The sequence below is a fragment of the Bifidobacterium [indicum] DSM 20214 = LMG 11587 genome, assembly GCF_000706765.1.
In the GTDB taxonomy this organism is placed as follows: domain Bacteria; phylum Actinomycetota; class Actinomycetes; order Actinomycetales; family Bifidobacteriaceae; genus Bombiscardovia; species Bombiscardovia coryneformis.
Genome location: NZ_CP006018.1, coordinates 1,038,087 through 1,095,757, shown reverse-complemented (window position 1 = coordinate 1,095,757; position 57,671 = coordinate 1,038,087). Strand labels below are relative to the sequence as shown.

Sequence of the window (57,671 nt, the reverse complement as noted above, 5' to 3'; positions counted from 1 at the left end):
CGGTGGCTCCCGATGAAAACGATCCGACCCAGGTACTGAACGTCAACGCCGATGCAGCGGCAGGTGCCCTGGCTTCGGCACTGGGTGCGCGGAAGCTTGTCATCCTCACCAATGTGGAGGGGCTCTACCGGGAGTGGCCCAAGAAGGAATCCCTGGTCTCCAGCATCGGCACCGACTATCTTGAAGAGGTGATGGACCGGATGCAGGCCGGAATGAGGCCGAAACTTGAAGCCTGTGTCCAGGCGGTCCGGGGCGGGGTGGAGGAGGCCCACATCATTGACGGGCGCCGACCCCACTCCATTCTCAATGAGATTTTCACCAAGAACGGCATCGGGACCATGGTGGTTCCCGGCGACGGCATAAGAATGAGGGGGACCCATGACCACCGGGGCGAGTAAGGCCGGAACAGGGCAGACGGGGAAGGCCGCCTGTGCCTTGGTTGAAACCCCGGTCGGTCCCTGCAGCCGGGACTGGCTGGAGCGTTACGGCCATACCCACATGAATGTCTTTGGCAGTCCGGCAAGGGTCATGGACCATGGTCAAGGTGTCCACATCTGGGACCTGGATGGGAATCGCTACCTGGATATGATGGCCGGGATCGCCGTCAACTCCGTGGGGTATGCCCACCCCGCCTGGAACAGGGCGTTGGAGGACCAGGCCTCCCGCATGGCCCATATCAGCAACTACTTCGCCTCCAGGCCGCAGATCGAGCTGGCCGAACGCCTCCTGGCCATATCCGGGGCGCCGGAGGGTTCCCATGTCTACTTCGCCAATTCGGGAACCGAGGCCAATGAGGCCGCACTCAAGATGGCCCGGCTCCATGGCGTCGGCATGCTGTCCGGGAAAGGCGGCGGGCCAGGCAGAATCGTCGCCCTGACCAGGGGATTTCACGGGCGCAGTATGGGGTCTCTGAGCGTCACCTGGAAACCGGGTATCCGGGAGCCATTCACCCCCCTGGTCCCAGGTGTGGAGTTCGTTCCTGCCGGAGACATCGATGCCATGGAGTCGGTTTTCGCGGACACGGCCGGGGGACCGGTCGCAGCCGTCATCATGGAGCTGATCCAAGGCGAAGCCGGGGTCAGGCCACTTGACCCGGCTTATGTTTCCGCGGTGCGCAGCCTCTGCAATGACCACCAAGCCGTGATGGTTGTTGACGAGGTCCAGACAGGCATGGGTAGAACCGGATACTGGTTCGCCTTCCAGGACCCGACCCTGTCCGGAGGAGTCAGACCGGACCTGGTGACCTTCGCCAAGGGGGTGGCCGGCGGTTTTCCCATGGGGGGTGTAATCGCCTTCGGGCAGGAGCTGTCCGATCTGCTCGCTCCGGGCCTGCATGGGTCCACCTTCGCCGGAAACCCCCTGGCCTCAGCACTGGGGTTGGCCACGCTCGATACGATTCAGAACGAGGGTCTTCTTGAGAATGCCCGGGCGGCCGGCAATCGGCTGCGTCAGGGAATGGCGGATACGGGGAACCCACTCTACGTCGGCACCCGGGGGAGGGGGCTCTTGGATGCGGTCCAGCTGAGCCATCCCTGCTCTCATGCCCTGGCATCCTGGGCTCTTGACCACGGGCTGATTGTCAATGCCGTGGCTCCCGATGCCATACGCCTGGCACCGCCCCTGATCATCGGTCCGGGCGATATAGACCAGGCTGTCGGTATTCTGGCCCAGGTACCCGGTGATTTACCTGATGATTGATTGGTGCCGACCGGCATTTCAGGAAGGGCGGGCAGCGCCCGCCGTTCGCTGCAGGTGCATCAAGGCTAATGGAAACATGCGGAAAGGAAACGGAGGAAACCGATGGCAGACAGACTGAGGCACATGCTCAGGGACGACGATTTGAGCCATGACGAGCAGGCGGAGGTATTGAAACTGGGTCTGGCCTTCCGTCAGGACAGGTATCTGGCCCGCCCATTCGAAGGCCCCCAGGCCGTGGCCGTCATCTTCGACAAGCCCAGCACGCGTACCAGGTCCAGCTTCTCCGTTGGGGTTGCCGAGTTGGGTGGATACCCCCTGGTCATCGACAAGGACGGTTCCCAGCTGGGTAGGGGCGAACCTGTGGCGGATACGGCCCGGGTCCTGACCCGGATGACATCCGCCATCGTCTGGCGCACCTTCGGGCAGGATCGGGTGGAGACCATGGCGGCGGAATCCACCGTGCCCGTGGTCAACGCCTTGACCGATTCCTTCCATCCCTGCCAGATATTGGCCGACTTCCTGACCCTGGCCCAGCACCGGGGTGGGGTGGATGCCCTGCCAGGGATGACCATTGCCTATCTGGGCGACGCTGCCAACAACATGTCCAACTCGTACTTGCTCGGTGGGGCGGTCGCCGGGATGCATGTCAGGGTGGCCGGTCCCAACGGTTTCCTGCCTGACCCGGGCATCGTCGAAGAGGCCAGCGCCCTGGCCGAGCAGAACGGGGGATCCATCCTGGTCACCACCGACCCGGTCCAGGCTGTCGACCAGGCGGACTGCGTTTTCACCGATACCTGGGTGTCGATGGGGGAGGAGGACCAGGCCGCAACCAGGTCCAAGCCTTTCTGGGACTACCAGGTCAATGCCTCGCTGATGGACAAGACCAAACCGGATGCCCTCTTCCAGCACTGCCTGCCGGCATATCGGGGCAAGGAGGTGACCGCCGATGTCATTGACGGCCCAAGATCCGTGGTCTGGGATGAGGCGGAGAACCGGCTCCATGCACAGAAAGCGCTCCTGACCTGGCTGGTGGCCCAGTCCACCGGGCGGATGGACCTGATTGAGGGGGTGTGCCGATGAGGCCGACTTCCAAGGTGGCCCGCCTGGATGCCATCCGGCAGGCTCTGGCCCGTACCCGTGTCAATTCCCAACAACAGTTGGCCGACATTCTTGAGGAGCAGCAGATCGATGTGACCCAGGCAACCCTGAGTCGTGATCTTGATGACCTGCATGCCACCAAACTGCGCTACCCCGACGGAACCATGGCCTATTGGATTCCCGACGCCACAGACCAGTCCGCCCTGGAGGCGGGGGTGCCGGTCGGAATTGATGCCGGATCGGAGAACAAGACCGACCTTTATCTCTCCAAGGTCCTGACCGGTCTGATTACTTCGGTGGTGCAGGCCAAGAACCTCCTGGTGGTCAGAACGCCGGCGGGTGCGGCCCAGTATGCGGCCTCCGCCTTGGATCGGCAGCCCCTGGAGGGCATCCTGGGCACCATCGCAGGGGACGATACGGTCCTGATCATCGCCGCGGATGAGGCCAGCGCCAAGAGTCGTGCAGACTGGCTTCTCTCCATCACCTCGGGTGAGGACTCTCCCTCCGCCTGAGGGGGCATCGGAGCAGTGACCGAGCCACGCGGCCGGCAGGTCGATGCAGGGAACCGTGCGCGCAGAAGAATCGTCAAGCCAAACAAGCACCAAGGAAAGAAGCAGAGTCATGAGTGAGAAAAACCGCATTGTACTTGCCTATTCGGGCGGTCTGGACACCTCGGTGGCCATCCCCTACCTGAAGGAGCGCACCGGTAAGGACGTGGTGGCCGTCTCCTTGGATGTTGGTCAGGGCGGGGAGCGCCTCCAGACCATCAAGAAGCGGGCCCTGGACTGTGGGGCTGTGGAGTCCTACATCGTCGATGCCCGTGACGAGTTCGCCTCGGAGTACTGCATGATGGCCCTGAAGGCCAATGCCATGTATGAGGGCGTCTACCCGCTGGTATCCGCCATTTCCAGGCCCCTGATCACCAAGCACCTGGTCAGGGCCGCCCACCAGTTCGGGGCCGACACCATCGCCCACGGTTGCACCGGCAAGGGGAATGACCAGGTCCGTTTCGAGGTATCGATCATGTCGATAGACCCGACCATCAAGGCCATCAGCCCGATTCGGGATCTGGGGCTGATGCGAGATGTGGAGATTGCCTACGCCAAGGAGCACAACCTTCCCATCGAGCAGACCGAGAAGAGCCCCTACTCCATAGACCAGAACGTCTGGGGGCGGGCCATCGAAACCGGCTATCTGGAGGACCCCTGGAATGGTCCCACCAAGGACGTCTACTCATACACCGAGGATCCGGCCTTCCCCCCGGTCGAGGATGAGGTCACCATCGACTTCGAGAAGGGCATTCCGGTCAGGATTGACGGCAGGGAGGTGACCCCCCTTCAGGCCATCGAGGAGATGAACCGACGTGCAGGTGCCCAGGGTATCGGACGGGTCGATCTGATCGAGGACCGTCTGGTCGGTATCAAATCCCGGGAACTCTATGAGGCACCGGGCGCCATCGCCCTGATTACCGCCCACCAGGAGTTGGAGAACTGCTGCCTCGAACGTGAGCAGCACCGGATCAAGCGCGACATCGACAAGCGGTGGGGAGAGCTTGTTTACGATGCGCAGTGGTTCTCGCCTGCGGTCAGGTCCCTGAACGCCTTCATCGAGGAGACCCAGGAGTATGTCAGCGGCCAGATTCGTATGATTCTGCACGGCGGGAGGGCTGTGGTGACCGGGCGGCGCTCCGACACCTCCCTGTACGACTACAGCCTTGCCACATACGAATCCGGAGACAGCTTCGACCAGAACGCCTCCAACGGGTTCATCGAGATCTACGGTCTGCCTGACAGGGTCGCCGCCGCCAGGGACGTACGCTTCGGCAAGGGTGTTGAGGTGCCCGGGCAAGCCGTCGAGTAAAGGGACCCGGAACAGGAACAGGGGTGCGCTCGCAGGAGGGTGGTCATGGCTTGCGGGTGCAGGGAAGAGGAGAAGAGATGCAAGAGGCTAATCAGGACGCGAAGAGTCCCCAGGACCAGGGAATGGCCCTTTGGGGCGGGCGGTTCAGTTCCGGGCCTTCGCCGGAGCTTGCCAGACTCAGCAAGTCGACCCAGTTCGACTGGCGGCTGGCCGATGACGACCTGGCAGGTTCACGTGCCCATGCCAGGGCCTTGGCCGGAGCCGGTCTCCTCACCTCGGAAGAGCTGAAGACCATGGAGGAGGTACTGGACCGACTCCAGGATCAGGTTGATTCAGGAGCCTTCACCCCCAACGAGTCCGATGAAGACGAGGCCACAGCCCTTGAACGTGGTCTGATTGCCCTGGCAGGCGACCAGCTGGGTGGGAAACTGCGTGCCGGCCGCTCGCGGAACGACCAGATAGCGGCCCTGATTCGCATCTGGCTGCGCCGTCATGCCCGTATCGTGGCCGGGCAGATTCTGGCACTGGCCCGGGCTCTGATGGACCAGTGCCGAAAGGCCGGATCCACGGTCATGCCTGGACGGACCCATATGCAGCATGCCCAGCCCGTCCTCCTGTCACACCAGCTCCTGGCACACGTCTGGCCCCTGATTCGCGACTTGGAACGACTGGTGGACTGGGATAAACGGGCTGATGCCAGTCCGTACGGGTCGGGTGCCCTGGCCGGAAACACCCTCGGCCTGGACCCCGAGGCCGTGGCACATGAGCTCGGATTCTCCAGGGTCAGTGCCAACTCCATCGACGGAACGTCCGCCAGGGACGTCGTGGCCGAGTTCTCCTTCATCGCAGCCATGGTTGGGGTGGATGTCTCCCGTCTGGCAGAGGAGGTCATCATCTGGAACACCCAGGAGTTCGCCTTCGTCCGCCTGGACGATGCCTACTCGACCGGTTCATCGATCATGCCGCAGAAAAAGAACCCCGACATCGCAGAGTTGGCCAGGGGGAAGGCCGGCCGTCTGATCGGTGATCTGACAGGTCTTATGGCCACCTTGAAGGGGCTGCCCACAGCCTATGCCCGGGACCTTCAGGAAGACAAGGAGGCGGTCTTCGACCAGGTCGATACCTTGGAGGTGCTCCTGCCGGCCTTCACGGGGATGATCGCCACCCTGACCTTCAACAAGAACAGGCTTGAGGACCAGGCTCCCACAGGGTTCGCCTTGGCCACCGACCTGGCCGAATGGCTGGTCAAGCAGGGCGTTCCCTTCAGGCATGCCCACGAACTCTCCGGGGCCTGCGTCAAGCTGGCAGAGGGGAGGGGCTGCGAGCTTTGGGATCTGACCGATCAGGACTTCATCCGGGAATTCCGGAACTACCTGCCGGACGACCAGGCTCCGAAGGTGCGCGAGGTTCTCTCCGCGGCTGGTTCCGTACAGGCCAGGAATGGTCGCGGTGGCACCTCGCCCGGACGTGTGGCGGAGCAGATGGGGGAGGCCGGGAAGCTCCTGGATGACCTTGAACAATTCGCCAGGTCGACTTCGGATGGCCCCGTCCACCATTCTCCCCGGTGAGTCTGGGCCTGTCGCCTGAGATACAATGCCATCTCGGTATATAAGGTGAGGCGGGCTCCGGCCATCTGTGTGGTCTGTGGGTCCGCTGATTCCTTGATTTTCAAGGGAAGGCAGTGGTAGGTATGAACCCGGTGGTGCTGGTCGAGGCCTGGTGGGCCAAGCATCATGTGAAGTTGGCGGCGGAACCGGCGGGGGAACGCCAAGGGATCTGTTCGGTGCCGGAGGGGTCGGATATCCACCATTCCGGGGCCGGTCCGCTGACCTTGGTCGCCATTGGAGACTCCATGGCGGTCGGATGTGGCGTTACGGATCAAAACCAGGGATTCATTCCCGCCATCGCACAGGCACTGGCATCACGTATGGGCAGATCGGTGCAATGGTCGGCTCACGGTCGGCTGGGGGCCACCATCCGGCGGGTGCGTTACCGGCTTCTTCCGGGCTTCACCGGCCATGCCGACCTTCTGGTGGTTTGCGCCGGTTCCAATGACATCATGGCCAATAGGTCCTGGGATGAATGGCGGACCGATCTGGACGCCACCATCGAAGAGGCCAAGTCCAAGGGGAACCGGGTCCTGGTCCTCAGTTCGGGCCAGCTCTATCGCGATCCCGCCCTGGGCAAGGCCCTGCGGGCTGAGGTGGAGCGGCGGATCGACCGGCAGACCGCGATCAGCAAGGAGGTCTGTGCCCGGGCGGGTGTGACCTACGTGGATGCCACTCATGACGATGTCGGTACGGACCAGGAGGACTTCTGGGGTATCGATCACTTCCATCCTGGGCGTGAAGGCTATCGACGCATGGCTGATTGTGTGGTGGGCAAGTTGCCCGAGTCCTTCATAGATGAGCTCCGTGCCGCCTGATCGGACCTCCGACGTCCCGTCATGCTTTTGGGTGAAATATCAGGCCTGAAAGCGGGTCTCGGTGTCGCCCTCATTTGCAAGAATGGATAGGTTACGACTACATTCACGATAATTTGATAGGGAGTTGCCTCATATGGCGCAGGTCACTGATTTCAAGGAAGCGGGCTTCGACTCGCTCTTCGACGAGCTCAAGTGGCGCGGTCTCATAGCCCAGTGCACGGATGAGGCCGAGCTCAAGAAGACCCTGAGCGATGAATCGGTGACCTATTATTGCGGATTCGATCCGACCGCCCCCTCCCTTCACGTGGGCAATCTTGTCCAGCTGCTCAACATGCGTCACCTCCAAGCCGCAGGTCTCCATCCCATAGCCGTGGTCGGCGGTGCCACCGGGCTGATTGGCGATCCCCGCCAGTCGGGGGAGCGGACGCTGAACCCCAAGGAGACCGTTTCCGAGTGGACTGAGCGCCTGCGCAGGCAGATTGGCCGCTTCCTGGATACCGAGGGCGAGCAGGCTGTCCGTTTCGTCAACAACTTCGAGTGGACCGGGTCCATGAGCGTCATCGACTTCCTGCGTGACGTGGGCAAGAACTTCCGCATGGGGACCATGCTGGCCAAGGACACTGTGGCGCGCCGGCTCAACTCCGACGAGGGGATCTCCTTCACCGAGTTCAGTTACCAGGTTCTGCAGGGCAACGACTTCCTGGAGCTCTTCGATCGCTACCACTGCACCCTTCAGCTGGGTGGAAGCGACCAGTGGGGGAATCTGACCTCCGGGCTCGACCTGATCCGCAAGGTTCGTGGAGCCTCGGTCAATGTCATGACCAGCCCACTGATTACGGATTCCCAGGGCAAGAAGTTCGGCAAGTCCGAAGGGAACGCCGTCTGGTTGGACTCGACCATGTTCAGTCCCTACCGCTTCTATCAGTTCTGGTTCAACCAGCCCGACGACCAGGTGGTCAAGCTTCTGAAGACCTTCACCTTCCTCTCCAAGACCAGGATCGAGGAACTGGAGCGTGAGGTGGCCGCCAATCCTGGAGCCCGCGAGGCCCAGAAGGTCCTGGCCTGGGAGGTCACCAGCTACGTACACGGCGATCATGCCGCCCAGGGGGCCATTGATGCCTCCGGTGCCCTCTTTGGCCGTGGAAAGACCCTGGAGGAGTTGGACGAAGATGTGCTCGACAGCGCCCTGGACGGCCTCAAGGTGGAGGGAGCCGACGGTAGTCGGATCTTCGCCGCCGCTCAGGTTGGACAGCGCGTAGCGGAGGCCGGAGTTGGTGCAGGCCTTTTCAAATCGGTATCCGAGGCCCGGAAGACCATCAAGTCGGGTGGTCTCTACCTGAACAATCAGCGGGTGGAGGACCAGGACATGGTCCTGGACGAGAATGACTTTCTGCATGGGCGCTTTGCCCTGATTCGCAGAGGAAAGAAGGCCTTGGGCGCTCTCGAACGCCAGGCCGCCAAGTAGGAATAAAGGACACAGATGGCAGAAGAATACAATCACTCCCGCAACGACCGGGGCCACTCCGACGGCCCTCGCTCGGGAGGTTTCCGCTCCGGCGGCCAGCACTCGGGCTACCGCGGCAAGGGCGGCTACAAGGGCCACGGGTCCTCGGATTCCAGGGGCGGCGGCTATCGCGGGGGTTCCCGTTCAGGCGGGTTCCGTCACGGCAGGGATGACTTCCACGGCAATCGTGACCGGCAGGAGGGCCAGGGCGGTGACCGCAGGCGCGACGACCGGCAGGGTTCGTACCGCCATAACGACCATGACCGTCGTGATGATCGGCGCTCCGGGTATGGTGACCGCCGGCAGGATGGTAACCGCCGTGGTGGCTACCAGGGTCGCCGTAACGATGGCAACGGTCATGGCGGATACGACCATCGCAGGGGGTACGACCGCCGCGATGGTGACGATCGTCGGGACTTCCGGAACAGGGATAATCGTGATGACCGCGGGGGCTACCGCTCCGACAACAGGGATCGCGACGGATACCGTGGCCGTTCCGGTGGTCGTGGCGGGTACGGCTCCAACCGTGGCGGCGGCTTCCATGACCGTCGACAGGGTCAGGATCGTGGGTATCAGCGCCGAGACGATCGGCGTCAGGATGACAGGCGCCGTGAAGACGGGCATCAGGGCCAGGACCGCAGGTTCGAGCGTCGTGATGACCGGGGTGGATTCCGCAGGGACGACAACCGCGGATATTCACGGGGCAATGATCGCCGCAACGACCGCCGTGATGACAGGCATGGGAATGGCCGTACCTATGGTCGCAGGGATGACAACCACCAGCGTCGTGATGACCGTGGGTATCAGCGCCGCGACGATCGTTACGACAATCGCAGGTCCGGCGGCTACGGCGAGGGTCGCCGGGATCGAAACGACGATCGGCGCCGCGACAACGGCTTCGACCGCCATGGTGACCACAGGGACCAGCGCGGCTACAACAGGCGCGACGACCGTGGCGGCAACCGTGGCTATGATCGGAGAAACGATCGCGGCGACAACCGCAGGGGCTTCTATCAGCGGGACCGCCACGAGGGATATGACCAGGCCCGCCGCAATTCGGACGGAACCATCTCCTATCCCTCGCAGAATCCGTATACGGACCGACGTCCGGGCGAGCCGAAAATGCCCAAGGGCCTTGAGTGGTCCATGCTCTCCAAGGATGAACGTGAGCGTCTGCGCGGTCTGAGCAAGGAGCATGCTGAGAACATAGGCCTGCATGTCCTGGCCGCCTACGCCCTGGAGGAAAGCGATCCGGAGGGTGCGCTGGACCACGCCAAGTGGGCTGCCAGGCAGGCTTCCAGGATTGACCTGGCACGGGAGACCCTGGCCCTGGTGGCATACAGGCAGGGCGACTACAAGCTGGCCCTGAAGGAGTTCCGCACAGCCTATCGGATGAACGGGTATCAGGATTATCTCCCCTTCATAGCGGACTGTGAGCGGGGACTGGGCAATGCCCGCAAGGCCATTGAAGAAGCCACCTCGGAAGAGGCGCAGAGGCTGACGGGTGAGTCAAAGGTCGAGATGTTCCTGGTCTACGCCGGTGCCCTTGGCGATCTGGGTCTGTGGGACAAGGCCATTGAAACCGTCCAGGCACTGGTCAAGGCCAGGGGGCTGAGCGGGGACTACCGGATGCGCGCCGTCCAGGCTGAGCAGAATTTCCTGGATCAGGCCGGGCGGTCCGAAGATGCCCTGAAGCTTGAGCCCCTCCTGGAGAAACTCGAAGCACAGTATGCCGATGAGGAAGAGGATCCGGACGCTCCTCCCAAGGAGATTCTGATCGACTATGACCTGGAGCATCTGGATGACTCGATGATGGAGGAACTCTCCATCGATCCAAGCGAGGGCGACTATCTGGATGAGCTGGATTCGCAGCGGTCCGGCACCTTCGTCTGGGGTCAGGATACCGTCCGACCAGAGGTCATCCCGGCCCAGGTCGGCTGGATCCCTTCGGTCATTGCCGGTCAGGGCAAGAAACAGAACGATGCAGAGCTTGACGGCAATCCTGAGCGCTTGGGCGCCACCCAGGCTCCGGTTGCCGATGAAGTCCTGGAAGATCAGGCCTCAGACAATGCAGGCCAAATGGACCAGACCTGGGAGGATTGATCGATGACCGCATTCCTGAAGGGTATCGAGACCTCGCTGTCCCGGACCTACCGTCTGGCCCTTTTGGACCTGGACGGTGTGGTCTACCGCGGTGCCAACCCCATCAGGAATGCGGCCACGGGTATATCCCAGGCTGAGTCGCAGGGGATGACCATTTCCTATACCACCAACAATGCGTCAAGGACCCCGAAAGTCGTAGCGGACCAGCTGCGTGGATTCGGGCTGGAGCTCGATGACCATCAGATTGTCACCTCCTCCATTGTCGCCGCCAGGATGCTTCGCCATAACCTCCATGCGGGGGCCAAGGTCCTGGTCATCGGCGCAGACCATCTCCGCGAAGAGGTCAGGGCCAACGGGCTGGAAGTGGTGGGTGCGGCAAGCGACCATCCCGAAGCCGTGATTCAGGGTTGGAACCCGAAACAGAACTGGGAAGATCTGGCAGAAGCCGCTTATGCCGTCGGGCAGGGTGCCCGCTTCTTCGCGACCAACATGGACAGGACCATCCCCCGGGAGGGGGGTATAGCACCGGGGAACGGTGCCATGGTCGAAACGGTGGCAATCGCCAGTGGCAAGTCACCGGAGGCTTCGGCCGGCAAGCCCGAGTCCGCCATGTATGACGAGGCCCGACAGATGCTGGCCGATGGAGCCGAGCCGATTCCCGTCAAGGAGTGCCTACCGGTCGGTGACCGGTTGGATACCGATATCGAGGCGGCCAATCGGGGCGGGTATGATTCCCTGGTGGTTCTGACCGGCGTGGCCAGTGTCGAGTCCATCATCCTGGCTGAGCCCAAATATCGTCCCACCTACATCAGCGCTGACCTACTCGGGCTGGTCACGCCACACGCAGCCCCCGAGAAGTCCGCCGACCAGATCTGGCATTGCGGGCGCGCCACGGCTGTTCTGAGGGATGGGACCGTTGAACTGCACTCCTCCGAGGTGCACGATGGTGTCGAGAGCACCTATGATCCCAGGACGGATCTGGACGCCGTTCGGGCCAGTGCCTGCGCCGTTTGGGAGTACATGGACCAGGGGCACGATGTGCACGACCTGCGTCTTCCCCAATTCAGAATCGGTGCCTGACCATATGGACAACCAGGGAACCGACCAGGGTGGCAGCAAGGCCACCCCCTTGAAAATGATGGCCCGAGCTGCTGGTGAAGCCGGACGGGTCGATGCCTCCTCATCGCAGGAGCCGACGGCCCGCGGGGAGAATGCTGCGGCCATCAAGGAGCTTGTCGGGCGATTCCCCGAGTTGGACCACATTGATGACCTGGGTCTTGAGGACCAGGTCAAGGCATATCAGAGTGCCCTTGCCGCACTCCAGAAGGAGTTGCATGGACAGGACTGATTCCCCCGAATCCATGGAAGACGCAGGGTCGGGTGCCCAGGTCGTAGAGCCGGGCCGTCTGGATCGTGTCATCCAGGATCTGGGACTTGCGGATTCCCGCTCCAGGGCCCAAAGGTTGATTCAGGATGGATCGGTCCGCCTCTCGGGCACCGTTTGCACAAAGCCATCGACCAAGGTGAAGACAGGCGACCTGATCGAGGTCGACAAGGGGCCCGACTACGCCTCCCGTGGTGCCTATAAGTTGGCCGGCGCCTTTGAAGCCTTCGAACCCATGGGGCTACCGGGGCCGGAAGGCCGTCATTGTCTGGACATTGGTGCTTCAACCGGTGGTTTCGCAGATCTCCTTCTACGCAGGGGGGCGAGCAGGGTGGTTGCCCTGGATGTGGGGCAGGACCAGCTGATTGACCGAATTGCCCGGGATTCCAGAGTCCTTGAGATGAGCGGCGTCAATATCCGCGATGTCGGACCTGACGATCTGCCCTACCGGCCGGACTATGTGGTCTCTGATGTCTCCTTCATCTCCCTGACCTATGTGATTCCCGTCCTGCCGGCCATCATTGCCCCGGATACCCACTGCATCCTCCTGATAAAGCCCCAGTTCGAAGTCGGCAGAACACTCCTCGGCCACCATGGCGTGGTCACCGAGGAGGATCGTCGTGTCCAGGCTGTGGAGCGTGTGACCAGGTGTGCCGAGGAGTCCGGCTTCGAAGTCAGGGGGCGGATACCGTCGCCCATTACCGGAGCACACGGCAATATCGAATACCTGCTCTGGCTTTCGAACGGTCCCAGGCCCTGATACATCGGTAGCCTGATTGATTGATGGCCTGCCGCATACCCGGCTGAGGCGGGCCGGAAAGGTCGCTGGTAACCAATGCTATATTGGTTCATGCCCAGTTTCCCCTTGTTGCAGGAGGTCACGTGGCCGGAATCAAAGACGTTGCCGCTCAAGCTGGAGTCTCCATCAGCACCGTTTCGTATGCTCTCTCAGGAAAGCGTCGGGTCAGCGACGAGACCAAGCTGAGGGTCCTGGAGGCTGTACGTCTTCTGGACTACCGCCCGAAGAAGGGGGCGGCCATGCTTCGGCAGGGGGCGCGGACCAGGTTGATCGCCCTGAGTTCCCCCATGCACAGCTATACCGACTACAGCAACTACGCCACCTTCTTCTTCGCCGTCGTGGCCAGGGCTCGCCGATATCACTACAACGTGGTCCTGCTGACGGATGAGAACGAGGAGGATGAGCTTCTGCGCATGTCGTACAGCGGCATGGTTGATGGGGTTCTCCTGCTGGACGTCAACACCGACGATGAACGGGTGGCGCATGCTCGGACCTCCATGGTGCCTTATGTTTCGATCGGTTGTGCCGAGAATCATGCCGATGTCGTTTCCGTGGACATGGACTTTGAGTCCATGGGCAGGATGGCCATGGATGAGTTCTACCGGTTGGGGCACAGGGAGGTGCTTTTTATCGGTGCCAGTGAGGAGAGCTACCGGTTCGGTTCCAACTTCCTCGTCAGGACAAGGGAGGCCATCGAGTCGCGCGCAAAGGTACTGGGGGTGCACCTGGATTTCAGGTATTCCACCGGGGATGACGCCAGGCACGTAGAGGAGGTCATCGCTGAGGCGTATAAAGCGACACCAGGGATTACTGCGATCATGGCCCAGACCAACATCAGCCATATGAATAACGTCATCGGCTCTTTATCCAGGCGCGGGAAGTCCATCCCCGGCGATGTGTCGCTTCTGGCCCTGAGCACCTTCGGCAATGCGTCGGTTATGGAGCGGCCCATCGATGAAATCCCCATGCAGCCCAACAAGACGTGCTCGCGTGGGGTGGATATGCTCATGGATCGGCTTGAGGGGCGCAATCTGAGCCTTGGGTCCGTTGAACTGATTCCCTCGAATTACCTGCGGCGGGGGTCTGTCGGGCCTGTTTCCACCAGAGGATGAGCCTTTCGGCGGTCAAATAGAAGCACCTTATCGAAAATTATCGAAATAGTCGGTCGATAATAGTGCAATGAATAAATTAAGTACTGGTTGTTCATGGCGAACGACCATCAAGCAAAGAGGCTGAAAGGAGAGGACTCCTATGAAGGTGTCTAAGAAAATCATGGCGGCGGCAACGGCTGTGGCAAGTCTCGTGGGACTCGCAACACTGTCTGGCTGCGGCGGCAGTGACAGCGCCCAGGAGGAGCACCCGGACTCCATCAAGATCTGGTACTACGAGGAGGACAACGGCTCCCAGGGCAAGGCCTGGAAGCAGGCCATAGCCGACTACGAGAAGAAGACCGGCGTGAAGGTCAACTTCGAAAAGAAGACCTTCGAACAGATCAGGCAGAATGCCAGCCAGATTCTGAACTCCGATGACGCCCCCGATGTCATGGAGTACAACAAGGGCAACGCCACGGCAGGTCTGCTGTCGAGCCAGGGGCTTCTGTCCAACCTCGATGATTACGTCACGAAGTACAACTGGGACAAGAAGATCACCGGTTCCCTGGCCGTGCCGGGCAAGTATGACGAAAAGGGAGTCATGGGGTCCGGCGACTGGTACGGCATCACCACCTACGGCGAAGAGGTGATGATGTACTACAACACGGAGATGTTCGACAAGTACGGCATCGCCATCCCCGGGACCATGGCCGAGTTGGAATCGGCCATGCAGCAGTTCAAGGAGAATGGCGTGACGCCCCTGTCCGAGGGTGTGGCCGAATATCCCCTTCAGCACCTGTGGTGGCAGCTGGTCCTGCAGAAGGCGGATTCCAAGCTGATTGACGCCTACCAGCGCTATGACGGCGAGGTCGACTGGGAAGGGCCTGCCATGACCTACGCCACCGAGACCATCAAGGACTGGGTCGACAAGGGGTACATCAGCAAGGACTCCACCGGTCTCAAGGCCGAGGATGCCGGGCAGAACTTCATGAAGGGCACCTATCCCATGTTCTTCTCCGGATCCTGGTGGTTCGGACGCTTCCAGAGTGATGTCCCCGATCTCAAGTGGCAGGTCGGTCTCTTCCCGGAGTCCAAGAAGATCCCCGGTGGATCCGGTAACATCTGGGTCATTCCCGAGCGTTCCAAGAAGAAGGACGCCGCCGCGGAGTTCATCAACATGACCCTGACCAAGGAAAACCAGAACCTGATGGGCAATGCCGGTGGTCTGCCCATTGCCGCCGACCCCGACAAGATCACCGATCCCAAGAGCAAGGAGCTGATAGCCGGGTTCAACGAGGTCATCAAGGATGATCGGCTGGGCTACTATCCCGATTGGCCCACGTCCACCCTGTACGACGAGCTGAACGCGGGTCTGCAGGAGCTGGTCAACGGGACCAAGGCCCCCAAGGACGTGCTTAAGGAACTCCAGGGCAAGTACGACAAGGGTGTTGAAACGTCAGGTGTGAAGCAGCAGTAGTCGCTGGGCGGTTCAGACCAGCTGAACCGCCAACAAGAGTCTGGTTTATTCGCCGGACCATTCCGCAGCATTCGGCCGGAGGGCCTGCCTCCGCAAGGGAGCGGGTCCTCGGCCTTGCGGGCCAGTATCCGAGCAGCAATCGTGCAAGAGGAAGTGAGAAATGCGATCTCGAAAGAAAGGCGCGAAGTCGGCCCCCTCCAGGACCGACGAAGAGCGCGGGATGTCCCGGATACCGGGCAATCCGTCAAGCCGTTTCTGGTGGTACCTGATACCGGGCCTGGCGGTCCTGCTCTGGATCATCATCATTCCGGCCCTGTGGAACATCTATCTGAGCTTCACCAACTACCGCGGCATACGGCCGCCTCGCTGGATCGGACTCGACAACTGGTCCAGGCTGATGAGGGATGCCACCTTCTGGGCCTCCTTCCGAAATTCAATCTGGATGATTGTGGCCATGGTGGTCATTCCCATCCTGGTCGGTCTGGTTCTGGCCTCCCTGGTATTCGACGTGGTGCAGAAGCGCTTTGGGGCAAAGACCGCCTCGACCATGCGGGCTGTGTATTATTTCCCCCAGCTCCTGCCCATCTCCGTGGCGGCCCTGGTCATGGGATGGATATTCCGGCCGGAGAACGGGGCGTTGAACGCGATTCTTGAGGGGGTGGGCCTGGGCCGTTTCCAGCACAATTGGCTGGGGTCTCCTGATACGGCGCTGATATTCCTCATGGTCATCATGATCTGGATCCAGCTGGGCTACCCGCTCGTTATCTTCATGTCGGGTCTGCAGAGGGTCGATCCGGAACTCTATGAGGCGGCTAGCCTGGATGGGGCCAACTGGTGGCAGAGGTTCAAGGTCATCACCCTGCCGGCCATCAAGCCCGAGATTTTCGTGGTCGCACTCACCTGCACCATCGCGGCCCTGAAGGTCTTCGCCCCTGTGTACATGCTGACCAAGGGTGGTCCTGGCGACAGCACCATCGTGCCTTCCTACTACTCCTACACCCAGTTCTTCCAATCCCAGCAGGTGGGGTACGGAGCGGCCATAGCTACGGCCCTGACGGTGGTCATCATCGTCATATCGATAGTCTTCACCAACCTTCAGCAGCGGGTTGAGAAAGAGGATGAGGAGTAAGCCATGAGTGCACATATCACCGTTCCCAAGGCAAGGAAGAACCGGACGGTAGGGGACTGGGTCATCCTGGCCCTGCTGATCGTCGGTGGACTGATCATGCTCTTCCCCTTCTTCATACTCCTCCTCAACGCCTTCAAGACCGCGGCGGATTACAACGCCTCGGGTCCGCTCTCATGGCCCAGTGAATTCAGTCTGGCCGGACTGGAGAAGTTCTGGACCAGGGTCAGGTTCCCCCAGAAGGTCTGGAACAGCATCTGGATCAGCGGTCTGGTGTCGGTTCTGGCGGTCGTCCTTTCAGTGCTGAACTCCTTTGCGCTCGGAATCGGCCGGGTCAAAGGGCGGCGTTGGATCGTCCTCCTGATCATGCTGGCCAACATGATGCCCCAGGAGGCCCTGCTCTACCCGCTCTACATCATGTTCAAGAGCATGGGGCTATACAACTCCCAATGGGCCATAGTCATTATATTCACCGTTATCCAGAGCGCCTTCGGCACCTATCTGCTCTCCTCGGTCTATGGAACCTTCCCCAAGGCCATCCTGGAGGCCGCGACCATCGATGGGGCCAGCAGGTGGAAGATTCTCAAGGACATCGTCTTCCCCATATCCACGCCTACACTGAGCGTCATGCTGGTCTTCTTCTTCATCTGGACATGGAACGAGTACATGATTCCCATGGCCTTCCTGATTGACAACTCCAAGCAGACCGTCCCCATCGCCATCGCCTCGCTGACCGGAGACAGGCTCATGGATGTGACCACCACGGCGGCGGCCTCCCTGATCAGCATCGTACCCACGCTGATCTTCTACCTCATATTCCAGCGCACCCTCTCCAGGGGTATTACGACAGGAGCAGTGAAATAAGATGAAATTCACCAATGGATACTGGCTGGCCAGGCCGGGGGTCGAAGCTCTGTACGCCCGTTCGCCCTACGAACTGTCGGTGGGCGATGACGGCAAGAGCATAGACGTGCTGGCCACCACGAGGGTGATTCATGACCGGGCTGATACGCTCAATCTTCCCACCTTCCGAATTCATGCATCGTCACCGGCCGAGGGGGTCATACGTGTCCAGGCCTCACACTGGAAGGGGAGCAGGGTCTGCCCGGGTTTCCCTGTCAATGAGCAGGAGGCGGATGAGGGGATCATAACCGCCAGCGCGCAGGGCCCCGGAGACGGGGAGATCGGTCAGGACGGGTCCACCGTCCGCCTGACCAGCGGCGACCTGAGCCTGACCATGACCAAGGGCGACTCCTTCGACATGACCTTCAGATGCGGCGAGAAGGAACTGACCCACGCCAGGGGCAAGTCCCTGGCCAGGTTTCTCCTTACCCCGGATGCTGCGGTGTCCACACAGCCGGTGGGGGAGTTCGGCGTCTCGCCCACGGCCCATGCCTACGACGAGTCACCGGTCTTCACCTCCATCCAGCTCGGACTGGAGGTGGGGGAGCGGGTCTACGGCTTCGGAGAACGCTTCGGCCCGTATGTAAAGAACGGCCAGACTATCGACATCTGGAATGAGGACGGCGGCACTGCGAGCGAGCAGGGATACAAGGACATCCCGTTCTACATGACGAGCAACGGGTATGGGGTCCTGGTCAACAACAGGGGGCATGTCTCCTTCGAGGTGGCCTCCGAAAACACGGAGACCGTCCAGTTCAGCGTCCCCGGTGAGGCCATCGACTTCTACCTGATTTCGGGGCCGGACCCCAAGCGGATCCTGGAACGGTACACCGCCCTGGTCGGCAGGCCCGCCGAGGTTCCGGCCTGGTCATACGGGCTGTGGCTGACCACCTCGTTCACCACCAAGTATGACGAGCAGACGGTCACCTCCATGATCGACGGCATGGCCGAAAGGGACATACCGCTCAGCGTCTTCCACTATGACTGCTACTGGATGCGTGAGTTCCACTGGACGGACTTCCAGTGGGACAAGCGCTTCTTCCCCGACATCGAGGGGACCCTGAGTCGTCTCCATGAGGACAAGGGATTGCACGTCTGCGCTTGGATCAACCCCTACATCGGGCAGGAGAGCATCCTGTTCGATGAGGGAGCGGACAAGGGCTACCTGGTGCGCAAGCCTGACGGTGACATCTGGCAGACGGACCTCTGGCAGGCCGGCATGGGACTGGTGGACTTCACCAACCCTGCCGCCCGCGACTGGTACAAGGGGAAGGTCAAGACCCTCCTCGCCCAGGGGGTCGACGCCATCAAGACCGATTTCGGCGAACGCATTCCCTCGGACGTGGTCTGGTTCGATGGATCGGACTCGGCCTCCATGCACAACTGGTACACCCAGCTCTACAACCAGACCGTCTTCGAGGCCATAGAAGAAGTGAAGGGCAAGGGGCAGGCCTGCCTGTACGCCAGGTCGGCGACCGTCGGCGGGCAACAGCAGCCGGTCCACTGGGGAGGCGACTGTGAGTCGACCTTCAACGGCATGGCCCAGACTCTGCGGGCCGGGCTGTCCCTGGTCAGCTCGGGTTTCGGGTTCTGGAGTCACGATATCGGTGGCTTCGAAGGTGCCCATCCCGATCCGGCGGTCTACAAGCGTTGGATCGCCTTCGGTCTCCTGTCGTCCCACTCCCGCCTGCACGGTTCCACCGTCTACCGGGTGCCCTGGCTCTTTGACCAGGAGGATGAGCGGCGCGGTGTGGTCAACCCGCCCGAGCAGACCGCCGTCAGCGTGCTGAGGAAGTTCACCAGGCTGAAGATCTCACTCATGCCGTATCTCTACCAGCTGGGACTTGAGGCACATGAGGCTGGGCAGCCCGTCATGCGGTCCATGTTCATGGAATTCCCCGACGACAGGACCGCTCTGGACTGCGACAGGCAGTACATGCTGGGACCCTCCCTCCTGGTGGCCCCGGTCTTCTCCTACTCCGGAGACGTGGAGTACTACCTGCCCAAGGGTGTGTGGACCAACTGGTTCACCGGTGAGCAGGAGGATTGCCGAGAGGCAGGTCACTGGATGAGCGGGCGGGAAGGCTTCGATACCGTACCGCTCTGGATCCGTGACGGAACCGTACTGGTTGCCCGGCAGGGGCAAACCAGTACTGAATATGCCTACGGAACGGATGTCACCGTCTCCGTCTTCCTGGCTCAGGATGGCAAGGCCGAGGCCCGCGTTCGTGACGAGGTCGGCGATGATGTGGTCTTCACCGCTGAACGTAGCGGTGATCAAGTGACCATCGTCTCCTCCGATGGCCGCGACTTCACCGGATGCCTGGGCAAGGGAGAGGGCGTGCGCTCCCAGAACGGACAAGTGGTGCTGACTGTTGCATAACAGCCGACCGGGTGTCGCCGCAGTTTGACGGATCGAATTGCGGCGACACACCAGGCTGGACGACAGCGCCAAATGCGGTAATATATATGAGTTGTCAAAAGCAAGCAGCTTGTTCGAGATGACATGCGCCAGTAGCCCAATGGATTAGAGCAGCTGACTACGGATCAGCAGGTTGCAGGTTCGAATCCTGTCTGGCGCACCACGCGGAAGTCCTACGGCTACAACGGCTGTAGGGCTTCTCTCTTATCACGTTGGTTCTTCCGGGAGCTGATTTTTGGTGACATTTGTGTGACAAAAGCCCACCGAAACAGGCCTTACTTAACGAACCTCCCTTCCGAATTTGAAGTGAGATAGGATTCCTCTGGCGGGGTGCCAAAGATGATTCTGCCTGGTGTGTCTTGGCTGCTCCAATTAATCCCTTAGGAAGATATTCGTCTGTGGGTAGTTCGGTTAATTTGTTCAGGAACGACTCTGAATAAGGTCTTGTCTACTTAGACTTTTTTAGGGTCAGGACTGGAGCATTAAATCCGTCTGCTAAGCGCTACTATCCGAACTATCGGTTGAGCCTCTGAGATAGACCGGTTTGCGCACTGTCCTGCTTCCGGTTGTGCAGGCCTGATTCTGTCGACGGATGGCACAGTTGTAGGTGCTAGGAGAGCTGTTAGATGTGCTCATGAGATGAATCTAAATACGGTGATATACGAGAACAAAGTTTATGATTATCTAGATATTTGTAGCATATACTGTTTGCGAAGGATTCCTCATGGTCGAGTTCTCGGAAGATGCCCAGGCTGCGGTGAATTGGTTCGAGCAATTAGAGGACATTAGTTTATTTGAAAATGAACTAAAACCCACAAAAATGAGGATATTCATGCCAAAGCTGGATGGACATGAATTTGACTACTCAGGGATGAAGGATGTTCTTTTTAACCCGTTGACCTACTATGTCCTCAGTCGTAAAAGCGTAGACGAGTATCTTGAGCATAAGCAGTATCAGCAGATGACGCAGGCTGCTAGGAGGGCTTTCAAAGATTATGCGCGCAATAAAGGGGAATTGGGAGAGCTTATCCTTTATGTTCTTCTCGAGGGACACCTTAAAGCACCAAAAATCCTCTCTAAGATGTCATTGAAGACTTCTTCTCAAGATTATATTAAAGGCTGTGATGGGGTACATCTTCTTAAATTGGATAATGGCAGATATCACCTGATATTCGGAGAGTCAAAGCTCTACAAGAATCTGACTGCTGGATTTCGCGCAGCGTTTAAGTCAATCAATAGTTTCCTTGGCAGTGGCCCTTTAAAAGAGAAAAAAGACTGGGAAGGGCAGCTTATCAGCCAGCATATTGATGATGAAAAGCTCAGTGAAAAAGATGCTGTTGAAGCAATTAAGCAAGTAATCTATCCTTCTCGGCGAGGTGCTGAGAAATTGAAGGGCATCAAATTTACCAGGACTTTCGGGATTTTTATTGGATTTGAAATAAAGGTTGATAAAGAAAAAGAGAACTTGGACGAAGATGAGTTTGAGACTTGGATTAAATCATTTGTGTCTGAGCAGATAAGGGGACTAGTGGGCACAATCCAAAAACAGATTGAGAACCAGAAGCTGAAAGGGAAGCATTTTTATGTCTACTTGATGCCGTTTACGGACTTGGCTAAGACAAGAAGAGAACTAACGAAAGAACTTACATCGTGAATGCACAAAAAACTGTAACCGATTTGCTTAATGAACAGGCTATGAACGATGTCTATCTTTATGAGTTGTTGGAAAAAGCTCAAAAGAACTATGGCTCCCAACTGTTTGGAGAAGAACCTGCAAGATTGGAAGATAAAGAGTTCGCAGATATTTTGCGGTTTGCTGATATCTTGTCCCGGTCAAAGACTCCAATCAACAAAAATGTGGCACTAAAAATCATTTCTGTTCTTTACGACGAATATATGAACAATAATGCCTTCAAGCTATTTTCGAAGAGTGTTCTGACAAAACTGGGTTTATTTCCTTCAATTTCGTTCGTCGAGGAAAAAGGGAACGACGCCCAAGATTTAGAGTTTGTGATTGATGGCGGCATCAAAAGAGAAATCCAAAAGACAGCAGATGGTAAGCATGTTTTAACCGATCAGCAATTCAAGATACTGAATAAAATGATGAACTCGAACCACTTCAGCTTTTCTGCTGGCACATCATTTGGAAAGTCATTTCTTTTTGATGAATATGTGGAACGCATGATTCACGGAGCGAATTCTAGCCAGAATTTCGCCTTTTTAGTTCCCACTCGAGCATTGATAACGCAGGTGGTGAATGACTTGAATGAAAAGGTTGAATTGCTTAATAGAGGGAGCAAAGACAGACAGTATAAGATTATAACCAGTCCAGAAGTGCCCTTGCTATTTGCGAAGAACAAGTTTATTTTTGTATTTACGCCTGAGCGATTAGTTTCCTACTTCAGTAAGGAAAATCCGGTAATTGATATCTTGATTGTGGACGAGGCGCAAAAGACCATATCCGATGATGAAAGATCGCCACTGTTCTACCATGCAATTTCATTGGCGAAACAAAAAAGCGTCAAGTTATTCTTTGCCTCGCCCTGCGTGCCAAACCCTGATATCTTCTTATCTCTAGTAGGAAACTCGGCTGAGGAAGTATCACGCGTGCAGGATTTGAGTGTCACGCAAAACGTTTTCTTTTTAGATTTTGTTAAAGGTAAAGCATGGCAGTATTTTGACTTCATATCCGAGAACGAAAGTAGCTATGCTGAGTTGCCCCTTCCTTGGTCGGGAGTAAATGAGGTTTTTGACCACTTCTCGAACAAAGGACAATCGCTAGTATATTGTAATTCTGTAGGGACGACTCTACGTGAAGCAGAGTGCGAGGCGAAACGACTTCCTGCTGATAAGTCACCAGATAGAGTCCGTCTAGCTAAATTTATCCGTGAGACAATCCATGAGCAGTATGATTTAGCTAACTACGTAGAGAAGGGTGTTGCTGTTCACTTCGGTGCCTTGCCACAATTGGTGCGTAATAGGGTTGAAGATGCCTTTAAGAGCGGAGTTATTCATTCCCTATTTACTACCTCGACGTTGCTTGAAGGGGTCAACTTACCTGCCAAGAATCTCTTTGTGCTCTCAAAAAAAGTTGGCCGAAGCAGGATGGATCAACTTTCCTTTAGGAATTTAATTGGTAGAGCCGGGAGACTGTCGAAAGAACTGTCTGGGAACGTTATTGTTGTTCGGAGTAAGGAAGACGACTGGTCTGAAAAAACGGTCAGTGATTTGCTTACGAAAGAGGTGTGTCCTTTAGAAACCGCTATAATTACTGGCGACAATCGGTTTTATCAGAATATCGGTAACGTGTTGCTAGATAAACCGTTAACCCGAAAGAAAGTGTCGATTAAAGAAAAACGACAGCTGTCAAGTTATGCCACGATTTTTGCATATCAGCAGAATGCGCGAGTTGATTCTGTCCTCCATACGACTTTCGCAAAGAAGAACCCGGACATGCCCGAGGTCCTTCGCAAGGTTGAGGCAATTGATGTGCCAAGCAGTATTCTTATGTCTGCTATTTCGATTAAGCCCAAGTATCAGCAACAAATTTATGTATCTGGTGATCGATATAGCTTGCCGACTACGTACGATTACGAATCGTGTTCAAAAGTTTTGCACGCAATGTTTGATTACTATAACTGGTCAGAGGAAGAGGACTCAAAAAAACTGGGAAACCGACAGAATCTTCCTTATTACACAGTTCTAATGAGCGAATGGCTCAATTCTCGACCGCTGAATCTAATTATACAAAGTACTTTAAACTTCTACAGTAAAACAAAGAAAAAGATATGCACGGATTATATCAACTGGGTAGAATTCGATGGCAGTAATTCTGTACATGTTAACTCGGTTATCAATGATGTGATGAGAGATCTGGAAAATATCGTCCGCTTTACCATTAAGACATACGTTAGTAACTACATGCAGCTGACTGATCAGGCTTCAAGTGGGTGGGGAGACTACTTGAACTACGGAACTAACGACCCGTTAATCATAGAACTGGAAAAATTAGGTTTTGAGAGATACGTCGCTATTGAACTTCAAAAGAAAGCCGAGGATGCATTCGTAATGTCGGAGAATAGTGAAATTGCTGGTGTGACTAAGGAAAAGCTCGCCGCAATTAGTTTCTCGCACGAGACAGAGCAGGCCGTCAGCCGTATTCTACTTGGATAGTAGACTGCCTGCGGGTTTGAAGGCCAAGGTCCGTAATTGCTGCCTTCCCCTTGTGTTATGAGAAACCAGTAATCTCAATACAAGAAGTGCGAGTGTCCGAATTTTGCCATCGAGCATATCTGTGGCATGGGTGTGCGGATTTGACCGTCGAGGACTCTCCACTACTACGAGGTTCGAGAGCGGTTTGCCTTCGATTAGTGCTAAGAGTCAGATTATTCCGATTGCTATTGAGCAGGAGTGCAATCTGTGCTTACTCAGTACTTGCCGGTTCTTCAATAAAGAGTATGGTTCCCTGCCAATTTGACCTTGACAAGATGTCAGGGTTTAGGGTCGGAATATGACGCGAGATGACGATTATGAAGGCGATTACGGCCAACCGTGGCTAAGTATCGGTGAGACCGCTGAACTGATGGGGGTCACCCAACGGATGCTGCGTCATTGGGAGGCGGTCGGGTTGCTTTCGCCGATGCGTGGGCCGGCCGGTTACCGGCAGTACCGGCAGGAGGATATCGCACGTCTCGAACGGGTGTTGACGTATCGAGAAATGGGATTCGATACTCGACAGATTAAGAGTCTGCTGAGCTCTTCAACTTCCTTGGCGTTGAAGGAACTACGAAACCAACGTTCCGAAATGGAGAAGAAGATTCGTCGCCTCGAAGGATCCTTAGGTGGGGTGGACCGTCTAGTTGCCATCGCAGAGGGGAAGCAGCAGAGCCATCAGCTCCAGGAAGCCTGGCAACGTTGGGGCGTTAGTCAGCAGTGGTTGGAGTATGCAGAGAGGAAAACCTCTCGCAACCGGGCACGGTGGCAACGGGATATGGCCCACCTGGGAGAAGTGGAAGCAAGACTCGGGCAATCCAAGCGGAACGGCCTCGATCCGACTGGCGATGAAGCTTTAGAGCTGATTGAGGAGCACCGGCGGGCTTTGGCATGGTTCCATGTGACCCCATCCATGCATCTGATGCTAGGGCGCATGTATGTGGCTGACCCTCGATTCAATTGCCACTATGAACAGTTCGAGCCTGGTTTAGCCGAGTGGATGCTGACCGCCATCGAAACAGCCGCGCGTGTTCACGGAATAGACCCTGCCACCGCTAAATGGGAATAACGGAGAGGCGCAATAGCAGTTCCCTACCTCACTAACTGTTTCGCAAACCTAACCATAAAAGGGGGCAACCATGTCTAGCTATATTCAATCAGCAAATTCAACATATGATGCTGCAAGTATCAGTCCTGTTCCGCATCCGGGTGCGGCTGTCGCGCCACCGGAACCGTATCGAGGCATCTACTCCATGCCCATGTTTATGACCTTGGAAAGTGGCAGTCTAGAGGAATCAGAGGAATTCTGGACCAAGGGACTGGGCTTCATCAGCCTGTACGCTATGCCGGGCGTTCTGATCCATTTGCGCCGCTGGGCCTTCCAGGATGTACTTATCTGCAAAAGTGATTCCAACCCAGGCAATTCCCAGACCACTATACAGTCGACAGTAGGCCTGAGCCTGGCAGTTACCGAAAATCAGATTACAGCGATGGTCAGAGCCTGTGAGAAACTGCGGCCAGGTTCCACCTCCGCCCCGGTCCGTATGCCGTGGAACTCCATCGAGGCCAGGATTCAGACGCCCGAAAACCTGGCTCTTACCTTGACTGCAGCTTTAGCGGTCGATGACCGGCAGGCAGAGGACTATCTTCGTGAACATGGTCGATGAGCACAAACAAGAGTTGCTGACCGGAGATCAGGATTTGCGGGAGGAAAATCGCCTTTAACGAATATGCCTCGCTACATCAACGAAGCGGGGTGGTGTGCGGGTTTGATCCACGAGCCAACAAGGCCTGCTACGGCAATAAGGTTGATGACCTTGGTCATGATGGCTGGATGGCGTTAAGAAGGGGGGCGTCCACCCATCGCCACAGCAAGGCCAGGCACACGCCCAGTAGGCAGTTGAGCAGCATGTAGGCCGCGAACACGGCCGTGAGCCAGGCCGCCTGGAATATCAGTTGGTGTTTCATGCCGGAATCTCCTTCACCGGTAAGCCTCATTCTTGGCTCCTACGAGCAAGGCATCGGCCGTTGACTCGTTACTCTATCGGGAGAACTATGCGTTGTAATATGACGGAAGCCTGTTGAGAAAGTCCATCAGCCAGGTTTTTTCTGCAACTATGGCAGCTTTTTCGCGATAGAAGATTTCTTTTATGTACGATATTCTCGCTGTCTCCGGTGGAAACCATTTCCCCATTTCACTGTCGAATGATTCAATAAACGAAGAATAGTACCGTATTCGTTTTAGACAGGCGTTTGATATTTCTTCTTGGGGTAGAAAAGGGATAAATGACAGTATTGGCATAAGGTCGCCCGGCTGTGGATCATGATCATTGAGCTGTTCTCGTAGAAGGGAATAGAACTCTTTCTTTCCCTGTTCTGTTATGCGATATAGATACTGTGTAGGCCGATTTTCCGGCTTTATGGTTGAATCAAACTTCAACATACCGTTTTTTGTCAGGCTCTTTAACTGGTTGTATACAGAAGCTCTTGCAATGCCGGCCCATTTATCCGCATTCCAGTTTTTTAGCTCTTTTTCAATCTCGTATCCGTATGTCGGTTCTCGCAGAGTAACCACGCCGAGAACCAGCAGTTTTGTGCTGTTTGCGCCCACTTTATCTCCATATATCTAATAGTCGGCTGCTCTAATAACAAAAGCTAACATTGAGTGTATCTTTCTCCGCATTGCTATTATAAAAAATAAGCGTATAGTCAATTTTGCCTAATATAAATGAGACCGTGTTAGGACCAATGGAATCTTCGAAAGAAACAAGAAGGACCCTGTTCCAATTGGATTTCGGATCAGCATCCAGGGAGTCCATGGAAGAAACCGTGCGATTGTTCACTGAAGAAGTAAGAGGGAAACTCGTATGACCGGAGAACTCGTAGTGGAAGTCGACAATATCTCGAAGAGATATAGGTATAGAGGATCCGAGAAAATAGCTCTCTCGAATCTTTCTTTTTCGCTTTCTCAAGGACAGATATTGGGCTTGTTGGGGCCCAATGGGGCGGGGAAGAGTACAGCGTTGAGGATTTTGACGACGTTGTTGAAGCCAGACCAAGGAAATGCTGTCATAGGTGGGTACGATGTCTTGAAACAGGTCCGCCAAGTGCGCCAAAAGATTGGTTATGTTCCTCAGGCTGGAACATTGATGGATGAATCAGTAGTGGCTGACGAGATGATTTTGCAGGGAAGGTGCTTTGGGCTAGACAAGACGCAATCATGGTCTAGGGCCTGTGCGCTTTTGGACCAACTTGGTATCCCTGATCTCTTCAATAAGAAGGCCGGCGACTTGTCAGGAGGTCAGAGGCGTCGCGTCGATATTGCTATGGGGCTGATGAACGAACCGATCATCGCCTTTTTGGATGAGCCGTCTGTAGGACTTGACCCAGATGCGCGCCAGGAGTTAATCGATTTGATTCTACGTATTAGGGATACTCGCGGGACCTCATTTGTGGTGACGACCCACTATATAGAAGAGGCTGAGCAGCTTGCTGACCAAATAACGATTATTGATGGTGGAATCAAGATCGAGGAGGGCACGCCTCATGAACTCTCGCGTAAGTACGCCTTGAGTACGGTGACATTTACCGTCTTTGGCATGGGTATTGAAAAAGCGGTTGCGGGCATTGCAACGTTCCCTGATGTGGCTTCAATTACCTGGGAGCATACAGAAAACCGGCGTTATCTTATTCGCTATCGAACCAATGCGGCTGCAGAACTCATTCCCGTTGTGGCGAGTTTTTTGGAAAGTCGCAAGATCAACATCGAGTCGGTCGATATGGAAAAAGGCAGCCTAAACAAGGCTTTTCTAACGATCACTGGAAAAGAGACTGCAGTATGAATACCACCGGAGTGTCTCAACAATACTGGCTACGGAGTATGTTCTTTACCTTTGCCCATGAGATGAAAGCGACATTGAAAAGTCCTTATTTTGTCATTGGATCTCTTGCACAGCCTGTGCTGTATCTTTTCCTCTTTGGGCCAACATTGACCGGTATACCGGAAATAAGCTCAGGGGGTGCGGGGGGTGCATATGGGGTATTCGTTCCAGCTTTGTTCGTCCAGCTGGCCATCTTCAGCAGTTCCTTCGCTGGTATTTCCTTGGTTACGGAGTACCGGTCGGGAGCTTTTGAACGCTTGTTCGCCACGCCGGTAAGCCGGTCGGCAATGCTGGCGGGGAAAGTGGTGAAGGACTCCCTGGTTGTAGTAGCGGAAATGATTATTGTGCTCCTGCTGGCTTATCCCCTCGGCTATAGAACCAGTGGATTGGGGCTTGTTGTCGATATGCTCCTGGTATTCCTTACAGCAGTCAGCTTTTCCTCCCTGTCCTACCTTGTGGCAATCCTCACCAAGCAGGAGGATGCTTTGTCGTCCATTTTTAATGCCGTGCTGCTTCCGCTTATCCTGCTATCAGGCATCCTCATACCTGTAGATTTCGGCCCCCATTGGCTGAGAATCTTATCAAGATTCAACCCGCTTACTTACATTGTCGAAGGTGCCAGGCAGGCAGTAGGCGTCGGAATGAGCAAAGGGACAGCAGTGTCCATAATTGTCGCTTTCATCCTTGCAGTCATCTGTTTCGGGGCGGCGGCACAAGCCTTCAAGGGGAAGAGAAGAACATGATGGATGTAAGAAGCCTCCACAAGTACATGGAATTGGATCAGATTAACTCGATATCGGTGTCTACCGGCGATATACAAGTTCTTGTATTATCTTCGAAATATCCTGGGATTTATTTCCGTTCTTGCGACGAAAGCAGTTTCACCGCGACTAAGACGCGTGGAGATGCTCTGGCCATCACTCAGCGGATTCCCTTCTGGAATAGTGAATTCAGGAAGGGAAGACCTTCACTGCCCTGGTTGTGGGCTGATCCCTTGCTGGTGATTGCTTTACGGGAACAAAACGCACTTTGTGAGTTGAATGTACAGGTCTCATCCGGTTCGGCTCGTATCGCTGGCATAGATGTCAGGAAACTCGGTTGCAAGGTTTCTGCCGGGTCCTTGCGGATACAGTACAGTTCATGCGAGTTTGCGACATTTTCAGTTACAAATAGCAGCGTCGTCTCAAAATCGTTAAAGGTGAAAGAAGAGTGTTCCGTTTCCGCTTCATCGTCAAGAGTAGTTTTAACTGACAGCTTTCAACCAGAAAACGGGTATCAGATAAGGTCGAATAATGGATCGTTGCGGTTAGGGGCTCAGCGTTTTCCTGGAACCGTAGTTAAGGAAAAAACAGGATCGCCTTTATATGTAGTTGAAAGCGATAATTCAAGAGTGGAAATTTTATAGGCTTGAAAGAGCAGAAAGATGATTGTTGTTTTGTTTTCCTGAATTCCTTCGACGAAATGGTAATCGAGCAGCCGTATGACAAGATTGCGGCGCAAACAGGCTCCTTTATTGCTCGACTGCATATTGGATTGAAGCGCTTTGCTCCTCAGAGAGAGAAACAACCTGCTGATCCGTAGTCAGCGTGTCCGAAATGAGTAGATTAAAGGAATCGATACCTGGCCAAAGTGATATATACGATTCGTGGATCATGCTTAGGGATGCACAAGGTTCGCCTGAGCTTGAGAAGGGAGTCGTACACGCTGATATTCATCCCGGCAATGTAGTTGTTTCTGAAGACGGGGACCTGAAAGGTGTTATCGATTTTGATGATTGCTATTACGGATCAATTCTATTTGACTTGTCTATAGCTGCAATGTCCTTCTCTTTCGAGTCTGCCTGCAAACCTAACTGGAATCGTGCTGCGAAAGTGGTGCATGCTTATGAAGATGAACGCAGCAAAGTGGACTACAGGCTCCTATATTGGAGCATGATTGTCAATTGCTTCCGTTTTTACGTGTACACCGTTCCGTTGACCCTCCAAGATGGTTTTGAGGCCAAGGAAAATCCCTATTTTAAAAGAGCCCATTTTCTTATGGATAGGCATATCTTCGATGCTTACTCTAAGCGCTTAGAAAGGGATAGTTGATAGAGCGAGAGTCTGAAGGAATCATAAAGTTGTCGTCCACCACTGGCATGCGAACGTTAGCCAGAATTACATGGTCCCAATGTAGGTATACAAACGATAACTGGCGATATCGTTCAGACCATTGATGTCGATGGTAATAGGGCTGGCGCGGCGAGTCAGGGGAATGGACTATCTGGCTGATTTATCTGTATCAGGTAGCGGCAGTGCGGTGAGTTGGTGCAGTTGCGTCCTTTCTATCTCGCGACGAGAAGAGCCCAACTCACGGATAAATGAAGAAGTGTCTAAGGTCAGTCTGCTTGGCGCTCCCTCAGCAGCGAGTCGGTATCTGTGATGGTGATTAACGGTGTGAACAGAGCCATCGTATCGATTGCCAGCTTGTGATTCTCCAACGTAGATCCGGCGCAGGCATCGGCTGCCAACCGAACGGCAATGCCTTGGTCTGCGGCCGCCAAGGCTGTCTGCAACACACAGGCATCGGTGGCAACACCACAAAGGGCTATCCTCTGGGATCCTTCCACTGCCGTCTGCAATTCCGGCCCCCACTTGCCGTAAGTGCTGAGTGAGACGATTGGGTGCCCCTTGGCGAGTTCAGCGGTCTCTGGTGTGAGGTCGTACATGGGATCGTCGGGGGCCACCAGAAATTCCGACCAGTCCTTCATGTATTCCACCCAGGCACCTTTTGGCGGTTGCGGCGCAATGTATCTGGTGTAGGCAACGCGGTTGCCGTATGCCTTGGCGAGGCGAGTGTAGTTCTTGTCGGTCTGATAGTAGGCGCCGTCGGAGCAGGCCCAACGGGACCACTCATTGTGGGCGAATACCTCCTGGCGGTCAATGACCACCAGCCATTCGTCGTCATTGATCATGGCTGTTTCCTTTCACGCAGAGGGTGCGGAACACATCCCTCTGCGTTTTCAGCTTCAGTCGGTGGTTTTAGTGGATTTGGCCGGCTCCCGGATGCCCTCCTGCCGGCGGATGCTGGCCTTCTGGAAGAGGAGAGTCCCCAGGAATCCGACAACCAAGGCTACGATGACACCCAGGTTTGCTGCCGCCCAGGTTCCGTCCTTGCCTCCGATGGGGCCCAAGAGGTATCCCTGCCAGTTGAGCCAGCTGGCTGCAGAGTTCACCACAAGTCCCCATCCAAGGAATGTGGCGATGGCAAGGATGGCAAAAGCGGTGATGCTCCACGAGCCGTATCGTCCTTCGGGGCGGTAGAGGTCGGTGGTGTCATAGTCCTTTCGGCGAAGCAGAACATCGGCCACGAACATGCCTGCCCAGGCGGCCATGGGTACGCCGAGTGTAATCAGGAAGCCCTGGAAGGGGCCGATGAACGTGGAGGAGAAGAAGGTCACGTAGACTACGCCGATCACGGTGAGTACGGCGGTGGTGGCTGCCGCGAGTGTCCGGGGGAGCCGGATGCCGAAGGAGAGCAGGGCCAGACCGTTGGAGTAGTTATCCATGATGGCCCCTGACATCAGCCCCAGCACCGAGACGATGGTGAATGGGATCAGATACCAGGTGGGCAATACACTGGCCATGGCGCCGATGGGATCGTTGCCTACGTTTTCGGACAGGGCCCCGTTGGAGATGGCGAGGAGCAGGCCGTAGACGATGAGGAAGATGTTGGCGATGGATGCGCTGAAGGTTGTCCAGACGACGATTCCGGTGTTGGAGGCGCTATGAGGCAGGTACCTGGAGTAGTCCGCTGCGATGTTGACCCATCCCAGGCCGAAGCCTGTCATGACGAAGAAGCAGCAGCCCAGCATGGCGGGCAGTGAGCCGGATTGGGCGGAGGAGATTGCCGAGAAGTCGATATTGCCCCAGCCGATGATGAAGAAGCCGGCAATCACGATGGCGGTGACGATGGTGATGACCTGCTGAAGACGCATGATCAGGTCATATCCGTAGATGCCCGCAACCACAACCAGCCCGGTGATTACCAAGGTTGAGATGATTTTGGGGCCTGACCCTGAACCCCAGCCCAGCTTTTCGACGGTCGAAGACGATGCCAGCACAGCCGTGGTCGTCAAGGATATCTCCCAGCCCAGTGTCGCTATCCATGACATGGCGGCCGGCACCTTGGCGCCCTCCACGCCGAAAATGGCCCGGGTGAGGACCATGGTCGGAGCGTTGCCGCGCTTGCCTGCAATGGAGATGATGCCGACAAGCAGGAAGGAGATGACGACACCTGCGATGGTGGTCAATGTGGCCTGCCAGAAGGAGATGCCGAATCCCAGCGCCCAGGCTCCATAGGACATGGCCAGCACCGAGATGTTGGCGGAGAACCAGGGCCAGAAGAGGCTTGAGGGCTTGCCCTTGCGCTCGGACTCGGCGATGGTGTCGATGCCTTGGGCCTCAACGCTTAGGGCTGAGGCTTTGCCGGTCCCTTCTCTTGATGCATTGCGCTCATTCATGTTGCTTCCTTATTCGTGTGGTGTTCGTTGCCGGATTGTCAGGCGCATGTCGTGTTGGTATTGGTGAAGTCCTGGATTTCCTGTGGTGTGGGGCAGGTGGCCGGGCCGGTTTTCGTCACGGACAAGGCCGCGGCTGCATTGGCGTAGGAGATTGCGTCGGACAGGGGCACCCCCTTGCTCAGTAGCGCACAGAGAACTCCAGCATGGCAGTCGCCTGCCCCATTGGTGTCCACCGGAGTGACGGGGAAGCCGGGTATGTGTCGGACCTGGTCGTCCTGACAGAGCCAGGCACCGTGGGGACCGACGTGCACAATCAGAGTCGATCCAAGGGCTTGGGACAGGCGCAGGTAGGCCTCCGGGGCGCCGTCTTCCCCTCCGTCTGTATCGTCAGGCCATTCCATCCCGATTTTCCGTGCGATGATTGGCGCTTCTCGAAGGTTGCAGGACCAGATGGGGGAGTAGCCCACCAGGGCTCGCACCACTGCCTTGTCTTCGGCCTGCCCGAACACGGGTGAGGCATCGAAAATCGTTGTGAAACGCCTTGGGCCTGGGTGGGATTGAAGAAATCGGAGCAGCGCCTGGGCAGTACGGTGCACCAAGGTGTACCCGCTGAGATACACCACGTCCGCGGGCTCGGGGTCTACCTGGTCGAAGGCTTCGGGGTCGCCCTCCGCTTCGGCACCGCGCACGGAGATGAAGGTGCGTTCTGCCTGATTGTCTGTGAGGGCGATGGAGAAACCGTTGTCGCAGTCAAGGCGGGTTGCGCCAATATGCTTGATGCCCTCGTCTTTCAAGGTCTTACGGATGAGTGCGGCATTGGGTCCGGTTCCCAAGAGTCCGGCGAAGCAGGCCTGCTGTCCCATCTGTCGTACAGCGTGGAGGAGATTGTATCCACCCCCCACCAGCTGGGAGGAACTGGAGGCGAAGATGTCTTCGCCTGCGACTGGAACGTTTGGCACTCGCAGGGTGGTATCCACCACGATCTGACCCAAGGATATGACATTGCCCATGGTTACTGTGCCCGCCTGTCCTGGCGATTCCGCAGGTTCACCAGCCGCCGGGCGATGGGTGCCAGGTCGAGCTTGGACACGGATGCCACCTGGTCGAGGAGATCTTTGGGGAAACCGCCGATACCGTTGCAGGCCCCGAGTACGGCACCTGCCATAGCGGCAATGGTATCCGTATCGCCGCCCAGGTTGGCTGCGCTAAGAAGTGCTTCCGTGGGCTTTTCCGCGAACCTCCATGCCAGCGCGAAGGCCGTCGGCACGGACTCGTTGGCTTCCACGGAGCTGCCGCACTCCGCGCGTAGCCGGTCCTCGAACTCGTCGTTGCTGATCGAAGCGCTGGCCTGGGCCAGGTCTATGGAAATTCGTGCACGGGTCAGTACGTTGGCCTTGGGGCTCCATGCTGCCGGAACCTGCATACCGGACACTGCGGTGAGCGCCGACTGGAGCGCCTGATGAGTATCCGCTCCATTCATCCCGTAGCTTACGGCTGCGGCGACCAGGGCCGCTCCTTGGAAGCCGGGGAGAGTGTCATGGGTGACCTGGCAGGACTCGTATACGCGCCGGGCGAATCGGTCCGTGTCGCCCTTGATTGGTGTGGCGATGCCCACGGGTGTCACGCGCATGGCGGCACCGTTGGTGCAGCCGGTTTTGCCGGTGCCCGCAATGTCGGCTCCGGCCCGTACCTCCTCCAAGGCAAGCTTGGTGGATGGGCCCAGTAGGTCGTGGGATCCACGGGCTCGCATGCTGTCTTCCCAGCGCAGCAGGCTCTGAGCAAAGGTCTGGGGGTCGATATGGCCTTCGCCCTGGATGAGCAGGTCAGCCACGATGAGGGCCTGATCGGTGTCGTCCGTAACTGACCCGGCTGGCATGTCAGGAGCGATGGGTTGCTCGTGCACCGCATCGCGCAGGGTCGAGATGCGCCCGTAGGTCGTTTTGATGTCCTGGTCGCTCATGCTCTGGGTGGGCATACCCAGGGCGTCGCCAAGCGAAAGGCCGGACAGCGCCCCCAGCGCCCGGTCCATGGTCTGACTGTCACATGTTGTCATGGTTGAGCCTTACCCTGCGATTGGAGTCTGTGACCATTGTCGGTTGGCCTGGTCTTCCGTGTCATATCTTCAGTATCGCAAGAGTTGTGTACCTGTCCAGCCCCGGTCTGGCTCAGTGAGGTTTCCGGGAACTGAGCTGAGGAGGGGCTCTAAAATGTCTTTCGCATGATTGCGATTCGACCAGCCTCTGAACTCACTGCCTAGCTTGGTCTTGCTAGTAGGAGTACAAGGTGCTTCACGGATCCGTAGGATTTGTGTATTTATGCCAAGTTGTCGTGAAACAGGCAATAATGATATTGAATTGGTGAAGTAATGGAGACGCCTACATGTTGTTCGCAGCTGTTTGGCACTGGCACGCTGTATTTCGGTCCAGGCTTGTGGGGCGAAGAGGGGACCTGGCAAAGGAGTACGAAGTGACCATACCCGGTACGGTTTTGGAGTCTCATCGATATCCGCAACATGCTCTGCTTCGAGACATCGTCTTGCCCGGCGGAGCGACGCTGTCGCGACTGGAGTGGGAAGACAACTGTTGCGGTCTGGCATGTATCCAGACGATTCTGGATGCCGAAGGACTCTCTGTACCGACTCTTGATACCTTGTTGGCTGAGGGGATTGAGAGCGGAGCCTATGATGCTGCGAAAGGGTGGATACTGCAGGGTCTTCTTGAATTGGGACGTTCCTATGGCTTGGATGGTGAGGTTTTCCCGGAAGCATCGATTGGTTTTTTGGAGAGTCTACCTGCAGTCCAAATCACTCCGATTGTTTCCGTGTCCTGCAACTTCCCAATGACCCCAAGTGCAAAAGGCGGACACTTGGTCGTATTCCGTGGCACTCAAGTATCGAACGCAAAAGGTGAAGTCTGCTATTGCGATGATCCCTCGACCCAGGGAGCCATCGTCGATGAAGTGGAGCGGACCAGATTTTGGTCGAGTTTCTCAGGCCGTGCGCTCATTTTGAAAAGCGCGAGAACCTGGCAGGGGCTGAGCTCGGTTATCGCGGATAAGCACTAATAAGCACAGCTGTTATGCGCAGAAGAAGAGACCGTGGGATCGGGTGAAGGCGGGCAAAGATACGCGCTACCTGGGAGTGAGCGCCACGTACGCCTGGCAGTTCGAGAAAGCCCAGTTCGTTGCGGCAGTCCACGGATGGCCCCCTTGTTTCCATGCAGAGCAACATGAACCTGCTCTACAGGGAGGAGGAACGTGAGATGATTCCCCTCTGCCAAGCGGATGCAGCGCTTGCAGCGAGCTCAATCGCTACGATTGCTCAACTCGCGCCAAACGATCGGGGCAACTCCGGTTTCCCGGGTGAAAGCCGCGCTGAATGAGCTGGGGCGCTCGTATCCGACCTGCCGTCCAATCCAGGCAACGTCCTCATCGGTGGACGAGAGGAGACGGCGGGCCCGGTTCATTCTTCGCTCTCTGATGTACTTGGCCAGACTTGTGCCGGTCTGACTCCTGAAGGCGAGACATAAACGTGTTCGTCCTACATACAGGGATCGGGCTATCTGTTCGAGGGAGAGGTCGCCGCCCAGGTGGGTTTGGATGTGGGTTTTGACCTGTTGGACCAGGTCCTGGTCGCGTGACGATTCGTGGCCATGCGCAAAGGCGGAGGAAGTTTGGGCCAGCCTTGCCAGGAGGAGGTCGATGTGTGCTTTTATGAGGAACTCCGTCTGGTCCGGTCTTCCGGGGGCGAGTGTTGACAGGGCGGTTGAAGCTGCCAGGGCAATATCGGACGGCCAGGGTTGGACGAAGGTGTCGAAAAGTCCCTTGACCTGGCCGGGCCACTGGCTTTCCAGCTCCATGAAATACTCGGGCAGGATGCAGATACTCCGGGTCAGCGAGCGTGAGCCCGCCGGTATGCGGTAGGTGACTGATCCCGCCTGCTGGACCAGAGAAACCATATTGCCTTCCTGCATCGTAAATGGCTGCACTCCATAAGGGGAGGCATTGGATGCCGGGCTCTCGTCCATGGTCAGGCAGGCGTAATCGGTCATGGAGTACTCGCTGAAGTTCACCTCGCGCAGGAAGGTGATGTCGTGCCATATGACCAGGCAATATGGACCCGCCGGATTGGCTTGGAACCTACCTCGGCAGATGTCGTTATCAACCTGCCCCACCAGTCCTGCCGATCGGTGATGGAGTTCCATGCCGAGTTGCTCCGCCTGGGGGCGGTACAGGGTCTGTAGCTCGCGGGACTCGGAGCGTATTGCGTGGTCTGTCATTGCTCACCTGGTTTCATCCTGCCGGCTTTTACGACAATCTCGGCAGACTTTCGCTTTCGTCCCCACCTTTTATGGATTCATCCGCCGCTCGGTGACGGTCTTTCGACCAGTGGCTTCTCAGATTACGTTCGATGGCAGCGGACGACAAGGGTTTTGGATGAAAATCAGGAGGAAAGAGATGACCACAGACCAGTCGGATTCGGGAAGCGAACCGAATCCTGTAGAAGGCAGGGCACAAGGCGGGGGAGGTGCGCCTGACCGTGAGAGACTGCATGGGCGTAGCTCCTTGATGCAATTGCTGGATTTCGCCGGCCCGCGTAAGGTGTTCTCCTATCTCGGCTGTTGCTTGTCTGCCCTCTCCACGATTGCCGGCTTTGGGCCATACATCTGCATATGGTTGGCGGTAAAGGACCTTCTCGCTGTTGCTCCGGGGTGGTCGCAAGCTACGGGAATAGCCGCATACGGATGGATAGGATTAGGGCTTGCGGCGGCTTCCGTCATTCTGTATTGTGCAGGGCTGCTGATGGCGCACCTGGCGGCTTTCCGAAGCGCATCCAACATGCGCAAAGCGGCCATAGGCCACTTGCTGAGCCTTCCTCTGGGATATTTCGACCTCCATGCCTCCGGCGAGCTGCGCCGAACCATTGATGGCTCGGCGGGTGATACCGAGAATCTTCTCGCCCATATCCTCCCCGACGCGGCTGGATCCTTCGCCATGATTCTGGGCATGCCGATACTGATGCTGGTCTTCGACTGGCGTATGGGCCTGGCCTGCCTCTTCCCCATTCTGATTGCCCTGGTCTGCATCCGCATGATGATGAACGATCAGGGACAGTCCTTTATGACGGAATACCAGGATGCGCTGGTGCGGATGTCGAAGACCGGGACCGAATATGTCCGCGGTATTCCGGTCGTCAAGGTCTTCCAACAGACGGTGTACTCCTTCAAGGCGTTCCATGAGGCCATCGAGCATTACAGCCGAATAGCCAGGACCTATTCCATGAAGGTCTGTCACCTGCCCCAGACCATTCAGATGACTGCCCTGAACGGGACCGTGATCTTCCTGATTCCTGTGGCCATCCTGCTGGCTTCTGGGCAGGGTGACTTCACTTCATTCCTGACTGATTTCGCTTTCTATGCAGTCTTCTCGGGTATGGTTCCTACTGCCATGACCCGTCTCCAGTTCTCCAGCGAGTCCTTCAGCAAGGCCGATGACGCCTTGAACAGAATCACTGGTGTGCTCAGCATTGATCCCCTCGCGGTGTCTGCCGAACCGGAACATCCGAAGTCTGCGGATGCTTCCTTGGATCAGGTGTCGTATACCTATCCGGGTGCCGATCACCCGGCACTGGAGCGGATCGATTTCGAGGTGCCGGAGGGTGAAACCGTGGCCCTGGTCGGCCCTTCAGGAGGCGGCAAATCGACCTGTGCCAGTCTGTTGCCGCGTTTTTGGGATGTGGATTCGGGTAGGGTCGCCGTGGGTGGTATTGATGTCAGATCCATCGATCCACACGATCTGATGGGGCAGGTCGCCTTTGTCTTTCAGACCAACAGACTCTTTTCGACCACCCTCCTGGAGAACGTTCGCGCAGCCAGACCGGAAGCCACTCCCGAGCAGGTCATGGACGCGTTGAGAGCGGCTCAGTGCATGGACATCGTTGACAAGCTTCCCGATGGGCTTGACACCATGCTCGGTTCAGGTGGAATCTACCTTTCCGGGGGAGAGGTCCAGCGCGTGGCCCTGGCCAGGGCAATTCTCAAGGAGTCTCCCATTGTGGTCCTGGATGAGGCGACTGCTTTTGCTGATCCCGAGAACGAGGTCTTGATACAGAAGGCTCTGACCAAGCTGACCCGGGCCGAAGGAGACCGTCGGCGAACCGTGCTCATGATTGCCCACCGTCTATCGACTGTGGCTGATGTCGATCGAATCCTGGTGCTGGATGGGGGCCGCCTGGTTGAGCAGGGTACTCATCGCCAGCTTCTTGACGCGCAGGGTACCTATGCCCGTATCTGGTCTGATTACGAACGGGCGGTCTCCTGGAAGGTCGACAACTCTCCGAAGGCTGCCGGTGAAGCGGGGCGAAATCCCGCAGACTCCACTGCGGATGAGGAGCACACCGTTCCCGGTACAGGGCCATTCGTTGCGGACTTGTCTACCGATGATTCCGACATCCAGAGGGAAGGAGGTGAGGCATAAGTGTTCGCCTCATTCAAGAAGAAGTATGCCCTGTCCGACCAAGGCATGAAGATCGTAGTTCTGGGAACGCTGTGGACCACACTGACCAATCTGATTATCATGGCGGGAACGGCCTCCCTTCTGCTGGTCATGAACGCTTTTGTTGAGCATCTGACGGCAGGGGCGCCTCTGCCGAAAGTCCTGCCCTATCTGGCCGGTCTCCTGGTCTTTGCGCTTATCCTCTTCGGCACCTCCTGGTTCCAGTACAGTTATTCCTACGGTGCGGTTTTCAGTCAGACCGGAACCCAGCGGATCGACCTTGCCGAGCGATTGCGTAAACTGCCGCTCTCCTTTTTCGGGCGGCGTGACCTGGCTGATCTGACCGATACCATTCTGGGTGATGTGGCCACCATGGAACATGCCTACGCCCATGCGCTGAGCCAGCTCTACGGTGCGGTCGTCTCATCCGTCCTGGTCTTCCTGGCCCTTCTGCCCATCAATTGGGCTCTTGATCTGGCTGCCTTCTGGAGTGTGCCGGTGGCCTTCGCCATCATCTTTGCCACTCGGCGATTCGTCGAAGCTGCGTCACAGCGTACGAGACAGGCCCAGATTCGTGTTAGCGACGGTATTCAGGAGGCGCTTGACTGCGTTCGGGAGATTCACGCCACCAACCAGGAAGGCAGGTATCTGGAGAGGCTCTTCTCGACCATCGACGACACCGAAGCCACTACGGTCCGAACCGAGATGACCAATGGTCTCATAATGAACTCCGCGATGGTGGTTTTGAGGTTGGGTGTGGCGACGACCTTCCTGGTGGCTGCCGGATTGATCATTCAGGGCAGGATCGACTTCATGGTCATGTTCCTTTTCCTCCTGATGGTCTCACGGATCTACTCGCCCTTTGATCAGGCGCTGATGCTGGTTTCGGAGCTCTTTCAGTCCCAGGGTTCGGCCCGACGGATTCGCTCCATCACCGAGGAACCCGTAGCTGAGGGGAGTATGGAATTCCATCCCGTAGGGCACGATATCGTCTTCAACCATGTTGCCTTCTCCTATCCTGGCCTTGCGGGTAAGGCGGCAGGTGAGCCAGTTCTTGAAGATGTCGGTTTCACTGCCAAAGAAGGGGAGATCACGGCCCTGGTTGGCCCCTCGGGATCAGGGAAATCAACCTGCGCTCGGTTGGCGGCTCGTTTCTGGGATGCCGCTTCAGGTTCCATCACCGTAGGAGGGGTGGATGTGAGCAAGGTGGATCCGGAGGTTCTCCTGCGAGACTATGCCGTGGTTTTCCAGGACGTGATGCTCTTTGACGACACGGTCATGGGCAATATTCGAATGGGGCGGTGCGGTGCCAGTGACGAGGAGGTGCTGGCTGCGGCCAGGGCCGCCAACTGCGACCAGTTCGTCTCACGTCTGCCACAGGGGTACGAAACGATGATTGGTGAAAACGGTTCCAGACTTTCCGGAGGTGAGCGGCAACGAATCTCCATTGCCAGAGCCATTCTCAAGGACGCCCCGATTGTCCTGCTTGACGAGGCCACTGCCTCCCTGGATGTGGAGAACGAGACGCAGGTGCAGGAAGCCCTGTCGCAATTACTGGTGGGGAAGACCGTCATGGTCATTGCCCACCGGATGCGTACTGTTGAGCAGGCCGACAAGATTGTCGTTCTTGACCATGGGCGTGTGGTCGAGCAGGGTTCTCCGCAGGAGCTTATGGCCGCAGATGGTGAGTTTGCGCGGATGGTTCGCTTGCAGGGCGAGAGCGCAGACTGGTCCTTATAGGGAGAGTCGAGGTTCGACTCATGGTGTTGCCTTGTTGTCTATTTCGCCCATCAGTCCTTGTGGCAGATGCAGTCCGAGGAGGTGGGGTAACCGGGGTGGAGACGAGGGTGCTCTGGCCAAACCTGACCCAACTCGCCTGACCAGGTTCCATCCTGGAAGGGTCGGCTCAGCAGGTTCAGTTCCTCTTCGCTGATTCCTGACAGGGTATTCCAGTCCTTGCCTTCGTTGGTGGCCATCAATCCCTTCCCCTCGTGAGGAACTCCCGTAGGGTTTTGCGTGAAGGGGGAGTCATGGCATGGAAGACCATCCAGAGCCTGGCGTCGTCGTTGACGGAGGCCAGCTCCATCAGCCTTCCCTGCCCGTCGAAGCCCAGGGTCAGCCAGACCTTTCGGCTTCCCTGGCTGTTGATGACCGGTGCTGAAACAAGGGCATTGCGCCAGACCTCCAAGATGTCCTGCTGGTCAATGTCGGGATGCGTACGATGAATCCTCGGATGGATCATGGGCTGAAATTCCATGGATTGCTCCCTGCTGGTATTTTGGCGGGTTTCTTGGGCGGGACCTGGCTGTGCGGCATGTCAGGGCGATTACCGTCTGCGCACCTGCCGATTATAGGATATTCCATTGTGCTAAGTGGGTGTTCGTCCCCGCCTTTGACTGCCGATCGAGCTTAATGGACCGGATATGGTCTGGTCCATTAAAGTAAGGTGGGGTATTCGACTGGTTGAGTCGTGCTCCTGATGGATGATATTGCTGAAGTATATGAGGCAGGTACCCGGATGTTGGCGGCCGGGAGGGTCTGGAACCCACGCAGAATCAACTTCTGCAGGTGAATCGGGACGAAGAGATACAGAAGATGGGGAGAGCGATGATGGAAGACCAAAACATGAGGGAACAGGCGAAGATGCTGAACAAGGGCGGCAAAGCGTTCGAAGAGGAGCAGGATATGGGGAGGACCTACCATAGTGGTCCGGTCATCATGCGAGGCCCCATGATTCCGTCAAGTGATTCGAACGCCAGCCTGCTCTCTGCGGATGCGGATACGGACTGGCTTCATATGGACCCGTGGCGGGTGCTGCGTATTCAGGCCGAGTTCGTCGATGGGTTTGGTGCCCTTGCCGAGCTGGGGCCGGCCGCCACAATCTTCGGTTCAGCCCGGACCGACGAGGACAGTCCTGACTATCGAGCTGCTCAGCGGATGGGGGCCGGACTGGCCAAGGGAGGCATGGCTGTGATCACCGGTGGTGGCCCGGGCATCATGGAGGCCGCCAACAAGGGTGCCGCCCTGGTCGGTGGAAAATCGGTAGGGTTGGGAATCGAACTTCCTCACGAGCAGGGAATCAACCGGTGGGTCAATCTGGGTATTACCTTCCGTTACTTTTTCGTGCGGAAAATGATGTTCATGAAGTACTCGTCCGGTATCATCGTCTGCCCGGGAGGTTTCGGTACCTTGGATGAGATGTTTGAGGTGCTGACGCTGGTGCAGACCCACAAGGTGGACACCATGCCCATTGTCCTCTTCGACAAGGAGTACTGGGATGGCCTCTTTGACTGGCTGCTGACTACTGTCAGGGACCGTGGCATGATTTCGGATCTGGATCCGGGGCTGGTGGTCCGTACCGACGATCCGGATGAGGCTGTGCAGGTCATACTGCAGAACCGTCAGCCTTAAGAGGGTGTCATCGCCGCTCTGACTACGGAGCTTGTGGAGGACTGCTGCTGTCATGAGAAACACAGCCGGAGCAATACGTGAAAGCCATGCGTTGACATAGCCTCGGATGCGGTCCTATAGCGTATGAGAAGTGCGGGAAGGGACTAGGCCTGCTTGTCCTTCGCAGCCAGAACCATGCCATTGCCGACAGGAATCAGGCAGGATTCGAGATGGTCCTCCTGCGACAGGGTGTCCATGAGGGTTCGGAGCGTAACTGCCTTGTCGGAGCGATTGGCCGGATTCATTATCCCGCCCTTTTTCGGTTCTGTGTCCAGGGCGAAGGCATCGGTGAAGACCAGCTGACCGCTGCTCTTCAGCAGACGGGGGGCGTGGTCTATGGCATCCTGGTAATTCCGGCAATCCCCGGAAACCACAATCAGGTCGTAGTCGGCAGGGTTCAGCCGGGGAAAATAGGTGCCCGCAGAGGTATTGACCGCGCGCAGACGCAGAACCGAGTTCCTTCGCTCTTCCTCCTGGAAGGTCTGACGAATCAGCGAGGCACCCTCGGGGGAGGAATCGACAGCCGTAAACTGGCCCCGACCGCTTAGACCATCCATGAGACGAATGGCTTCGACCACTGAACCTGTTCCTAGAAGGATGATGGAAGCGGCATCCGCTCTGCCTGCCAGGAATCGCAGGAAGGAGCCCTGTGCCACTGAGCACTGTGGGAAACCTGCTGATTCCGCCCGGGTGCGAAAGGCTGCCAGTGTTCCGGATTCGCTGTTGAGTGTGCTCTTCTCGGCTAGCTCCCACCCTTGGGCATGATTGCTGTATGCGGTCTTATCCATAGTGATAACTCTAACGTCTGGTGTTCACAAATGGCGACATGGGGCCGGTCAGCGGTTGACTGCCTCGACCAATCGCCACATTTCTTCGCCGACGTCAATTCCCTTTGGGCACGGGCGGGAGCAGGCGCGAACGGATTCGCAGGCCAGGATTCCGTCCTCCTGGTTGATATCGTCGAGGCGCTCCTGGCGGTGCTGGTCACGCGAGTCATTGATGAAGCGGGAGGCTGCGATCAGGGCGGCGGGGCCCGCGAAGGCCTCTCCACCGGCATAGACAGGGCAGGACCCCTCGCAGATTCCGCAGGCGATGCAGTTGCTGAGCAGCTCAAATTTGGACAGCTGGGCCGGGGTCTGCAGGTTTTCCGTTTCGGATTCGGGGCCCGCACCGTCGCGTAGATACGGATGGAAACGGCGGATCTGCTCGAACATGGTGTCGGTGTCGACAATCAGGTCGCGTAGGGGTGTAAAGCCGGGAAGGGGCTTGATTTCTATGATTCCGAGCCAACCTGTACGGACGGCTTCTGTATTCTGCCGCGGCTCGGGGTTGGCATCCCTGGCTTGTCCGGTTCGACGGAATCCTTGCGAGGAGTCGGCTCCCTCGTCTGTCCCCTGAGCCGGCGCCTTGGCATGGTCGCCGATGGTGGCTGTGCAGAGGAGCGTGGGCGTGGAATTGACCAGGACGGCATCCGAACCGCACATGCCATGTCCACAGGAGTAGCGGAAGTTCAGGGTCGGGTCCTGCTCACGTTTGATTTGCAACAGGCAATCCAGGATTGTTTGCTCAGGTGAGGTGTGCACCTTGTACTCCTGAGTCCACCGCTTTCCACGCGGACGTCCTGGTCTGGCGCCGAAAGGCGATGAGGTGGCGGCGAAGGGATTGGAAGCCGTGCGGCCCGGGCGGGCCTGCCGCGGCGTGAACCTGGCTACGCGTATGGTGACGCTGGTGCTGGTTGTACTGGAGTCTGTGGTGCTGCCAGAGTCGAGGCTTCCGGTGTCTGCGGTCTGTCCGCATGTTCCGATTGAGGGTCTGCTCTGCCCTTCAGCGCCTTCGGATTTCATAGGTTCAGGCTCCGTTTCATCGTGCGCATTGATGGTCCCGTACACCATTCGGGAATCAACCACTCATTCATCCTAGTGACTCGACCCGTCATCGGTTACTCGTCCATTAGGATTTGCCGCTAATCCAAACGAAATCAACGTAATTGAGAGGGCGGCATCCTGGAAGACCAATCAACCGGGTTTGGATTCGATTCCCGCCTTTGCCTGCAATCGAACAGGGACGGCCGTTGTTCCGATACTTCCTGTCAGTACTGCCTGCCTTGTGGAGGCATGTCGACGATGTGAACCGGTTGCCAATCGATGTTGCCATCACAATCGACCATGGAGTGCGAGAGGAAGTGTACGTCGTCGCGTTCCGGGTGGTCCTGGCGGAAGAGGGCTCCGCGTGATTCCTTTCGATCACCGCTTGCAGCCAGGACCGCCTTGGACAGAGTCAGAAGGTTGTCGACCTCCATCATCGCCGTCAGCTCCTGGTTGAGGGCCGCTTCCGTACTATGCGATTTCAATGTGAGAGCCTTGTTGTGCAGGTGGTTGATCTGACTCAAGGCCTTGTCGATGCTGGTCTGATCGCAGCGGACCGCCACCGCCTTCTCCATGATTCGCCCCAGCTCCTGCATAAGCAGGTAGGCGTTGATGTCATCAGACGATTCCACGTCGGGGGAGTCTTCATTCCTGTCTTCGGGCTCCGATGAAGACAGCATGTGGTCCATTGCCGATTGCCTCTTGGACAAGGCCTGATTCATCAGGTTCTCGTTGCGGGCGCTCCGGTCATCTGGAGCATGATTGGATGCTGCTTCCATGCCCAGGGATTGGTCCTCCTGATGGGAGGATGCAATGGCGGTGATACGCCTGGCCATGGCTTCTCCTGCCCGGGTGCCGAAGAGGCAGGCATCCAGGAGGCTATTGCCCCCGAGTCGGTTGGCGCCATGAACGCTGACGCAGGAGCACTCGCCGGCAGCGTAGAGACCTTCGACAGAACGGCGTTGACCGTCCACCCACCGATAAACCTGCCCCCGGGTGGTGATGGGAATACCTCCCATGGTGTAGTGGGCGGTCGGTTTGACGGGAATCAGGTCGACGGCAGGATTCAGATTCGCGTACTTGCAGATGGTTTCATAGACCTGGGGGAGGAGTGACTTCATGCGATCCTCGCCGACCCCCCTCATGTCCAGCCAGACGCAATCACGTGGACCATCGGGGTCTCTGGGGTCGGCTACGCCTCGGCCCGCGTCGATTTCGGCCATGATGGATCGGCTGACCACATCCCTGGCCGCCAGGTCGCCGTGTTCAGGCGCATAGTCCCGCATGAAGGCCCTGCCCTCCGAGTTGCGGAGGATTCCGCCCTCTGCCCGGGATGCTTCGGAGAGGAGAAAGCCGGTATGGCCGAGACCGGTCGGATGGAACTGGATGAATTCGATGTCTTCAAGCTGCAGCCCGGCCTTCAAGGCCAGTGCCATACCATCTCCGGTGAGGTCCCAGGAGTTTGAGGTGGTGTGGAAGAGCCTGCCGGCGCCTCCGGTGCAGAGCATGATGGTGTCGGACGATATGGCGCGGGTCTGTCCGGTATGGGTGTCCAGGACCACCAGACCGCATGCCGTAGCCCAAGGCTGTGCCGGAGTGGTACCTGCAGCATCATCCTCTGCGGAGGCGTTTTCGGTTTTTGCCTTCTTGTTCGCAGTCTTGGACTTGTCCAGGACCAGATCAGTTACGTACCATTCCTCGGCGAAAGTCACTCCCATCTGTACGCACTGCTGCCAGAGCGAGTGGAGGATCTGATGGCCAATGCGGTCTGCGGCATAAGCCGCCCTTTTTACCGGTTTTCCGCCGAATTCAGACGTGTGGCCGCCGAACTTGCGCTGGGCGATACGGCCGTCTTCACGCCGGGAGAAGGCCACCCCCTCATGTTCCAGGCGAGTCACCGTCTTCTTGGCCTCTCGGGCCAATACCTCTACGGCGTCCTGGTCGGCGAGCCAATCACCACCCTTGATGGTGTCGTAGTAGTGCCAGTGCCAATCGTCCTGTTCCTCATTGCCCAGGCTGGCTGCGATGCCACCCTCGGCCGATCCGGTGTGCGACCGGAGAGGTTGCAGTTTTGAAATGACGAGAATCGATGGACTTTCTCCGCCTTCCCGATTGTCCTTTTTCAGTGACCGGGACAGGCTCAATGCTGCTGACATGCCGGCGGCCCCGGCGCCTACGATGATGGCCTCATAGTGATTCTTGATTGTCGCAGGACTCATAAAGCCGATATTCTCACAACCCTTTGATAGCACCAGGAGGTTTGGGCATGTGGTCTTGTCCCTTTGTTCGCGGACAATGAAAAGCATGGGTCGAGAGCAGTCCTTTTCGCAGATGGTCTATCAGGTTGTCAGTCGCATACCTGCTGGCAGGGTCGCCACGTATGGTCAGATAGCGGCTTTGACAGGGAAACCCAGAAATGCAAGATTTGTTGGATTCGCGCTTCATTCCAACCCCGAACCGGGTGTGATTCCATGCCATCGGGTTGTCTTCAAGGATGGTTCCCTGGCTCCGGGCTTTGCCTTTGGTGGTCCTGAGCGACAGAGGGAGCTGCTGGAATCCGAAGGGGTTGTCTTCATTCCACCTGCGCATGACGAGAACACCGGTCAATCGGGATGGGTGGTTGACCTCGAACGCTGTCAATGGGATGCCTGATCTTGCTTGACCAGGTGCGCTGAACCGTTGACCGTCTCGATTTTCCCTTCGAGCTCAAGCCGTCCGAGATGGCGTAGCACCAACTGGACAGTGTCGACCTGCGATGAAGTAGCCATGCCGGAGAATCGACTCCCTTCCAGCGCTCTGATCAGTGCATCAACCGTTGCAGCTTCGCCCTTTTTGCAGCAGGCTCGTATCGCTTTCAAAATCACCTCCTCCGGGTCCACATGAGGGCAGTTCTCTGCCTCCGTGAGGTATTCCAGTGCCGGAGGTATTTCCTCCAGGGGCGGTAAGTCGTCCTCGCTTCCTTTGCCGGGCTCCAGTTCCTTGTCGGACTTACTGCCGATCTTCTTGCTCATAGGTTGCCGTTTGACGGCGATTTCCTGCTCGGGGAGCGACTTTTCAATTTGGTCTGAGGTATCTTCTCTCGATTTCGCCGTCCCGGTATCATCCTCAAGGTCCGACGATTGGAAAGAGCCAACGACGGGGTAGGTTCCTGACTGATGCGGAGCATGGCAGATACCGCTTATATCGGTTGCCGAGATAAGAATGGTTGCCTTGCCCTGGTGGATCAGGCGGTTGCATCCGGTGTTCTCCGGAGTGTCGATTCGACCTGGAGCCGCATAGATCTCCCTCCCTAATTCTGCCCCCCAGGTGGCCGTGTTGAGGGCCCCCGATCGGTATCGGGCCTGAGCCACCACTATCGTCGAGGCGAGGGCGGCGATGATTCTGTTGCGGAGGAGGAAGCGGCGGCCTTCGGGGATCGTTTCCGGATGCATCTCACTGATCAAGGCCCCGCCATGTCGTTCAATGGCTTGAAAGAGTTCCCGATTGCGTAGTGGCCCCATTCGTTTCAATCCACCTGCGAATACAGCCACGGTCGATCCGGCATCGCTCGTATATTCCTCTCCTCGGGCGGCTAGGGCGCCCCAGTGTGCTTGTGCGTCGGCTCCCATGGCCCCTCCGGAAACCACCAGGTGGCCTTGGATCGCTGCCTGTCTGCCGATTTCGTGAGCGATGTAGCTGCCATAAAGGTCGCAGGTCCTGGAGCCGACGACTGCGACGGGTTTGCTGCAACTGATCAGACTGTCCTTGTTGCCCCTGCCCCATAGGCAGAGAGGCGGAGCCCAGTCTGATCGTTGGGCGAGGTCGTTGAGCTGGGATGGCCAGGTGTCTGATGTCGGTGTCAGTACCCACAGGGTTCCTCCCTCGGTCAGACTTTCTTTCAACCTGTCCGCATCCCAATTCCGTACGGATTCCACTCGTGATCGCCATGCGGTGCTGACCCGCCGGAAGCGGTCCATGTCCTTGCCGTTTATCTGCCTGCCCCATCGGATGGCTCCCTGGATGAAAGCTCGATCCAATTGTGTGCGGGCCTGAGACTGTCGTGCGGAGATGGGTAAGGAAGTGTCTGGTGAGATTTCCAGCAGTGTCTGACATAGGTCCAGAGGGCACTCCGACCCCAGCAGACTGGCGTGCATGAGGGCATCGGGTCCATCAGCCGCGAAGTTCAGTACCGCTCGAGCCAGCCAATCATCCCTGATTCGTAGGTGGGCAGCTTGAATGCCTACGGGCCGATTTCCAGCTCGCACAGGTTTCTGTATTTTCGTCGGCGAGGAGTGTCCCGGTCTGGCCTCTTCTGGTTCTTCCGGTATCGTGCCTGTACGCCCCGGTTGTTTCTGTTCCGGCTGCCCGGTCGCCGCCTGCTCCATATCGGACCTTTCGAACTCGGGTTTCTTTTGTTCCGGGCATCCTGCGGCCATCTCATGCCGTCCTTGTCCGCATCATGATTCCGACGGCTACGTCATCGACGTTCGGTCCGTATCTCCCGTCAAGGTCGGCCAGCGTCCATGCCAGACGTAGGGTCCTGTCCGCACCGCGCAGACTGAGGTGTTTCTTCCGCATGGCTTCGTTGACGACGGCTAGTGACTTCTGCCCTGTATTGGCCCGTAACCACTCGCCGCCGGCCTGGGCGTTGCAGGTCCAACCCTCCTCCTTGAATCGTTTTCCGGCAGCCTCGCGGGCCATGATTACCTGCTGCCTGATTTCGGCGCTGGATTGTCTGTGACCGGCATCACCATGACCGAGGCCTGTCACGTTTGGGCTGGCACCACCCAGGTCGGAAACAGGGGGAACCGTTGTCTGTATATCAATACGGTCCATGATTGGGCCGGAAATCCGGTTCCAATACCTGGTTCGTTCCCTTGGGGAGCAGGTGCATCGTTCACCTGTCCCATAGCCATACCCGCAGGGGCAGGGATTGGCGGCCATGACCAGCTGGAATCTGGCAGGGAAGGATGTGGACCCCTTGGCCCGGGAGAGGATTATCTCCCCGATTTCCAGCGGTTCACGCAGTGCTTGAAGGGCCCGGGGCGAGAACTCGGGGGCTTCGTCCATGAAGAGCACACCACAGTGGGCCTTGGTGATGGCGCCAGGGGTTGCAAGTCCGCTGCCGCCACCGACCAAGGAAGCCATGGACGCGGTATGATGGGGTGCTTCAAAAGGTGGAATGTCGCTGACCCCATACTGCTTCAGGGTGCCGCAGAGGGAACGGATGGATGCGACCTCCAGCTGTTCCTTGGCCCCAAGTGGGGGCAGGATGCCAGGTAGACACCGGGCCATCATGCTCTTGCCTGCACCTGGTGGTCCGACCATGAGTATGTGATGCCCGCCGGCGGCCGCCACGGTCAAGGCCCACTTGGTCCCCTCCTGGCCTATGACCTGGTCCATGTCCAGATTCGTCGCCCCTGGGGCGTTCTGGTCCTGGATGGTTATGTCCGTCGTCTGTCCTGAATCAACTACGGTGTCCGGTATGTGATAGATCGCGCGACCTCCCATGTGCTCCACCAGCTGGCCAAGGTGCATCAATCCGGTCACTTCGATTCCGGGTACGATTGCAGCCTCCTCCATATTGGCTTCCGGTAGGAAGACCCTTTGCACGCCAAGTTCCTTTGCATAGGCCAGGATGGGAAGAACGCCGGTAATCGGCAGAACGCTTCCATCCAGATTCAGCTCGCCCAGGGCTATGGTCTGTTCGAATCCTTCAACGGGTACCACGCCTCCGGCGCCCAGAACACTTGTAGCGATTGCCAAGTCATGCGAGGAACCGCGCTTGGGGCGCGAAGCCGGCGAGAGGTTGACGGTAACCCTTGTCTGAGGCCAGCGGAACCCGCAGGACGAACAGGCCGATTTGACCCTTTCCCTCGATTCCGACAGGGAGGCATCCGGCAGACCGATGATGGAGAAGTAGGGGAGACCCGGCGAGATGAATGCCTGGGCGTTGATGACAAACGCCTTGAGTCCCACCAGACCGATGGACTTCGCTGATCCAAGCCGCATCAGAAAGCCTCCCGTATATGACGGAGGAATATGGAGTCGGGAGACCATCCGCATGCCTGGGGCCGGAGTCTTTCGGGACGGTCATCCGTGGCCGTGTGAATTCTCATATCGGAATCCATGACCCCAGATGATATACCGGAATTGAGTGTCTGGTCCCCAATCGTGAGGGTGACGACATCGAAACGGGTGCCCTGGTGCCGGATAAGAGGATCCCGGTCGTGTTCAATCAGCCACTGCACCGCTGCACGTCTGCAACGTTGCTGTTTCGCCGGCCCCACAGCTTCGCAGGGTGGGCCGTACCTGGTCGACCGCCTGGTCTTGACCTCGATGAAGACCAGGTTCGGCGAGGGGTCCAGGGCGATGATGTCCAATTCCCCATATCTGCAGTGCCAGTTGCGGGTGACGATGCGCCACCCTTGATTCTGTAACCATAGGCTGGCATATTCTTCGCCAAGCCTCCCGAGTTCCCTGCCACTCAGGCCGATTCTCCTGATTAGACGTTCGACTTCGGCCAAGGTGCCGGCCCTGTCATGAACGTCTTCGAGGGGTTTGTGATTGCGGGTTATGGTGTGCTTCCGGGTATCCATGACTCAAGGAGACCATGGATAGGGAAAAGAGTATCGCTAATTATGCGAATGTGCGTATGTGGATAAGCCTGGCCCAGTTTCCCTGCAACTTCAAGGAAAACAAGGTCAGGCCATCTGATTCTACGGTTGGTGTTGAAACCTATCGAGAGAGCCGAATCCCATACTGGGTGGCGCTGGTTGATGACTCGGTGTGCCCGATCAGTCAACCATTCCGGTCAGCAGACCGAGGTCCAGTTCGAAGCTGACTCCCCGCTCTTGGTAGTTGGGCTGGTTGCGGGTGTGCTGCATGGCCGAGCGAACGAACTCACCGGCGATTTCCGCGGCTTCGGAAAGATTCTTCCCGGCGAAGACGGCTCCGCAGAGGGAGGATGCGAAGGCGTCGCCGGTCCCGTGAATCATAAAGGGCAGCTTGTCGTGAACCAGTTCCTGCTTGTCACTGCTTCCGCCCTGTTGTGCCGAAGCCACGAAGTTGCGCAACTTGCCGTCACCGCGATCGATCCCCTTGATGATTACGTTCCGGGCTCCCATCTCCAAAAGCCGGGACAGGCGCGTCTCAACCTGCTCGTCGCTCAGGTTTTGACCCTCATAGGGCAGGCCGGTCAGGAGGCTGACCTCGGTCAGGTTGGGCATGAGCAGATCCGCCCCGTCCACCAGGCGAATCACGGCCTTGCACATCTCCTCGGTGTAGGTGGGATACATGGAACCGCCGTCGCCCATGACGGGATCGACCAGGCGCAAGGCCTTGGGATAGTCCCTATACATGCGCAGGATGATGTCGACCTGTTCGGCGCTTCCCAGGAATCCACTGTAGATGCCGTCAAGATCGACCCCTTCTTTCTGCCAGGCATCCAGGTACCCGGTCAGGATCTCGGTGGTGTCGTGGAAGGTGTAATCCTTGAACATGGTGTGGGCGCTGAACAGGGCGGTCGGCACGGGGCAGACATCACAACCGGCGGCCGAAAGGATGGGGATGGCTGCGGTCAGCGAGCACTTGCCGTATCCGCACATGTCGTGCACGGCGGCGACCCTGGGAATGTAACCGGCATCGCGCTGGTAGAGCCTGTTCTGATTGTCCCTTTGTCCGGCCATCTTTTGAACTCCTTCATGCCTGCTGCGGCTGTTCGGAACGGAGTCTTCTCCGCTGCTCTCTCGACTCTACAGTGAGCAGGCCGGGCGTGCACCACCCATCTGGCATGGCGAGACGGGAAAGGCCTGCTTTCAACCTTCTGCAAGCTGCCATAAAAAAGGGCGATACCAAAATGTCCCTTCAAGCTTGAACCGACTGTCCTGCGTCGTTTATGGTCACAGGCAAGGGCGGCTGCGGACGCGATCCGGTCCACCCGATCAGCCGGGACACAGATAGGAGTCGATATGACCGACCAGAATCCGCACAAGTACCATTTCGAGACCCTGCAACTCCATGTGGGGCAGGAACAGGCAGATCCCGCCACGGATTCGCGTGCCGTGCCGATCTACGCCACCACCAGCTATGTCTTCCACGACTTCGACCATGCTGAGGCCCGGTTCGCTTTGAAGGATCCCGGTAATATCTATGGCCGTCTGACCAACTCCACCCAGGGGGTCTTCGAGGATAGGATCACCGCCCTGGAGAACGGCACTGCGGGTCTGGCTGTAGCCTCAGGAGCCGCAGCAGTAGAGTACGCCTTCCGCAACATCACCCAGACCGGCGATCATATCGTGGCCTCCAAGAACATCTACGGGGGGACCTTCAACCTCCTCAAACACACCCTGCCGCGTGATGGTGTGGAGACCACCTTCGTCGATCCCTCAGAGCCGGGCAACTTCGAGTCGGCCATCCGGGATACCACCAAACTGGTCTTCTTCGAGACCTTCGGCAACCCCAACGCCGATCTGCCTGATTTCGAGGCCATATCCGCAATCGCCCATGCCCACAACCTGCCGGTTATCGTTGACAACACCTTTGCCACCCCGTACCTGTTCCGGCCTCTGGAGCATGGAGCGGATGTGGTCGTGGAGTCCGCCACGAAGTTCATAGGCGGCCACGGCACCACCCTGGGTGGGGTCATCGTAGAGGGAGGCGGATTCGACTGGGCGGCGGTGCCGGGCAAGTTCCCCACCCTGACCGAGCCGGACTCCAGCTACCATGGTCTGCGCTTCTACCAGGATCTGGGTGCCGCGGCCTTCGTCACCCGGATCAGGGCCATTCTCTTGCGCGATACGGGCGCCGTTCTCTCGCCCTTCGCGGCCTTCCTGCTTCTGCAGGGGACCGAAACGCTCTCCCTGCGGGTCGAACGACATGTCCAGAACGCTCTGAAGGTGGTGGATTACCTGAGGACCGTGCCCGAGGTTGAATCGGTCAGCCACCCCTCCATCCCGGACCGCCCTGACCATGAACTGTACAAGCGCTACTTCCCGAACGGGGCCGGGTCCATCTTCACCTTCGACCTGAGGGGAGGGAAGGATGCGGCAAGGGTCTTCATCGACAACCTCCATCTCTTCTCCCTCCTTGCGAATGTCGCGGATGTCAAGTCCTTGGCCATCCATCCGGCATCGACCACACACTCCCAGGAGACCGCCGAGGAGCTGGAGGACCAGGCCATTCATCCCGGTACCATCAGACTCTCGATCGGTACAGAGAATATCGATGACATTCTGGACGACCTTAAGGGAGCCTTCCGGGCCGTGAAGGAGTCGGGGCTGGCGGCCAGGCGGTAAATCTGCTTCCTTGCCTCGGTTGCAGCCTGCGAGGGGCTGCAACCCTAGGACCTCACCTGTGAATCCTTGAGTGGCTGTTCTGCACAGTGCCCTTCACCGTCAGGTTGAACCCTCTCAACCGGTTGCTCTTGCTCAAGAGCTGCGAAACAGCACATGCGCAATCGGGGGTTATCGGCAAAAGCTGCCGGTAACCCCCGATTGGAGTCGGATGTAAGCGGTTTGGTGTTCGGAGTCGAACTCAGGCGAAGCGGTATCTGATTTGTTCCGCCGAACCGTACGAAGCCTGGGCACCCTGCCCCGTGGCCGCGTAGGCCGAGACATACGAGGCCAGCTGCGCGGACTCTACCAACGACATGCCTGAGGAGAGTCCAGCCAGGATGGTTCCCATGAAGGCGTCGCCGCATCCGGTGGTGTCAACGGCATCGACCTTGACGGCGTGAATCCGATAGTTCTCGCCGTTGTCAAGGACCATGGACCCCTCGCCACCCAGGGTCACGATGGCCCTATGGAAGCCGAAGTCCTGCATTGTCTGGTTTGTCCGATCCCAGTCGGCCTTGGTCCAATCCCCATCCTCGGGCTCATCGATGCCCAGGAGCTGGGCCATCTCATGCTCATTGACCAGAATCAGGTCGGAGTAGGCAATCAGATCAGCGGGGAGGTCGGCCCGGAACGGGGAGTCGTTGAGGAGGACGGTCATACCGGCCTCATGACCCATCCTGGCGGCCTCGGTCACCGTCTCTATGGGGCTTTCCAGGCAAAGTCCCAGGACCTTCGCCGAAGTCAGCGCCTTCTGGGAGCGATGGGCATAGTCCACGTCGACCTTGGCGTTGGAGCCGGGGGAGTAGACGATGGTGTTCTCCCCCTGGGCGTCCACGGTGATGACCGTGGTTCCGCTCGGACCGGGGACGGTCATCACCTGAGAGGTATCGACCCCTGCGTTGCCCAGCTGTCCCAAAAGGAAGTCTGCGTTGGGGTCGGACCCCACGGCTCCAAAGAGCTGGACATGGGCCCCGATCCGCGCAGCAGCAGCTGCCTGGTTGGCTGACTTGCCTCCGGGAAGGATCTGCAAGGGGCCACCGTTGATGGTTTCACCCGGGTTAGGCAGCCGGTCTGTGGTGACCGTGTAGTCCGCGTTCATGGATCCGACCACCGAAATGGACCCGTTGATGGTATCCAGTCCTTGCAGCACCTGGTCGGGTGTCGCCGCCATGTCTTGAATCATGTTTCTCCATTCATTGTTAACGATTTGCTGACCTGTTTATCCACGTCAGGGATACTGCCCGGCTTGCCCTGGGGGTTGCCCTACGGAGGCCCGATGGAGATACTTGGTCTTCAACCGGACCGAGTCGGTCTGCGACCCGGCCATCAGGTTCAGGAGCATCCTTACGCAACGGGTTCCCATGGAATCAATCTGCTGTGAGATCGTGGCGATGGCTGGTGTCAGAATCCTGAAGACCGGCAGGTCGTCGAAAGTCACAATGGAGAGATCGCGCCCGATACCGATACCGATGGCCTGGCAGGCTTTGATGACCTGAATGGCATCCTGCGAGCGCCCGAAGATAACCGCACTGACCCCCTGGTTTCTCCACTGCCGCAGCAGCTCAGGGTTGAAGGCGCCCTCCTTGGAAGGGGTATCGTTTCGGGTGCAGGCAACATCGCGGGTGGGGTCTTGAAGATCGTCCATTTGATTGAGCAGGTCATCGAAGACCTCTTCGCGCTCACGGAAGGTACCGGATTCTTCCAGGGGTCCCGGGACCATGGTGATTCGGCTGTGTCCATGTTTGACCAGGTCCTTGAATGCATCCCTGAGACCTGGAAGGGGATCGGAGTCGATGGAGGGCACTGGGCGTCCGTCGACTTGCCGTCTGTCGCCGCTGGTCCGGTCCACGTACACAACGGGAAGTCCCCGGCGAGTGAGTTCATCCAGCGTTTCCTGAGATCGTGGTCCGGGTACGATGATGGCCCCGTCGATGTGCTGGCCGAGGAGGTTGCGCACCTGAATCCTGCTTTCGTGGGAATCGCCCTGGGTCGAGGTGCAAATCAGGGTTTGGAAGCCGTGCGCCAGCAGTTCGCCCTGTATCAGATAGGCCAGGTCGGCAAAGTAGGAGTTCCTGATGTCGGGTATCAGCAGGCCGATGGTGCGCGAGTGGGGGGAGTGCATGGATCGGGCCCTGGAATCGGGAACGTAGTGAAGTTCCTTGATGACCTGATTGATCCGGGCCCTGGTCCTCTCCGAAATTCGACCTGAATCATTGAGCGCCCGCGAAACTGTCGATACGGAGACGCCGGCCTGTTGGGCCACATCCCGAATCGTCGCGTATGCCATCATTGCCTTTCGATCTGATCGGCAGTCGGCACCCAGGAGACACCGGCTCTTTGGCCTCGACAGCAGTACCGGCGAGGCTTCGCAACCATTATTTATATCAGTGCGGTAACGATACCGCAAATCGATTCACGTTCAGCCGCATGGTGCCGGGATACCCTTTCCTACTATGTCGCTCTTCTGTGCGGGGACTGGGGTCGAAACCGGTTCCAGGCATCGGCCCCCAGTGGGATACGGGTGTACATAGACCTCGACCTTGGGGGAGGAGATTGTATCTTTGCTCCCGTTTGCCGAACTCGTCTGCAATATCCATCAGGATTTCCGCTTTCGGTTTTGCAGGAGGCCGCGGGCCCCTCCAGCCCTTGCAGCGATTCTTGCCAGCGGAAAGGCCATTCAAGTCGGTCAGGCCTTGTCCTTCTTTCCTGCCTGAGTCAAACACGGCGGCCCCCGTCCAGCGCCATGGGGAGAATGAAGCCATCCACGGGTTCGCAGGCTTCACAGGAACGGGGTGTTGCCACGGAGTCGTCTGAGGTGCTCATGAAGGGAGCGGTGATCATGGCAAGCCAGGGATACTACCTGCCGGGACTATATGTGGAGGAAGGGTCCGTCCCGGTCCCCCTGGACTGGGCCGACTCGGAACCCGGATCATGGAGACCTGACGGGAATCCTGGTGAGCCGACCATCTCCTGCTTCTACCGGACCATCTGCTCTCCTGAGCATGTCCATGACGACCTGCCCCTGCTTGTTTACCTCCAGGGTGGACCGGGGTCCGGGGGGCCTCGACCCTTGGATTCGACCAGTGACGGGTGGATTGCCGAGGCCGTCAAACACTTCAGAATCGTCCTGCCCGACCAGCGTGGTACCGGACGGTCCTCAGCCATCGATTCGCACACCATGCGAGCGCTGGGTCAGCCGCAGGCGCAGGCCTCCTACCTCAAGCACTTCCTGGCCGACTCCATCGTCCGCGACTTCGAACATCTCCGCCGTACCGTCTTTGCCGGGCGGGCCTGGGTCACTCTGGGCCAGAGTTATGGCGGCTTCCTGACCCTGGCCTACCTCTCAGCCTTTCCCGAAGGGGTGGCGGCATCCTTCACGACCGGAGGCATCCCACATGTCCCGGCGGACCCGACCGAGGTCTATGCGCACACCTTCCCCAGGATGAAGGCCAAGACGGAGGCCTTCTATCAGCGATATCCCCAGGACCGGGAGCGGGTGGCCGCCATTGCCGATCGCCTGAGTCAGGGGGATGTGACCCTGCCTGGGGGAGACCCCTTGACTGTGGAGCGATTCCAGACCCTGGGTGCCGACCTGGGCAGGCAGTCCGGTGCGGCCCGCCTGCACTGGCTCCTCGATACGGCCTTCTTGGAGGATGACGGATCCATCCCGGCCAAGGGGGACGTGGTCCTCTCCGATGCCTTCCTGGAGGGGGTGCGGACCGCTACGGCCTCCACGCCCCTCTACTGGCCCCTCCAGGAGTTCATCTATGCGGACGGGGATTGCGGCCCGATTCGATGGGCCGGGCAGCGTGTGCGTGATCAGCACCCCGAATTCCGGGTTGATTCCAGCCCCCTCCTCTTTACCGGTGAGGTCATCTTCCCTTGGATGTTCGAACAGGAAGAGGCCCTGAAACCCTTCGCTCCAGCGGTGAATCTGCTTATGGAGGACGGACATTGGGGGAGACTCTACGACCAGAACCGTCTGGCTTCCAATTCCGTTCCCCTCCAGGCGGCCGTCTACTTCGATGACCTGTACGTTGACTCCGGCATGCAGTTGGATACCTTG

At 57.7% G+C, this 57,671-nt stretch carries 51 protein-coding genes and 1 tRNA gene (2 of these 52 cut by a window edge); 34 read left to right on the top strand and 18 right to left on the bottom strand.

Annotated features, from left to right (window positions below; translation table 11 throughout):
- From argB to BINDI_RS04185, 22 genes are all read left to right on the top strand, one after another.
- Positions 1–398 carry the final stretch of an acetylglutamate kinase gene (gene argB / locus BINDI_RS04290; RefSeq protein ID WP_033490339.1) on the top strand. Its footprint begins 559 nt before the window's first position, so the window shows 398 of its 957 coding nt (coding positions 560–957); its start codon lies off the left edge, out of view; its stop codon occupies positions 396–398.
- Entirely contained in the window at positions 379–1,698 is a 1,320-nt protein-coding gene (locus BINDI_RS04285; protein WP_081830789.1) for an acetylornithine transaminase, read from the top strand. Before argB ends, BINDI_RS04285 begins: the two co-directional genes overlap by 20 nt.
- Positions 1,699–1,800: 102 nt before the next feature.
- Positions 1,801–2,778 carry an ornithine carbamoyltransferase gene (gene argF / locus BINDI_RS04280; RefSeq protein ID WP_033490337.1) on the top strand — a complete coding sequence of 326 codons (978 nt, stop codon included), beginning with the start codon at positions 1,801–1,803 and terminating at the stop codon, positions 2,776–2,778.
- Positions 2,775–3,308: an arginine repressor gene (locus tag BINDI_RS04275; RefSeq protein ID WP_033490335.1), complete on the top strand. Its 534-nt coding sequence runs from the start codon at positions 2,775–2,777 to the stop codon at positions 3,306–3,308. Before argF ends, BINDI_RS04275 begins: the two co-directional genes overlap by 4 nt.
- A 109-nt stretch (positions 3,309–3,417) precedes the next feature.
- Positions 3,418–4,656, top strand: a complete 1,239-nt coding sequence (locus tag BINDI_RS04270) for an argininosuccinate synthase (RefSeq protein ID WP_033490304.1) — start codon at positions 3,418–3,420, stop codon at positions 4,654–4,656.
- Between the two features lie 77 nt (positions 4,657–4,733).
- Positions 4,734–6,224 (top strand): argininosuccinate lyase, encoded by a 1,491-nt coding sequence (argH, locus tag BINDI_RS04265; protein WP_052108787.1) that lies wholly within the window; start codon positions 4,734–4,736, stop codon positions 6,222–6,224.
- A gap of 122 nt (positions 6,225–6,346) precedes the next feature.
- Positions 6,347–7,081: an SGNH/GDSL hydrolase family protein gene (locus tag BINDI_RS04260; protein WP_033490302.1), complete on the top strand. Its 735-nt coding sequence runs from the start codon at positions 6,347–6,349 to the stop codon at positions 7,079–7,081.
- 133 nt (positions 7,082–7,214) lie between these two features.
- Positions 7,215–8,546, top strand: a complete 1,332-nt coding sequence (gene tyrS, locus BINDI_RS04255; protein ID WP_033490300.1) for a tyrosine--tRNA ligase — start codon at positions 7,215–7,217, stop codon at positions 8,544–8,546.
- Between the two features lie 15 nt (positions 8,547–8,561).
- Positions 8,562–10,688 carry a tetratricopeptide repeat protein gene (locus tag BINDI_RS07675; RefSeq protein ID WP_052108786.1) on the top strand — a complete coding sequence of 709 codons (2,127 nt, stop codon included), beginning with the start codon at positions 8,562–8,564 and terminating at the stop codon, positions 10,686–10,688.
- A 3-nt stretch (positions 10,689–10,691) separates the two neighbouring features.
- Positions 10,692–11,768: an HAD-IIA family hydrolase gene (locus BINDI_RS04245; RefSeq protein WP_033490298.1), complete on the top strand. Its 1,077-nt coding sequence runs from the start codon at positions 10,692–10,694 to the stop codon at positions 11,766–11,768.
- 4 nt (positions 11,769–11,772) lie between these two features.
- A complete protein-coding gene (locus BINDI_RS04240) occupies positions 11,773–12,036 on the top strand; it encodes a hypothetical protein (RefSeq protein ID WP_148301980.1) in 264 nt (87 codons plus the stop codon).
- Between the two features lie 13 nt (positions 12,037–12,049).
- Positions 12,050–12,832 (top strand): TlyA family RNA methyltransferase, encoded by a 783-nt coding sequence (locus tag BINDI_RS04235; RefSeq protein ID WP_052108952.1) that lies wholly within the window; start codon positions 12,050–12,052, stop codon positions 12,830–12,832.
- A gap of 122 nt (positions 12,833–12,954) precedes the next feature.
- Positions 12,955–13,983: a LacI family DNA-binding transcriptional regulator gene (locus BINDI_RS04230; RefSeq protein WP_033490294.1), complete on the top strand. Its 1,029-nt coding sequence runs from the start codon at positions 12,955–12,957 to the stop codon at positions 13,981–13,983.
- A gap of 139 nt (positions 13,984–14,122) precedes the next feature.
- Entirely contained in the window at positions 14,123–15,439 is a 1,317-nt protein-coding gene (locus BINDI_RS04225) for an ABC transporter substrate-binding protein (RefSeq protein WP_033490292.1), read from the top strand.
- A gap of 160 nt (positions 15,440–15,599) precedes the next feature.
- The gene (locus BINDI_RS04220) at positions 15,600–16,568 is read left to right on the top strand and encodes a carbohydrate ABC transporter permease (RefSeq protein WP_045921369.1); all 969 of its coding nucleotides are present in this window, start codon (positions 15,600–15,602) and stop codon (positions 16,566–16,568) included.
- Between the two features lie 3 nt (positions 16,569–16,571).
- The gene (locus BINDI_RS04215) at positions 16,572–17,429 is read left to right on the top strand and encodes a carbohydrate ABC transporter permease (RefSeq protein ID WP_033490290.1); all 858 of its coding nucleotides are present in this window, start codon (positions 16,572–16,574) and stop codon (positions 17,427–17,429) included.
- Position 17,430: 1 nt separating this feature from the next.
- Positions 17,431–19,851 (top strand): alpha-xylosidase, encoded by a 2,421-nt coding sequence (gene yicI, locus BINDI_RS04210; protein WP_033490288.1) that lies wholly within the window; start codon positions 17,431–17,433, stop codon positions 19,849–19,851.
- Between the two features lie 125 nt (positions 19,852–19,976).
- Positions 19,977–20,053, top strand: a tRNA-Arg gene (locus tag BINDI_RS04205).
- Between the two features lie 561 nt (positions 20,054–20,614).
- Positions 20,615–21,544, top strand: a complete 930-nt coding sequence (locus BINDI_RS04200) for a HamA C-terminal domain-containing protein (RefSeq protein ID WP_033490286.1) — start codon at positions 20,615–20,617, stop codon at positions 21,542–21,544.
- A complete protein-coding gene (locus BINDI_RS04195) occupies positions 21,541–24,063 on the top strand; it encodes a DEAD/DEAH box helicase (RefSeq protein ID WP_033490284.1) in 2,523 nt (840 codons plus the stop codon). The genes BINDI_RS04200 and BINDI_RS04195 overlap by 4 nt, the downstream gene beginning before the upstream one ends.
- Before the next feature lie 337 nt (positions 24,064–24,400).
- The gene (locus BINDI_RS04190; RefSeq protein ID WP_033490281.1) at positions 24,401–25,171 is read left to right on the top strand and encodes a MerR family transcriptional regulator; all 771 of its coding nucleotides are present in this window, start codon (positions 24,401–24,403) and stop codon (positions 25,169–25,171) included.
- Positions 25,172–25,241: 70 nt separating this feature from the next.
- Positions 25,242–25,769 (top strand): hypothetical protein, encoded by a 528-nt coding sequence (locus BINDI_RS04185; protein WP_033490279.1) that lies wholly within the window; start codon positions 25,242–25,244, stop codon positions 25,767–25,769.
- A 154-nt stretch (positions 25,770–25,923) separates the two neighbouring features.
- Here the strand turns inward: BINDI_RS04185 and BINDI_RS07505 are convergent, their stop codons facing one another.
- Together BINDI_RS07505 and BINDI_RS04180 are read right to left on the bottom strand one after the other, a co-directional pair.
- Entirely contained in the window at positions 25,924–26,070 is a 147-nt protein-coding gene (locus BINDI_RS07505; protein ID WP_158332596.1) for a hypothetical protein, read from the bottom strand.
- An 85-nt stretch (positions 26,071–26,155) separates the two neighbouring features.
- On the bottom strand, positions 26,156–26,713 hold the full coding sequence (locus BINDI_RS04180; protein ID WP_033490277.1) for a PadR family transcriptional regulator: 558 nt from the start codon (positions 26,711–26,713) through the stop codon (positions 26,156–26,158).
- 256 nt (positions 26,714–26,969) lie between these two features.
- On the opposite strand from BINDI_RS04180, the gene BINDI_RS04175 reads away from it, so the two are divergent.
- From BINDI_RS04175 to BINDI_RS04165, 5 genes are all read left to right on the top strand, one after another.
- Positions 26,970–27,944 (top strand): ABC transporter ATP-binding protein, encoded by a 975-nt coding sequence (locus BINDI_RS04175; protein ID WP_052108775.1) that lies wholly within the window; start codon positions 26,970–26,972, stop codon positions 27,942–27,944.
- Complete coding sequence (locus BINDI_RS04170; protein ID WP_052108773.1) at positions 27,941–28,726, top strand: ABC transporter permease; 786 nt, start codon at positions 27,941–27,943, stop codon at positions 28,724–28,726. The genes BINDI_RS04175 and BINDI_RS04170 overlap by 4 nt, the downstream gene beginning before the upstream one ends.
- A gap of 26 nt (positions 28,727–28,752) precedes the next feature.
- Positions 28,753–29,388 carry a hypothetical protein gene (locus BINDI_RS07445; RefSeq protein WP_158332595.1) on the top strand — a complete coding sequence of 212 codons (636 nt, stop codon included), beginning with the start codon at positions 28,753–28,755 and terminating at the stop codon, positions 29,386–29,388.
- A gap of 2 nt (positions 29,389–29,390) precedes the next feature.
- Positions 29,391–29,564 carry a hypothetical protein gene (locus BINDI_RS07500; protein WP_158332594.1) on the top strand — a complete coding sequence of 58 codons (174 nt, stop codon included), beginning with the start codon at positions 29,391–29,393 and terminating at the stop codon, positions 29,562–29,564.
- 71 nt (positions 29,565–29,635) lie between these two features.
- Complete coding sequence (locus BINDI_RS04165) at positions 29,636–30,073, top strand: phosphotransferase (RefSeq protein WP_033490275.1); 438 nt, start codon at positions 29,636–29,638, stop codon at positions 30,071–30,073.
- A gap of 287 nt (positions 30,074–30,360) precedes the next feature.
- On the opposite strand, the gene BINDI_RS04160 is transcribed toward BINDI_RS04165, so the two are convergent.
- Genes BINDI_RS04160 through BINDI_RS04145 form a run of 4 tightly spaced genes read right to left on the bottom strand, consistent with a single transcriptional unit; the run spans position 30,361 to position 34,537 of the window.
- Positions 30,361–30,936: a cysteine hydrolase family protein gene (locus BINDI_RS04160; protein WP_033490273.1), complete on the bottom strand. Its 576-nt coding sequence runs from the start codon at positions 30,934–30,936 to the stop codon at positions 30,361–30,363.
- A gap of 54 nt (positions 30,937–30,990) precedes the next feature.
- Positions 30,991–32,484, bottom strand: coding sequence for a purine-cytosine permease family protein (locus tag BINDI_RS04155; RefSeq protein WP_033490271.1), 1,494 nt, complete (start codon positions 32,482–32,484; stop codon positions 30,991–30,993).
- 38 nt (positions 32,485–32,522) lie between these two features.
- A complete protein-coding gene (locus tag BINDI_RS04150; RefSeq protein ID WP_033490270.1) occupies positions 32,523–33,494 on the bottom strand; it encodes a PfkB family carbohydrate kinase in 972 nt (323 codons plus the stop codon).
- 2 nt (positions 33,495–33,496) lie between these two features.
- Positions 33,497–34,537, bottom strand: coding sequence for an ADP-ribosylglycohydrolase family protein (locus tag BINDI_RS04145; RefSeq protein WP_033490268.1), 1,041 nt, complete (start codon positions 34,535–34,537; stop codon positions 33,497–33,499).
- 413 nt (positions 34,538–34,950) lie between these two features.
- Here BINDI_RS04145 and BINDI_RS04140 point away from each other — a divergent pair, with 413 nt between their 5' ends.
- Positions 34,951–35,547 (top strand): cysteine peptidase family C39 domain-containing protein, encoded by a 597-nt coding sequence (locus tag BINDI_RS04140; protein WP_148301978.1) that lies wholly within the window; start codon positions 34,951–34,953, stop codon positions 35,545–35,547.
- A 239-nt stretch (positions 35,548–35,786) separates the two neighbouring features.
- Here the strand turns inward: BINDI_RS04140 and BINDI_RS07155 are convergent, their stop codons facing one another.
- Positions 35,787–36,761: a helix-turn-helix transcriptional regulator gene (locus BINDI_RS07155; protein WP_052108770.1), complete on the bottom strand. Its 975-nt coding sequence runs from the start codon at positions 36,759–36,761 to the stop codon at positions 35,787–35,789.
- 157 nt (positions 36,762–36,918) lie between these two features.
- On the opposite strand from BINDI_RS07155, the gene BINDI_RS04130 reads away from it, so the two are divergent.
- Entirely contained in the window at positions 36,919–38,958 is a 2,040-nt protein-coding gene (locus BINDI_RS04130; RefSeq protein ID WP_330935007.1) for an ABC transporter ATP-binding protein, read from the top strand.
- On the top strand, positions 38,959–40,716 hold the full coding sequence (locus BINDI_RS04125; protein WP_033490263.1) for an ABC transporter ATP-binding protein: 1,758 nt from the start codon (positions 38,959–38,961) through the stop codon (positions 40,714–40,716).
- 50 nt (positions 40,717–40,766) lie between these two features.
- Here the strand turns inward: BINDI_RS04125 and BINDI_RS04120 are convergent, their stop codons facing one another.
- On the bottom strand, positions 40,767–40,952 hold the full coding sequence (locus tag BINDI_RS04120; RefSeq protein WP_033490261.1) for a hypothetical protein: 186 nt from the start codon (positions 40,950–40,952) through the stop codon (positions 40,767–40,769).
- The gene (locus BINDI_RS04115; protein ID WP_052115188.1) at positions 40,952–41,233 is read right to left on the bottom strand and encodes a hypothetical protein; all 282 of its coding nucleotides are present in this window, start codon (positions 41,231–41,233) and stop codon (positions 40,952–40,954) included. Before BINDI_RS04115 ends, BINDI_RS04120 begins: the two co-directional genes overlap by 1 nt.
- A gap of 386 nt (positions 41,234–41,619) precedes the next feature.
- On the opposite strand from BINDI_RS04115, the gene BINDI_RS04110 reads away from it, so the two are divergent.
- Positions 41,620–42,387 (top strand): LOG family protein, encoded by a 768-nt coding sequence (locus BINDI_RS04110; protein WP_033490911.1) that lies wholly within the window; start codon positions 41,620–41,622, stop codon positions 42,385–42,387.
- A 143-nt stretch (positions 42,388–42,530) separates the two neighbouring features.
- Here the strand turns inward: BINDI_RS04110 and BINDI_RS04105 are convergent, their stop codons facing one another.
- The 3 genes from BINDI_RS04105 to BINDI_RS04095 form a co-directional block, all read right to left on the bottom strand.
- Positions 42,531–43,214, bottom strand: coding sequence for an O-methyltransferase (locus BINDI_RS04105; RefSeq protein WP_033490257.1), 684 nt, complete (start codon positions 43,212–43,214; stop codon positions 42,531–42,533).
- Positions 43,215–43,262: 48 nt separating this feature from the next.
- On the bottom strand, positions 43,263–44,270 hold the full coding sequence (locus BINDI_RS04100; RefSeq protein WP_081830874.1) for a succinate dehydrogenase/fumarate reductase iron-sulfur subunit: 1,008 nt from the start codon (positions 44,268–44,270) through the stop codon (positions 43,263–43,265).
- A 245-nt stretch (positions 44,271–44,515) separates the two neighbouring features.
- Positions 44,516–46,510 carry an FAD-binding protein gene (locus BINDI_RS04095; protein ID WP_033490909.1) on the bottom strand — a complete coding sequence of 665 codons (1,995 nt, stop codon included), beginning with the start codon at positions 46,508–46,510 and terminating at the stop codon, positions 44,516–44,518.
- An 85-nt stretch (positions 46,511–46,595) separates the two neighbouring features.
- Here BINDI_RS04095 and BINDI_RS04090 point away from each other — a divergent pair, with 85 nt between their 5' ends.
- Entirely contained in the window at positions 46,596–46,943 is a 348-nt protein-coding gene (locus BINDI_RS04090; RefSeq protein WP_033490255.1) for an MGMT family protein, read from the top strand.
- Here BINDI_RS04090 and BINDI_RS07150 read toward each other — a convergent pair.
- From BINDI_RS07150 to BINDI_RS04070, 4 genes are all read right to left on the bottom strand, one after another.
- Positions 46,928–48,247: a DNA-processing protein DprA gene (locus BINDI_RS07150; protein ID WP_237742989.1), complete on the bottom strand. Its 1,320-nt coding sequence runs from the start codon at positions 48,245–48,247 to the stop codon at positions 46,928–46,930. The two genes, BINDI_RS04090 and BINDI_RS07150, sit on opposite strands and share 16 nt — an antisense overlap.
- 460 nt (positions 48,248–48,707) lie before the next feature.
- Positions 48,708–50,282 (bottom strand): YifB family Mg chelatase-like AAA ATPase, encoded by a 1,575-nt coding sequence (locus tag BINDI_RS04080; RefSeq protein WP_033490253.1) that lies wholly within the window; start codon positions 50,280–50,282, stop codon positions 48,708–48,710.
- Positions 50,282–50,869, bottom strand: coding sequence for a YraN family protein (locus BINDI_RS07300; protein ID WP_081830786.1), 588 nt, complete (start codon positions 50,867–50,869; stop codon positions 50,282–50,284). The genes BINDI_RS04080 and BINDI_RS07300 overlap by 1 nt, the downstream gene beginning before the upstream one ends.
- Positions 50,870–51,067: 198 nt before the next feature.
- Positions 51,068–51,958, bottom strand: coding sequence for a pyridoxamine kinase (locus BINDI_RS04070; protein WP_033490251.1), 891 nt, complete (start codon positions 51,956–51,958; stop codon positions 51,068–51,070).
- A gap of 282 nt (positions 51,959–52,240) precedes the next feature.
- Between BINDI_RS04070 and BINDI_RS04065 the strand changes: the two genes are divergently transcribed.
- On the top strand, positions 52,241–53,566 hold the full coding sequence (locus tag BINDI_RS04065) for an O-acetylhomoserine aminocarboxypropyltransferase/cysteine synthase family protein (protein WP_033490249.1): 1,326 nt from the start codon (positions 52,241–52,243) through the stop codon (positions 53,564–53,566).
- Between the two features lie 238 nt (positions 53,567–53,804).
- Here the strand turns inward: BINDI_RS04065 and BINDI_RS04060 are convergent, their stop codons facing one another.
- Positions 53,805–54,788 carry a ribokinase gene (locus tag BINDI_RS04060; protein ID WP_414734083.1) on the bottom strand — a complete coding sequence of 328 codons (984 nt, stop codon included), beginning with the start codon at positions 54,786–54,788 and terminating at the stop codon, positions 53,805–53,807.
- Positions 54,789–54,833: 45 nt separating this feature from the next.
- Positions 54,834–55,895 carry a LacI family DNA-binding transcriptional regulator gene (locus tag BINDI_RS04055; protein ID WP_052108765.1) on the bottom strand — a complete coding sequence of 354 codons (1,062 nt, stop codon included), beginning with the start codon at positions 55,893–55,895 and terminating at the stop codon, positions 54,834–54,836.
- Positions 55,896–56,444: 549 nt separating this feature from the next.
- Here BINDI_RS04055 and BINDI_RS04050 point away from each other — a divergent pair.
- Positions 56,445–57,671: the 5' portion of an alpha/beta fold hydrolase gene (locus BINDI_RS04050; protein WP_033490904.1), read on the top strand. 129 nt of this gene lie beyond the right edge of the window; only the first 1,227 of its 1,356 coding nucleotides appear in the window; it begins with the start codon at positions 56,445–56,447; the stop codon falls past the right edge of the window.

Excerpts from the sequence above, each read along its gene's own strand:
- BINDI_RS04285 (WP_081830789.1), top strand. The coding sequence starts at position 379 with ATGACCACCGGGGCGAGTAAGGCCGGAACAGGGCAGACGGGGAAGGCC.
- argF (WP_033490337.1), top strand. The coding sequence starts at position 1,801 with ATGGCAGACAGACTGAGGCACATGCTCAGGGACGACGATTTGAGCCAT.
- BINDI_RS04275 (WP_033490335.1), top strand. The coding sequence starts at position 2,775 with ATGAGGCCGACTTCCAAGGTGGCCCGCCTGGATGCCATCCGGCAGGCT.
- BINDI_RS04270 (WP_033490304.1), top strand. The coding sequence starts at position 3,418 with ATGAGTGAGAAAAACCGCATTGTACTTGCCTATTCGGGCGGTCTGGAC.
- argH (WP_052108787.1), top strand. The coding sequence starts at position 4,734 with ATGCAAGAGGCTAATCAGGACGCGAAGAGTCCCCAGGACCAGGGAATG.
- BINDI_RS04260 (WP_033490302.1), top strand. The coding sequence starts at position 6,347 with ATGAACCCGGTGGTGCTGGTCGAGGCCTGGTGGGCCAAGCATCATGTG.
- tyrS (WP_033490300.1), top strand. The coding sequence starts at position 7,215 with ATGGCGCAGGTCACTGATTTCAAGGAAGCGGGCTTCGACTCGCTCTTC.
- BINDI_RS07675 (WP_052108786.1), top strand. The coding sequence starts at position 8,562 with ATGGCAGAAGAATACAATCACTCCCGCAACGACCGGGGCCACTCCGAC.
- BINDI_RS04245 (WP_033490298.1), top strand. The coding sequence starts at position 10,692 with ATGACCGCATTCCTGAAGGGTATCGAGACCTCGCTGTCCCGGACCTAC.
- BINDI_RS04240 (WP_148301980.1), top strand. The coding sequence starts at position 11,773 with ATGGACAACCAGGGAACCGACCAGGGTGGCAGCAAGGCCACCCCCTTG.
- BINDI_RS04235 (WP_052108952.1), top strand. The coding sequence starts at position 12,050 with ATGGAAGACGCAGGGTCGGGTGCCCAGGTCGTAGAGCCGGGCCGTCTG.
- BINDI_RS04225 (WP_033490292.1), top strand. The coding sequence starts at position 14,123 with ATGAAGGTGTCTAAGAAAATCATGGCGGCGGCAACGGCTGTGGCAAGT.
- BINDI_RS04220 (WP_045921369.1), top strand. The coding sequence starts at position 15,600 with ATGCGATCTCGAAAGAAAGGCGCGAAGTCGGCCCCCTCCAGGACCGAC.
- BINDI_RS04215 (WP_033490290.1), top strand. The coding sequence starts at position 16,572 with ATGAGTGCACATATCACCGTTCCCAAGGCAAGGAAGAACCGGACGGTA.
- yicI (WP_033490288.1), top strand. The coding sequence starts at position 17,431 with ATGAAATTCACCAATGGATACTGGCTGGCCAGGCCGGGGGTCGAAGCT.
- BINDI_RS04200 (WP_033490286.1), top strand. The coding sequence starts at position 20,615 with ATGGTCGAGTTCTCGGAAGATGCCCAGGCTGCGGTGAATTGGTTCGAG.
- BINDI_RS04190 (WP_033490281.1), top strand. The coding sequence starts at position 24,401 with ATGACGCGAGATGACGATTATGAAGGCGATTACGGCCAACCGTGGCTA.
- BINDI_RS04185 (WP_033490279.1), top strand. The coding sequence starts at position 25,242 with ATGTCTAGCTATATTCAATCAGCAAATTCAACATATGATGCTGCAAGT.
- BINDI_RS07505 (WP_158332596.1), bottom strand. The coding sequence starts at position 26,070 with ATGAAACACCAACTGATATTCCAGGCGGCCTGGCTCACGGCCGTGTTC.
- BINDI_RS04175 (WP_052108775.1), top strand. The coding sequence starts at position 26,970 with ATGACCGGAGAACTCGTAGTGGAAGTCGACAATATCTCGAAGAGATAT.
- BINDI_RS04170 (WP_052108773.1), top strand. The coding sequence starts at position 27,941 with ATGAATACCACCGGAGTGTCTCAACAATACTGGCTACGGAGTATGTTC.
- BINDI_RS07445 (WP_158332595.1), top strand. The coding sequence starts at position 28,753 with ATGGAATTGGATCAGATTAACTCGATATCGGTGTCTACCGGCGATATA.
- BINDI_RS04165 (WP_033490275.1), top strand. The coding sequence starts at position 29,636 with ATGCTTAGGGATGCACAAGGTTCGCCTGAGCTTGAGAAGGGAGTCGTA.
- BINDI_RS04160 (WP_033490273.1), bottom strand. The coding sequence starts at position 30,936 with ATGATCAATGACGACGAATGGCTGGTGGTCATTGACCGCCAGGAGGTA.
- BINDI_RS04155 (WP_033490271.1), bottom strand. The coding sequence starts at position 32,484 with ATGAATGAGCGCAATGCATCAAGAGAAGGGACCGGCAAAGCCTCAGCC.
- BINDI_RS04150 (WP_033490270.1), bottom strand. The coding sequence starts at position 33,494 with ATGGGCAATGTCATATCCTTGGGTCAGATCGTGGTGGATACCACCCTG.
- BINDI_RS04145 (WP_033490268.1), bottom strand. The coding sequence starts at position 34,537 with ATGACAACATGTGACAGTCAGACCATGGACCGGGCGCTGGGGGCGCTG.
- BINDI_RS07155 (WP_052108770.1), bottom strand. The coding sequence starts at position 36,761 with ATGACAGACCACGCAATACGCTCCGAGTCCCGCGAGCTACAGACCCTG.
- BINDI_RS04130 (WP_330935007.1), top strand. The coding sequence starts at position 36,919 with ATGAAAATCAGGAGGAAAGAGATGACCACAGACCAGTCGGATTCGGGA.
- BINDI_RS04120 (WP_033490261.1), bottom strand. The coding sequence starts at position 40,952 with ATGGCCACCAACGAAGGCAAGGACTGGAATACCCTGTCAGGAATCAGC.
- BINDI_RS04115 (WP_052115188.1), bottom strand. The coding sequence starts at position 41,233 with ATGGAATTTCAGCCCATGATCCATCCGAGGATTCATCGTACGCATCCC.
- BINDI_RS04110 (WP_033490911.1), top strand. The coding sequence starts at position 41,620 with ATGCTGAACAAGGGCGGCAAAGCGTTCGAAGAGGAGCAGGATATGGGG.
- BINDI_RS04105 (WP_033490257.1), bottom strand. The coding sequence starts at position 43,214 with ATGGATAAGACCGCATACAGCAATCATGCCCAAGGGTGGGAGCTAGCC.
- BINDI_RS04100 (WP_081830874.1), bottom strand. The coding sequence starts at position 44,270 with ATGAAATCCGAAGGCGCTGAAGGGCAGAGCAGACCCTCAATCGGAACA.
- BINDI_RS04095 (WP_033490909.1), bottom strand. The coding sequence starts at position 46,510 with ATGAGTCCTGCGACAATCAAGAATCACTATGAGGCCATCATCGTAGGC.
- BINDI_RS04090 (WP_033490255.1), top strand. The coding sequence starts at position 46,596 with ATGGGTCGAGAGCAGTCCTTTTCGCAGATGGTCTATCAGGTTGTCAGT.
- BINDI_RS07150 (WP_237742989.1), bottom strand. The coding sequence starts at position 48,247 with ATGGACCGCTTCCGGCGGGTCAGCACCGCATGGCGATCACGAGTGGAA.
- BINDI_RS04080 (WP_033490253.1), bottom strand. The coding sequence starts at position 50,282 with ATGCGGCTTGGATCAGCGAAGTCCATCGGTCTGGTGGGACTCAAGGCG.
- BINDI_RS07300 (WP_081830786.1), bottom strand. The coding sequence starts at position 50,869 with ATGGATACCCGGAAGCACACCATAACCCGCAATCACAAACCCCTCGAA.
- BINDI_RS04070 (WP_033490251.1), bottom strand. The coding sequence starts at position 51,958 with ATGGCCGGACAAAGGGACAATCAGAACAGGCTCTACCAGCGCGATGCC.
- BINDI_RS04065 (WP_033490249.1), top strand. The coding sequence starts at position 52,241 with ATGACCGACCAGAATCCGCACAAGTACCATTTCGAGACCCTGCAACTC.
- BINDI_RS04060 (WP_414734083.1), bottom strand. The coding sequence starts at position 54,788 with ATGATTCAAGACATGGCGGCGACACCCGACCAGGTGCTGCAAGGACTG.
- BINDI_RS04055 (WP_052108765.1), bottom strand. The coding sequence starts at position 55,895 with ATGATGGCATACGCGACGATTCGGGATGTGGCCCAACAGGCCGGCGTC.